The sequence below is a fragment of the Amycolatopsis sp. CA-126428 genome, assembly GCF_002904335.1.
In the GTDB taxonomy this organism is placed as follows: domain Bacteria; phylum Actinomycetota; class Actinomycetes; order Mycobacteriales; family Pseudonocardiaceae; genus Amycolatopsis.
The window spans coordinates 1-56,734 of record NZ_PPHF01000152.1 but is presented as its reverse complement, the minus strand read 5'-3'; the positions used below and the strand labels follow the sequence as shown (position 1 = coordinate 56,734).

The 56,734-nt window shown below is 69.8% G+C and carries 52 protein-coding genes, 3 tRNA genes and 1 pseudogene (1 of these 56 cut by a window edge); 15 read left to right on the top strand and 41 right to left on the bottom strand.

Annotation, left to right across the window (positions count from 1 at the left end):
- From fusA to C2L58_RS37620, 4 genes are all read right to left on the bottom strand, one after another.
- On the bottom strand, nt 1–772 hold the 5' end (the start) of the coding sequence (fusA, locus tag C2L58_RS37635) for an elongation factor G (protein ID WP_103342408.1). 1,328 nt of this gene lie to the left of the window's left edge; only the first 772 of its 2,100 coding nucleotides appear in the window; it begins with the start codon at nt 770–772; its stop codon lies off the left edge, out of view.
- 63 nt (nt 773–835) lie between these two features.
- The gene (gene rpsG, locus C2L58_RS37630; protein ID WP_003102106.1) at nt 836–1,306 is read right to left on the bottom strand and encodes a 30S ribosomal protein S7; all 471 of its coding nucleotides are present in this window, start codon (nt 1,304–1,306) and stop codon (nt 836–838) included.
- Nucleotides 1,306–1,680: a 30S ribosomal protein S12 gene (gene rpsL, locus C2L58_RS37625; protein WP_003102113.1), complete on the bottom strand. Its 375-nt coding sequence runs from the start codon at nt 1,678–1,680 to the stop codon at nt 1,306–1,308. The genes rpsG and rpsL overlap by 1 nt, the downstream gene beginning before the upstream one ends.
- Before the next feature lie 687 nt (nt 1,681–2,367).
- Nucleotides 2,368–2,523, bottom strand: a complete 156-nt coding sequence (locus C2L58_RS37620; protein ID WP_103342407.1) for a hypothetical protein — start codon at nt 2,521–2,523, stop codon at nt 2,368–2,370.
- A 157-nt stretch (nt 2,524–2,680) separates the two neighbouring features.
- Between C2L58_RS37620 and C2L58_RS37615 the strand changes: the two genes are divergently transcribed.
- Genes C2L58_RS37615 through C2L58_RS51020 form a run of 4 tightly spaced genes read left to right on the top strand, consistent with a single transcriptional unit; the run spans nt 2,681 to nt 5,403 of the window.
- Entirely contained in the window at nt 2,681–3,217 is a 537-nt protein-coding gene (locus C2L58_RS37615) for a YbaB/EbfC family nucleoid-associated protein (protein ID WP_103342406.1), read from the top strand.
- On the top strand, nt 3,217–3,558 hold the full coding sequence (locus C2L58_RS37610; protein ID WP_103342405.1) for a hypothetical protein: 342 nt from the start codon (nt 3,217–3,219) through the stop codon (nt 3,556–3,558). The genes C2L58_RS37615 and C2L58_RS37610 overlap by 1 nt, the downstream gene beginning before the upstream one ends.
- A gap of 10 nt (nt 3,559–3,568) precedes the next feature.
- The gene (locus C2L58_RS37605; RefSeq protein WP_103342404.1) at nt 3,569–4,795 is read left to right on the top strand and encodes a hypothetical protein; all 1,227 of its coding nucleotides are present in this window, start codon (nt 3,569–3,571) and stop codon (nt 4,793–4,795) included.
- Nucleotides 4,796–4,797: 2 nt separating this feature from the next.
- Nucleotides 4,798–5,403, top strand: coding sequence for a hypothetical protein (locus C2L58_RS51020; protein ID WP_233226164.1), 606 nt, complete (start codon nt 4,798–4,800; stop codon nt 5,401–5,403).
- On the opposite strand, the gene C2L58_RS37595 is transcribed toward C2L58_RS51020, so the two are convergent.
- From C2L58_RS37595 to C2L58_RS37550, 9 genes and pseudogenes are all read right to left on the bottom strand, one after another.
- Nucleotides 5,384–5,608 (bottom strand): hypothetical protein, encoded by a 225-nt coding sequence (locus C2L58_RS37595; protein ID WP_103342403.1) that lies wholly within the window; start codon nt 5,606–5,608, stop codon nt 5,384–5,386. The genes C2L58_RS51020 and C2L58_RS37595 overlap by 20 nt on opposite strands.
- 94 nt (nt 5,609–5,702) lie before the next feature.
- Entirely contained in the window at nt 5,703–7,043 is a 1,341-nt protein-coding gene (locus C2L58_RS37590; protein WP_233226163.1) for a DUF4407 domain-containing protein, read from the bottom strand.
- Nucleotides 7,033–8,424: a hypothetical protein gene (locus C2L58_RS37585; protein ID WP_103342401.1), complete on the bottom strand. Its 1,392-nt coding sequence runs from the start codon at nt 8,422–8,424 to the stop codon at nt 7,033–7,035. The genes C2L58_RS37590 and C2L58_RS37585 overlap by 11 nt, the downstream gene beginning before the upstream one ends.
- Nucleotides 8,421–10,442 (bottom strand): hypothetical protein, encoded by a 2,022-nt coding sequence (locus C2L58_RS37580; RefSeq protein ID WP_103342400.1) that lies wholly within the window; start codon nt 10,440–10,442, stop codon nt 8,421–8,423. Before C2L58_RS37580 ends, C2L58_RS37585 begins: the two co-directional genes overlap by 4 nt.
- Nucleotides 10,439–11,182 (bottom strand): hypothetical protein, encoded by a 744-nt coding sequence (locus C2L58_RS37575; RefSeq protein ID WP_233226162.1) that lies wholly within the window; start codon nt 11,180–11,182, stop codon nt 10,439–10,441. Before C2L58_RS37575 ends, C2L58_RS37580 begins: the two co-directional genes overlap by 4 nt.
- Nucleotides 11,183–11,280: 98 nt before the next feature.
- Nucleotides 11,281–12,003, bottom strand: coding sequence for a Crp/Fnr family transcriptional regulator (locus C2L58_RS37570; protein WP_103342399.1), 723 nt, complete (start codon nt 12,001–12,003; stop codon nt 11,281–11,283).
- A 208-nt stretch (nt 12,004–12,211) separates the two neighbouring features.
- Entirely contained in the window at nt 12,212–12,853 is a 642-nt protein-coding gene (locus tag C2L58_RS37565) for a zinc ribbon domain-containing protein (RefSeq protein WP_233226161.1), read from the bottom strand.
- Between the two features lie 61 nt (nt 12,854–12,914).
- On the bottom strand, nt 12,915–13,154 hold the full coding sequence (locus C2L58_RS37560) for a hypothetical protein (RefSeq protein ID WP_233226172.1): 240 nt from the start codon (nt 13,152–13,154) through the stop codon (nt 12,915–12,917).
- A gap of 247 nt (nt 13,155–13,401) precedes the next feature.
- Nucleotides 13,402–13,932: pseudogene (locus tag C2L58_RS37550) on the bottom strand (MFS transporter); the annotation flags it as partial.
- Nucleotides 13,933–14,173: 241 nt separating this feature from the next.
- Between C2L58_RS37550 and C2L58_RS51015 the strand changes: the two are divergent.
- Together C2L58_RS51015 and C2L58_RS37540 are read left to right on the top strand one after the other, a co-directional pair.
- Nucleotides 14,174–14,347 (top strand): Lrp/AsnC ligand binding domain-containing protein, encoded by a 174-nt coding sequence (locus C2L58_RS51015; RefSeq protein ID WP_233226160.1) that lies wholly within the window; start codon nt 14,174–14,176, stop codon nt 14,345–14,347.
- A 47-nt stretch (nt 14,348–14,394) separates the two neighbouring features.
- The gene (locus tag C2L58_RS37540) at nt 14,395–15,180 is read left to right on the top strand and encodes a M15 family metallopeptidase (RefSeq protein WP_103342397.1); all 786 of its coding nucleotides are present in this window, start codon (nt 14,395–14,397) and stop codon (nt 15,178–15,180) included.
- A gap of 67 nt (nt 15,181–15,247) precedes the next feature.
- On the opposite strand, the gene C2L58_RS37535 is transcribed toward C2L58_RS37540, so the two are convergent.
- From C2L58_RS37535 to rplJ, 16 genes are all read right to left on the bottom strand, one after another.
- Nucleotides 15,248–17,029, bottom strand: coding sequence for an SdrD B-like domain-containing protein (locus C2L58_RS37535; protein WP_233226159.1), 1,782 nt, complete (start codon nt 17,027–17,029; stop codon nt 15,248–15,250).
- A gap of 161 nt (nt 17,030–17,190) precedes the next feature.
- On the bottom strand, nt 17,191–21,102 hold the full coding sequence (locus C2L58_RS37530; protein ID WP_103342395.1) for a DNA-directed RNA polymerase subunit beta': 3,912 nt from the start codon (nt 21,100–21,102) through the stop codon (nt 17,191–17,193).
- Between the two features lie 88 nt (nt 21,103–21,190).
- Entirely contained in the window at nt 21,191–24,694 is a 3,504-nt protein-coding gene (rpoB, locus tag C2L58_RS37525; RefSeq protein ID WP_103342394.1) for a DNA-directed RNA polymerase subunit beta, read from the bottom strand.
- 759 nt (nt 24,695–25,453) lie between these two features.
- Complete coding sequence (locus C2L58_RS37520; RefSeq protein ID WP_103342393.1) at nt 25,454–26,431, bottom strand: hypothetical protein; 978 nt, start codon at nt 26,429–26,431, stop codon at nt 25,454–25,456.
- A gap of 82 nt (nt 26,432–26,513) precedes the next feature.
- The gene (locus C2L58_RS37515; protein ID WP_103342392.1) at nt 26,514–27,101 is read right to left on the bottom strand and encodes a hypothetical protein; all 588 of its coding nucleotides are present in this window, start codon (nt 27,099–27,101) and stop codon (nt 26,514–26,516) included.
- A gap of 37 nt (nt 27,102–27,138) precedes the next feature.
- Nucleotides 27,139–28,404 (bottom strand): MCE family protein, encoded by a 1,266-nt coding sequence (locus C2L58_RS37510; RefSeq protein ID WP_103342391.1) that lies wholly within the window; start codon nt 28,402–28,404, stop codon nt 27,139–27,141.
- A complete protein-coding gene (locus C2L58_RS37505; protein ID WP_103342390.1) occupies nt 28,404–29,576 on the bottom strand; it encodes an MCE family protein in 1,173 nt (390 codons plus the stop codon). Before C2L58_RS37505 ends, C2L58_RS37510 begins: the two co-directional genes overlap by 1 nt.
- Complete coding sequence (locus C2L58_RS37500; protein WP_103342389.1) at nt 29,573–30,757, bottom strand: MCE family protein; 1,185 nt, start codon at nt 30,755–30,757, stop codon at nt 29,573–29,575. Before C2L58_RS37500 ends, C2L58_RS37505 begins: the two co-directional genes overlap by 4 nt.
- Nucleotides 30,754–31,740 carry an MCE family protein gene (locus tag C2L58_RS37495; RefSeq protein WP_103342388.1) on the bottom strand — a complete coding sequence of 329 codons (987 nt, stop codon included), beginning with the start codon at nt 31,738–31,740 and terminating at the stop codon, nt 30,754–30,756. Before C2L58_RS37495 ends, C2L58_RS37500 begins: the two co-directional genes overlap by 4 nt.
- Nucleotides 31,737–32,765, bottom strand: a complete 1,029-nt coding sequence (locus tag C2L58_RS37490; RefSeq protein WP_103342387.1) for an MCE family protein — start codon at nt 32,763–32,765, stop codon at nt 31,737–31,739. Before C2L58_RS37490 ends, C2L58_RS37495 begins: the two co-directional genes overlap by 4 nt.
- Nucleotides 32,762–34,087: an MCE family protein gene (locus C2L58_RS37485; RefSeq protein WP_103342386.1), complete on the bottom strand. Its 1,326-nt coding sequence runs from the start codon at nt 34,085–34,087 to the stop codon at nt 32,762–32,764. Before C2L58_RS37485 ends, C2L58_RS37490 begins: the two co-directional genes overlap by 4 nt.
- Entirely contained in the window at nt 34,084–34,920 is an 837-nt protein-coding gene (locus C2L58_RS37480) for an MlaE family ABC transporter permease (RefSeq protein ID WP_003060266.1), read from the bottom strand. The genes C2L58_RS37485 and C2L58_RS37480 overlap by 4 nt, the downstream gene beginning before the upstream one ends.
- A 4-nt stretch (nt 34,921–34,924) precedes the next feature.
- Nucleotides 34,925–35,677, bottom strand: coding sequence for an MlaE family ABC transporter permease (locus C2L58_RS37475; protein WP_013222532.1), 753 nt, complete (start codon nt 35,675–35,677; stop codon nt 34,925–34,927).
- Nucleotides 35,678–35,715: 38 nt separating this feature from the next.
- Complete coding sequence (locus tag C2L58_RS37470) at nt 35,716–36,894, bottom strand: ABC transporter ATP-binding protein (protein WP_103342385.1); 1,179 nt, start codon at nt 36,892–36,894, stop codon at nt 35,716–35,718.
- 406 nt (nt 36,895–37,300) lie between these two features.
- A complete protein-coding gene (gene rplL, locus C2L58_RS37465; protein ID WP_103342384.1) occupies nt 37,301–37,684 on the bottom strand; it encodes a 50S ribosomal protein L7/L12 in 384 nt (127 codons plus the stop codon).
- A 49-nt stretch (nt 37,685–37,733) separates the two neighbouring features.
- Nucleotides 37,734–38,288 carry a 50S ribosomal protein L10 gene (rplJ, locus tag C2L58_RS37460; protein WP_103342383.1) on the bottom strand — a complete coding sequence of 185 codons (555 nt, stop codon included), beginning with the start codon at nt 38,286–38,288 and terminating at the stop codon, nt 37,734–37,736.
- Between the two features lie 309 nt (nt 38,289–38,597).
- Between rplJ and C2L58_RS37455 the strand changes: the two genes are divergently transcribed.
- The gene (locus C2L58_RS37455) at nt 38,598–39,458 is read left to right on the top strand and encodes a hypothetical protein (RefSeq protein ID WP_103342382.1); all 861 of its coding nucleotides are present in this window, start codon (nt 38,598–38,600) and stop codon (nt 39,456–39,458) included.
- On the opposite strand, the gene C2L58_RS37450 is transcribed toward C2L58_RS37455, so the two are convergent.
- From C2L58_RS37450 to C2L58_RS37425, 6 genes are all read right to left on the bottom strand, one after another.
- Complete coding sequence (locus C2L58_RS37450; protein ID WP_103342381.1) at nt 39,455–40,228, bottom strand: alpha/beta fold hydrolase; 774 nt, start codon at nt 40,226–40,228, stop codon at nt 39,455–39,457. The genes C2L58_RS37455 and C2L58_RS37450 overlap by 4 nt on opposite strands.
- A gap of 70 nt (nt 40,229–40,298) precedes the next feature.
- Nucleotides 40,299–41,018, bottom strand: a complete 720-nt coding sequence (gene rplA, locus C2L58_RS37445; protein ID WP_086842353.1) for a 50S ribosomal protein L1 — start codon at nt 41,016–41,018, stop codon at nt 40,299–40,301.
- A gap of 80 nt (nt 41,019–41,098) precedes the next feature.
- The gene (gene rplK / locus C2L58_RS37440) at nt 41,099–41,536 is read right to left on the bottom strand and encodes a 50S ribosomal protein L11 (RefSeq protein WP_003079266.1); all 438 of its coding nucleotides are present in this window, start codon (nt 41,534–41,536) and stop codon (nt 41,099–41,101) included.
- A 74-nt stretch (nt 41,537–41,610) separates the two neighbouring features.
- The gene (nusG, locus tag C2L58_RS37435) at nt 41,611–42,459 is read right to left on the bottom strand and encodes a transcription termination/antitermination protein NusG (protein WP_103342380.1); all 849 of its coding nucleotides are present in this window, start codon (nt 42,457–42,459) and stop codon (nt 41,611–41,613) included.
- 74 nt (nt 42,460–42,533) lie between these two features.
- The gene (gene secE, locus C2L58_RS37430) at nt 42,534–42,974 is read right to left on the bottom strand and encodes a preprotein translocase subunit SecE (protein WP_103342379.1); all 441 of its coding nucleotides are present in this window, start codon (nt 42,972–42,974) and stop codon (nt 42,534–42,536) included.
- A gap of 26 nt (nt 42,975–43,000) precedes the next feature.
- Nucleotides 43,001–43,073 (bottom strand) — tRNA-Trp (locus C2L58_RS37425).
- Nucleotides 43,074–43,279: 206 nt separating this feature from the next.
- Here C2L58_RS37425 and C2L58_RS37420 point away from each other — a divergent pair.
- Genes C2L58_RS37420 through C2L58_RS37405 form a run of 4 tightly spaced genes read left to right on the top strand, consistent with a single transcriptional unit; the run spans nt 43,280 to nt 46,513 of the window.
- Nucleotides 43,280–44,206 (top strand): TIGR03619 family F420-dependent LLM class oxidoreductase, encoded by a 927-nt coding sequence (locus tag C2L58_RS37420; RefSeq protein ID WP_103342378.1) that lies wholly within the window; start codon nt 43,280–43,282, stop codon nt 44,204–44,206.
- Nucleotides 44,207–44,265: 59 nt separating this feature from the next.
- Nucleotides 44,266–44,616, top strand: coding sequence for a GntR family transcriptional regulator (locus tag C2L58_RS37415; RefSeq protein WP_103342377.1), 351 nt, complete (start codon nt 44,266–44,268; stop codon nt 44,614–44,616).
- Nucleotides 44,613–45,572 (top strand): hypothetical protein, encoded by a 960-nt coding sequence (locus tag C2L58_RS37410; RefSeq protein WP_103342376.1) that lies wholly within the window; start codon nt 44,613–44,615, stop codon nt 45,570–45,572. Before C2L58_RS37415 ends, C2L58_RS37410 begins: the two co-directional genes overlap by 4 nt.
- Before the next feature lie 35 nt (nt 45,573–45,607).
- The gene (locus C2L58_RS37405; RefSeq protein ID WP_103342375.1) at nt 45,608–46,513 is read left to right on the top strand and encodes an SGNH/GDSL hydrolase family protein; all 906 of its coding nucleotides are present in this window, start codon (nt 45,608–45,610) and stop codon (nt 46,511–46,513) included.
- A gap of 78 nt (nt 46,514–46,591) precedes the next feature.
- Here C2L58_RS37405 and C2L58_RS37400 read toward each other — a convergent pair whose 3' ends face one another.
- The 6 genes from C2L58_RS37400 to C2L58_RS37375 all read right to left on the bottom strand — a co-directional run bounded on the left by C2L58_RS37400 (nt 46,592) and on the right by C2L58_RS37375 (nt 50,715).
- Nucleotides 46,592–47,050, bottom strand: coding sequence for a MaoC family dehydratase (locus C2L58_RS37400; protein ID WP_103342374.1), 459 nt, complete (start codon nt 47,048–47,050; stop codon nt 46,592–46,594).
- A complete protein-coding gene (locus C2L58_RS37395; RefSeq protein ID WP_103342373.1) occupies nt 47,047–47,496 on the bottom strand; it encodes a MaoC family dehydratase N-terminal domain-containing protein in 450 nt (149 codons plus the stop codon). Before C2L58_RS37395 ends, C2L58_RS37400 begins: the two co-directional genes overlap by 4 nt.
- Nucleotides 47,497–47,578: 82 nt before the next feature.
- A complete protein-coding gene (rpmG, locus tag C2L58_RS37390) occupies nt 47,579–47,743 on the bottom strand; it encodes a 50S ribosomal protein L33 (RefSeq protein WP_005152047.1) in 165 nt (54 codons plus the stop codon).
- Between the two features lie 50 nt (nt 47,744–47,793).
- Nucleotides 47,794–47,866: transfer RNA gene (locus C2L58_RS37385), tRNA-Met, on the bottom strand.
- Between the two features lie 50 nt (nt 47,867–47,916).
- Nucleotides 47,917–47,989 (bottom strand) — tRNA-Thr (locus C2L58_RS37380).
- 80 nt (nt 47,990–48,069) lie between these two features.
- Complete coding sequence (locus C2L58_RS37375; RefSeq protein WP_103342372.1) at nt 48,070–50,715, bottom strand: putative bifunctional diguanylate cyclase/phosphodiesterase; 2,646 nt, start codon at nt 50,713–50,715, stop codon at nt 48,070–48,072.
- Between the two features lie 236 nt (nt 50,716–50,951).
- On the opposite strand from C2L58_RS37375, the gene C2L58_RS37370 reads away from it, so the two are divergent.
- From C2L58_RS37370 to C2L58_RS37355, 4 genes are all read left to right on the top strand, one after another.
- Nucleotides 50,952–51,890: a GNAT family N-acetyltransferase gene (locus C2L58_RS37370; protein ID WP_103342371.1), complete on the top strand. Its 939-nt coding sequence runs from the start codon at nt 50,952–50,954 to the stop codon at nt 51,888–51,890.
- A 71-nt stretch (nt 51,891–51,961) separates the two neighbouring features.
- A complete protein-coding gene (locus C2L58_RS37365) occupies nt 51,962–52,813 on the top strand; it encodes an SAM-dependent methyltransferase (protein ID WP_103342370.1) in 852 nt (283 codons plus the stop codon).
- A gap of 100 nt (nt 52,814–52,913) precedes the next feature.
- Nucleotides 52,914–55,355, top strand: coding sequence for an endopeptidase La (lon, locus tag C2L58_RS37360; RefSeq protein WP_103342369.1), 2,442 nt, complete (start codon nt 52,914–52,916; stop codon nt 55,353–55,355).
- 319 nt (nt 55,356–55,674) lie between these two features.
- Nucleotides 55,675–56,643 carry an IS481 family transposase gene (locus C2L58_RS37355; RefSeq protein WP_103342368.1) on the top strand — a complete coding sequence of 323 codons (969 nt, stop codon included), beginning with the start codon at nt 55,675–55,677 and terminating at the stop codon, nt 56,641–56,643.
- The last annotated feature ends 91 nt before the right edge of the window (nt 56,644–56,734 follow it).

Below are 56,734 nucleotides of genomic sequence, written 5' to 3'. Positions count from 1 at the left end.
AGACCTGGCTGGTGATGGTGAGCTTCCGGATGCCGGCCTTGATCTCGGCCTCCGTCAGCTCCTCACCCTCGAGGAACTTCTCCATCAGCGCGTCGTCCGCCTCGGCGACGGTCTCGACGAGCTTCTCGCGGTACTCCGCGGCCTTCTCGGCCAGTTCGGCCGGGATGTCCTCGACCGAGTAGTCCTCGCCCTTCTGGACCTCGCCGCGCCAGGTCAGCGCCTTCATGCGGACCAGGTCGACGACGCCTTCGAAGTCGTTCTCGGCGCCGATCGGCAGCTGGATGACCAGCGGGCGCACGCCGAGGCGGTCCACGATGGTCTTCACGGTGTAGTAGAAGTCCGCGCCCAGCTTGTCCATCTTGTTGACGAAGCAGATGCGCGGGACGTCGTACTTGTCCGCCTGCCGCCAGACCTGCTCGGACTGCGGCTCGACGCCTTCCTTGCCGTCGAAGACGGCGACCGCACCGTCGAGCACCCGGAGGTTGCGCTCCACCTCGACGGTGAAGTCGACGTGGCCCGGGGTGTCGATGATGTTGATCTGGTGGTCGTCCCAGAAGGTGGTGGTGGCAGCCGAGGTGATGGTGATACCCCGCTTCTGCTCCTCCTCCATCCAGTCCATGGTGGCGGCGCCGTCGTGGACTTCACCGATCTTGTAGTTGACCCCGGTGTAGAACAGGATCCGCTCGGTGGTGGTCGTCTTGCCGGCGTCGATGTGGGCCATGATGCCGATGTTGCGGACCTTGTTCAGGTCGGTCAGCACTTCACGTGCCACGAGAGTGTTCCCCTGTTCTCAAGCTTGGGGCCCGGCATGGCTTGGTCGACAGCCGGGCGGTCATCACCAGCGGTAGTGCGCGAAGGCCCGGTTGGACTCGGCCATCTTGTGCGTGTCCTCGCGACGCTTCACCGAGGCACCGAGGCCGTTGGAAGCGTCCAGGAGCTCGTTCTGCAGGCGCTCGATCATCGTCTTCTCGCGGCGGGCCTGCGAGAAGGAGACCAGCCAGCGCAGCGCCAGCGTCGTGGAGCGGCCCGGCTTGACCTCGATCGGCACCTGGTAGGTGGCACCACCGACGCGGCGGCTCTTCACCTCGATGGTGGGCTTCACGTTGTCGAGGGCGCGCTTCAGCGTGACGACCGGGTCGGTGCCGGTCTTCTCGCGAGCGCCTTCGAGCGCGCCGTAGACGATGCGCTCGGCCAGGGACCGCTTCCCGTCCTTCAGCACCTTGTTCACCAGCTGGGTGACCAGCGGGGAGGCGTAGACGGGGTCGGAGATCAGCGGCCGCTTGGGGGCCGGACCCTTGCGGGGCATTAGCTCTTCTCCTTCTTCGCGCCGTACCGGCTGCGCGCCTGCTTGCGGTTCTTGACACCCTGCGTGTCGAGCGAACCGCGGATGATCTTGTAACGGACACCCGGAAGGTCCTTCACACGACCACCACGCACGAGCACCATCGAGTGCTCCTGCAGGTTGTGGCCCTCACCGGGGATGTAGGCGGTGACCTCGATGCCGCTGGTCAGCTTCACACGCGCGACCTTGCGAAGCGCCGAGTTCGGCTTCTTGGGGGTCGTGGTGTACACGCGAGTGCACACGCCACGCCGCTGCGGGCTCCCCTTGAGGGCCGCGGTCTTCTGCTTGGCAGCCTTGTCCTGGCGGCCCTTGCGGACCAGCTGCTGGATCGTGGGCAATGGACCAGCTTCCTGTCGTGATCTGCTTCTTCGTGTCTTCACCGGCCCCCGCGGTCGGGCGTGTCGGCCCGCGTCACGGTCTCGCGACCGGTAACTTCCCGGAGGGATTTCCGTCGGAACCCCGACCTGCCGAAGCCGGTGACCGGGTGCCTGAGCACCCCGTCCATGCGCACGGCACGCGGAGCGGCCCGACGCATGCCGGGCACGGTCTCCAAAGATACCCGCCCGGGTCCGGGAGGAACGCGGCGGGGGGTCTGTAGGTCGGCGAACCTCCAGCGTACCTCTCAACGCCCCTGGGCTGCGGGACATTCCACGCCTCGGGTCGCGGGGCCTGCACGCTCGTGGTGGGGCGGGCGGTTCGGCGGGTGCGCGGCTTACTTCGGTGCGCGGCTGCCGACGGGGCGCCGGTGCTGGGGCTCGAGCAGATCACTCGGCACGCGGCCGCCGGCTCGGTGGACGGCTGCCGGGACCGCGCTGGTCAGGAAGGCCGCGGCTCTCCAGCTGGCGAGCTGGTGCTCGAGGCAGCTTCACCCACTCCCCCGCGCCGAGACCCAGCGGTGAGTGGTGAACGGGTCGCCCAGCCCGCCGGTCGCCGAGCCGATGCACGGCCGCCGGAGCCGCGGCCGCCACGAGCGGCGGCGGGCGGCGGGCGGCGCGGCTTCGGCGCCGCCTGCTCCGCCCGCTCCCTCAGTCCTCGTCCGGCTTGGCGTGGTCCGGCTTGCCCGGGTTCGGGTCCCGGGACAGGTCGATCAGGGGGTGCACGCCGGCGCCCTCCGGAGCCGCGTGGCTACCCCTCGACTTGGGTTCTTCGGCCGGGCCTCCGGCCCCTTCGGTGCTGGTCATCACACACTCCTCGCGCGTTGTCCCCTGCTTCCCTCTCGGGCCGAAACCTACCCATTACCCGGTCGGGTGATGCAGTGGGATCGGATCGGCCGTTCCGTACGTCACAGTGCGGCCGGAGGGTCACGATGGGTGCACCACGAAACGGAAAGGCGGGCGCATGTCGGGCGAGTTCGAGCAGCTGGTGGCCGAGTTCGAACGGTTCCAGGCGGGCGTCCGCCACGCCGACGACCGGTTCGCCGGGCTGGGCGCGATGCGGCAGCAGCTGACCGAACTGCGGGCGAGCGCCGCGTCGGCGGACGGGGGTGTCACCGTCGTGACCGGGCCCGGGGGTGCCGTCCTGGACGTCAAGTTCACCGAAGCCGCGCTGGCCAAGGGGCCGCAAGCGCTGTCGGCCACGCTGCTCGCGACGCTTCGGGAAGCCGTCGGCGAGGCGGCGCGGCGGCAGGCCGTCATCGTCGAAGAGAACATGGGGGACGACCTCGGCCTGGTCGACCAGGTCCTCGAGACGCAGGCCGTGGCGTTCGGAACCACCGTCGAAGAACTGCGGTCGAAGCTCACCGAAGCACCGCCGCGGCCCGAGGACTTCTCCGAGCAACGCGTGCTCCGCCCGGCCGACCCGCCGCCGGCCCCACCCGCGGCCGGCCCCTCGGCGGGCGACCGCTTCCTGCGGAACCTGTTCGACGAGGAGGACTGATGCCCGACGGAGCCGGCGGTTACCGAGTGGACGTCGACGCGCTGCACAAGTACGTCGGCGAGCTCGGCCAGTACCGCGAACAAGGCACGAAGATCACCGAAAAGGTGGCCCAGGCCGACGTCGGCGACAAGTCGTGGGGCGTGGTCGGCCTCTTCACCAAGAGCGGCTACGACGACACCCTCCGCGAACTGCACTCGCTGCTGGCGTCCATCGCCGACGGCCTCGCCTCCGCGCAGGCCAAGCTGACCGACGCGGCGAACGTCTACCAAGGCGTCGAGGACGACCACAAGACCTTCTTCGGCCAGGTCGAGACCCTGCTCGACGGCCCCGGAAAGCACTGAGGGGAAAACTATGGCCGAGGTCGAAGACGTCGCGAGCGGCATCACCGTCAAGCCCGACGACCCGAAGACCGTGCTCGGGATCAACGTCGACAACGCCATCAAGGCGACGCCGTTCGCCGGGAGCGCGGTCACCGTCGGCAAGGACGCGGTCTCGGTGACGAAGGCCGTCTTCGCGCCGCAGCCCGACGGCGCGGACATCACCCTCGCGCTCGGCACGATCGCCACCGACACCGCGAGCTTCATCCAGTCGAGCTCGAGCGCCATCACCGACATCGCCACCGACCCGCTCGGCTGGCTGGTCGGGCAGGGGCTGAACTTCCTGGTCAACGCCGTCCAGCCGATCCAGGACGCGATCCACTTCGTCAGCGGCGACAGCCCGGCGCTGGGGGTCGCGGCGGAGAACTTCGGGGCGATCGCCACCGGCCTGGACAAGCTGGCCCGGAACTTCGCCGAGGTCGCCGACGAATCCCTCAAGGGCTGGGAGGGTGACGCGGGCAACGCGGCGAAGACGGCGCTGGGCGAGTTCGCGCACGGCATCGAGGGCGTCGCCGGGAAGTCCGGTGACCTGGCCCGGATGCTGCAGCTCAACAGCATGCTGATGAGCTTCGCCGAGGACCTGGTCAAGGCCATCCTCACCGAGTTCGTGACCTGGCTGATCCTGCTGTGGGTGCCCGCGCTGGCCGCCGCGGTGCCGACCTGCGGGGCCTCGCTGTCCGCCGCCGCTCCGGTGACCGAGGTCAAGGCGGCCCAGACGACCGCGAAGACCACCCGAAAGGTGAACAAACTGCGCGAGCTCCTGCAGAAGGTGCTCGACTGGCTCCGGGAGCTGCAGCAGAAGTTCGCCTCGACGACGCTGGGCAAGTCGCTCACGAAGATCGCCGAGCAGAACGAGGGCAAGGACCTCCTCCAGAAGGCGGTCGGCGACACGGGCCTGATCGGCCAGCGCTGGGCGAAGGCCTTCGAGAACCCGGTGCTCGACGCCGCCGGCCAGGTCGACTACCGGAAGACGATGCTGAAGGCGGGCGCCACCGAAGCGCTGAAGAAGGGTGGCGAAGCGGCGATCAAGGGCGTGCTCGGTTTCAACCCGGCCAACCCCGGTGACAACCCCGCCAAGACGGTGAACGACCACCTCGGCAAGCTCACCAGCCACGTCAAGAACGCGAAGAAGGCGAGCGGCTACGACGGGACGGGCCGGGACCAGCCTGCCGAGGAAACCCGCGAGGACCTGGACTTCTGACGATGCAGACGCTCTTCACGATCGGCGTCCTGGTGGTCGTGGCCGCGGTGGCCGCCGCGATCTGGTGGCGGTCGCAGCGGGCCGCCGCCGCGAGCCGAGAAGGTCACTGGTTCAAGGCCTTCGCGGCCGAGCGGGGTGGCACGTACGGCAGCGGTTCGCCGAGCTTCGGCGTGGTTCACCCGACCGGGCGACCGCTGGCGGGTGCGCCGGCCGACCCGTGGGTCGAGTTCCGCCTCGGCGACCGGCCGGTGCTCGGGATCGACACGCGGGAGTCCTACCGGCACTTCGACGACCACATCCACTTCCGCGCTCTCCACGTCACCCAGGTGCGCGTGCCGCCGGGCCCGGAGCTGCGGATCGTCCCCGGCCGGCCGGTGTCCATGCCGACGCTCCCGCCGGACTCGGCGCTCGACGCCGAACTGGCCCGCTGGCTGGCGGCGAACCCGCGGTTCGGGCAGCGGGAGGTCGTCGTCGAAAACGGCTCGGCGCGGACCTGGGGGCCGGGCTGCGCGACGCGGCAGAACCTCACCGCCGAGGCCTCCTACCTCGCCGAGCTGGCCGACCACCTGCCCGCGGCGCTGTGGACCCTCAGCGGCGGCGGCTCGTGAGGTGGGTCAAGCCCGCCGACAAGGCGAAGACGAGCCCGAGGCCGACGACGTAGGGCCCGGCCAGCAGGGCGAACCCCGCGCCGATGTTGGCGTCGGGCTGATCCGACGTCGCCCGGAAGCCGATGGCGCCCACCGACAGCAGGACCGCGCCCGCGATGATCAGGACGAGGGCGATCACCGTGAGGCGTTTGGTGACGGGCGTCATGCGTCCATGGTGCCCGGGATGACGCGGATCCGCCGGACAGGCGCAGCCCCGGCGCCGGAACGCCGGGGCTGCTCGGTGGAGCGCCGGAACTCCCCTACTGCTGGTTGCGCAGCTTCGCGGCCAGCAGGTCGATCTCGGCGTCCAGGTCCGACTCCCGCCGCGCCCGGGCGGAGCGATCGGCCTCCTCGATGCTGTCGATCCGGGTCCGGAGGTTGTACTCCGTCCGCTGCAGCCAGACGTCGTTGTCCGCGGTGTCCTGCCGCTCCCGCAGCGTGACGTGCTTCTCGTGCAGCCGGCGGGCGACCTCGATCTGCCGGGCGACGAGCACGTCGTAGGCCGTCGAGCCGCTCATCAGCTTCGTCAGCACCGGCATGCAGTCGATCGCGATCAGCAGCAGCCGCACGAGCCACTGGGCCGCGAACACGAGCACGCTCCGGTCGGAGAGCCGCCCGAGCGCTTCGTCCTCGTCGAGGATGCCGATCACGCCCTGGTGCTCGCGCATCGACGTCACCTTCGCGGTGATGGCGTCGCTGACCTGCTGGCCGGCGGTCTGCCGGGCGCTGCCCAGCTTCGCGGTCAACTCGTCGATGTTCGTGTTGGCCTCGGTCAGGTCGGCCTGCCGCTTCTCGAGCCGGTTGTCGGTGCGGAAGCGGTCGGCCACCTGCCGGTTCCGGTCGCATTCGGGACCGTCGCCCGCCACGCCGGTGAGCCCGTCGCCCCGCGCGCCGCTGCACTCCGCCCGGGCCAGCTTCTCCAGCTGGTCCCACTGCGCGTAGAGGACGTCGTACTCCGACTTCGCCGCGTCCCGGTTCTTGCTCGCCTTCTCCAGCTCCTGCTGCGCCGCGTCCGGCGAGTTCTTGATGGTCAGCTGGAAGTTCGCGCACTCGGGGGTCTTGAGCGCCGGCGCACCCTCGGGGTTGCAGGTGCGGTACTGGCTTTCGTAGGCGGACAGCTCGTTCTGCCTGCCGTCGAGGACTTCCTTGTGGATGGCGGGCTGGAAGATCCACAGCAGCAACGGTTCCGCGATCACGGCCCCCATCAGCAGCGAGATCACCAGCCGGGGTACGAACACCCGGGTCTTGCCCGCGCCGAGCATGCCGTGCGTGCTGGAGATCAGCCAGCCGTCGAAGCTGATGATGACGTAGGCCCACAGCGCACCGGCGGGCAGCAGGAAGATCCACGGCACGGTCGACAGATCGCTGAGCGCCACCAGCAGCGACACCCCGGCCAGCAGGCCGGTGTTGAAGATGATGGCGCCGAGCCGCGTGTAGCGCGGCCGCTCTTCGGGCACCCAGTCGAGGATCTCTTCGCGGGTCCCGGCCAGGGCTCGCAGCCGCCGGCCGAGCCCGCGGTGGGGGTCCACCGGCCGGTAGGTCCCCAGCGGGACGTCGGGGGGAAGGGCGCCCCGGGTGGGCGCCTCGGTCTCAACTGACATCCTCTTCCCTCACCCCGGTGTCGTCGTCTTCGGTGTCTTCCGCCTCGGCCCGTGGCGCGGGCGAACCCTTGTCCCCGGCGGCCAGCTCCGTCTTGCCGCCGCCCTCGAGCTGCTCCCGCGGCGCGGCTCCGGTCAGCTTGGTGATCAGCAGGTTCGGGTCCAGGTTCGTCATGTCGAGGTAGCCGTGCTTGCCGAGCTCCCGGATGACCTCGAGGGTGATCTCCTCCTTGCGCCGGGTCTCCGCGCGGGCCAGGCCGTGGTCTTCGCGCCGCCACTTGCGTTCCTCGCGGGACTGCTCGCGGCTCCACCGGCGCTGCTCGTTCCGGTGCTCGATTTCGTAGAGCCGCTCTTCGTGCCGGCGATCGAACGCGGCCTGCCGCTCGGTGCGCTCGACCTCGCCGCGGTAGCGGTTCTCGACGAGCAGCCGCTCGGCCATCTCGGACGCGTCCAGCGAGCCGGCCACGTACGCGTTCGCCAGCGCGCTGTCCGGGTTGTTCCGGATGATCTCGGCCAGCGCGGTCATCTCCTCGCGGTCCTGCCCGCGCTGGTGCCGGTCGAACGCCTTCCGGTCGGCCATGCGGTCGAGCTCGTACCGCTGCTGCTCGATCCCGACGACCCCGGAGTGGTGCACGCGTTCCCACTCCAGGCGCTGCTCGTGCGCCTGCCGTTCGGTGCTCAGCCGGTGGTCGTGCCCGCTCCGGTCGCGCTCGAGGTACTGGTCGTGGTGCTGGCGTTCCGCGGTCAGCGAATGGTCCAGGCGCTGCTGCGTCGTGTCCAGCTCGTGCTGGTATTCGATGCTGCGGCGGTTGCCCATCAGCTGCCGGTACTCGTCCGGGGTCAGCACCTCGACGCTGCGCAGCTCCACGGCGATGCCGGAAATAACCGGCGGCTTGAGCGTGGTGAAGGCCTTCACCTGGGCGTTGACGTCCCGGCGGACTTCGTTGATCTGCAGGAGCCGGTACTCCAGGCCCAGCTCGAAGATCCGGTGGTGGCTCTTGAGGTAGGCCCGCAGCAGCGTTTGCGCGTCGCCCCGCCCCTCCCGGACGACGCTGACGGCGTTCGTCACGGTGCAGACGAACGTGACGCGCATGGTGAAGTCGTCGGCTTCGGCGGACGGGATGGCCAGCTCGACGATCACCTCGGCGTCCCGGGTCAGGTCCACCAGGCTGACGTGGGTGGCCCGGACGACCTGTTCCTCGTCCAGGCGCCGCTGGGCGCTGTCGAGGACGTATTCGCCGTCTACGCGGTAGACGAAGACCTGGTGCGCGTTCGGCCTCGGCAGTTCGCCGTGTTCGCGGTATTCCTTGCGCCAGAAGAACTTCCCCTTGGTCTGCGCGGGATCCAGCGGGCGCTGTTCGACGATCGGGTAGGACTCGGTCATGGCAGTGCGGCAGCCTCTCGGTGCAGGTGGGAGATCGCGGCGAGCAGGTGCTCGACCAGAGGGGAACTGTCTTTGCTGGTACGCGCCTCCAACGCGGCGAAGTCCGCGCGGAGGAGGTCGGCTTCGCCGGCGGGCAGGGCCACCGAAATGGCCAGCCCGAGCGAAGTCGCGACCGCGACGGGGTCGTCGCAGAGGTGCTTGAGGTCGTCGAGGGCGGAGCGCAGGACGGTCAGCGCCCGCTTGCGTGTCGGCCGGTTGCGCAGGACCGTGGCCCACAGCCGCCCTTGGACGGGCGCGGTCCGGTCCCCCACGCGGCAGAGGTGGGTGATGGCGGCGTGCCGGCCGGAGATCCGGTCGCGCGCGGCGAGCACGCTGAGGGTCGCCCGCGTGGCCGCCCGGATGTACTCCGGCTTGGTGCCCGGGTTGTCCAGCCGCCGCACTTTCCCGTCGAGCAGCGTCAAGACGACCCCGGCGTCCTCGGTGCGCCGGGTCAACGTGACGAACAGGGCGGCGAGCGCGACGTGCGCGTCTCCGGTGACCGTGTGGCTCTGCAGGATGAGCTGCCAGAGGCGGTTGGCCGCTTCGTGCGGGTAACGGGCGCCGAGCTCGCCGCTCAGCGCGACCGCGCCCGTCCACCGTTCGGCCGGGGTACCGCGCCCGGCCCACTGCGCCGCCAGCTGCAGCGCTTCCGGGGCGAGGGCTTCGTCGTAGCTCAGCAGCCACAGCACGTGGGTCGCGGTGGTCTGGCCCGGCCAGCCGCGTTTCCCGTCGGCCCACGGCGCCAGGATGTCGTCGACCTCGTCGAAGGCGTACCGCGCGAGTTCGGCGAGCCCGGCCGCGACCCGCAGGCCCTCCTCCGGCATCACCTCGTCGAGCCACGCGGAGACGCCGTCCCAGAAGGGCGCTTCTTCGCGGGCCCACAGCTCGGCGAGCACGAACCGCCGGTACCGCGGCTCCCGGAACCGGGGGCAGTGCCGGGCGACCCCGTCCGAGCCGGCCCGCTCGACCTTGATCAGGCTGTCGGGCGCGTAGAGCTTGAGCCGGTGTTGCCGCAGCAACTCCGGCTGCGGGCGCTCGCCGGGGTCCGGCTCGTCGCCGACGATCGACTCGGCGAGCTTCGCCTCCAGCTTTCCCAGCGCCGACTCGAAGGTCCGTTGCCGCGCCCCGTCGAGGAAGGCCAGTGCGGTGGCGGCCAGGAAGTCCCGCTCGTCGCGCTCTTCGTCGAACCACGTCCGGACCCGGTCGTGCAGGGACGCGTCCAACTTGGGCAGCGCCTGCTCGACCGTCAGCCCCTCGCCGAGGTCGGCGGCGACGGCGACGAGGTCGGTCAGCTGCCCGCCGTCGGGCCAGGCACGCAGGACCCGTTCGACGACCTCGTCGACGTCGTCGAGGCCGGCGAGCCGAACGCGCAGCACCTGCCGCGGGTCGGGCTGTTCCCACCGCACCTGGGCGACGGCGTCGACTTCCCCGCACCCGGTCGGCGTGGTCGTGGTGACGACGAGGTGGGCCCCTTGGTCGCGGACGCGGTCGCGGACGGTCCGCCACGTGAAGTCGACGTCGGCGGCTCTCCGCTCCGCGATGCGGTCGGCGATGATGTAGCCGCTTCCCGCCGCGTAGTCGCGTTCGGCCAGGCTCTTGAGCCGGTTCATCGGGGACAGCAGGTACAGCGGCCCGTCGGTGACCTCGCGCAGCAGCGCGATCGCCCCCGCCCGCTTCCCGGTCCCCCGGTCGCCGTGCAGGCCGACGACGTGGTCCTTGCGCAACGCCCCGAGCGCGGTGTCGTAGCAGGCCGGCGTGACGTAGTGGCTCAGCTCGGCCAGGACATCGGTGTCGTCGAGCTTGCCGGCCGCGGCCTTGACGCGCGCCGGCCGCTGCGGGCCGATGCCGAACTGGGCGCCGTCGGCGTAGATCGGGCCGTTGAACTGGTTCACCGCACCCGCGAGCTGTTCGGTGTAGTCGTCGCCGGGCGCGGGCTCCGGCGTCTCGGCCGGCTTTTCCGCCGGTTCTTCCTCGCTCATGAGCCGTGCTTGATCCCGAAGACCGCGTTCGCCGCGTCGACGCTCCCGTTGACCACGGTGATCGCCTCGGCGCGGTAGTGCTGCCCGGCCCCGGCGGTCACCCGGGTGCCCGCCGGCTCGGCCGGCGGCGGATCGGCCGAGAGCCGGGCGCCGTGCACGTCGTGCCCCGGGACCCGGAGCCAGGCCACGTCGGTGAATTCCTTCTGCCGCACCACGACTTCCCGGAACTCCCCCGGTTTCAGCGAGGTGTGGCGCTGGGCCACGACGTCGGTGTAGATCTGCCGCGAAACGAGCACGGCCAGGTCGGCGTCCGGGAACGCGCGCAGGGCGCCGCGGACGGGTGCGCTGTCGACGAGGCGGCTCACGCCCACCACGCCCTGTCCCGTCCAGCCGTTCGCGCCGGGCATCGCGACCCCGTGGTGGATCGCGATCCGGATGCGCATCCGGGCTTCGGCCGCGAGGTCGTGGTTGTGGTCGGCGAGCGCCGCGGCCAGCTCGCGGACGTAGTCGTCCACGACCGCCGGTTCGGGGGTGCCGGGCGGGAGGATCGCCAGTTCGCCGTCGCCGGCACCCTGCCGGTGCCAGGTCGTCCGGTCCAGGCCGCACCGGAGGGCGGCGGTGTCCGCCACGGCGAGCAGGCCGGATTGGATCGAAGCGTGCTGCCGGTCGTCCCGGCCGCCGTAGCCTTGCACGTCGAGGGAAATGAGCAGATGGCGGGAAAAATCGGTGCCGCGAGCCAAGGTCTTTGTCCTTTTCGGAGCCGTTAGGAGATGAGCGCAGAGTCTGCCTGCACTGCGTGACCAAGACTCCGGAAAATTCCGTGATCTGCACCGGTTCGTTAGCCAGGATCAGCGAACGTCGCTAGTCCGTTCAGGTCAAGAATGGTTACTGTCCGGTATCGGTACGCGATGTAGTTCTTCTCCTTCAATTGACGGACAGCCAATTGGATCGCGTCCCGGCCCGCACCGATCAGCTTGCCGAATTCCGGTTGCGAAAGCTCGATGTCGAGCCTCATCCCGGCCTCACCCGGCGCACCGTGGTACTCGGCCAGTTCGAGCAGGACCCGGGCGAGCCGGACCGCCGTGTCGTACCCCGCGAAGTCGAGCCGGCGGCGGTTCGCCCAGTCGAGCCGGTCGGCGATCATGTGGCAGACCACCCGCCAGGCTTCTTCCCGGCGCCGCAGGAAGTGCCGGAACTGCTCCAGCGGAATCCGGTGCACCGTCATCGCCCGGCACGCCGTCACCGTGGCCGAGCGAGGACCTTCCCGCAGCACCCCCATCTCGCCGACGAGATCGCCGCTGATCCTGATGCCCAGCAGGCTTTCGGTGCCGTTCCGATCCGCCGCGGTGACCTTGACGCACGCCAGCCTGGGCTGTTTTCCGTGCCCGAGCAGGAAAACGTGCGTGCTGGGTTCGCCCTGGTGCAGCAGGACGGTCCCGGCGGGGCACGGTTTCGGGTTCCCCAGTCTCAGCAGCTCACCGCCCAGCGCACCCGGTAGCCGCGACATGACCGTGCCACCGGGCCATTCCGTGCCGTTTCCGCTCGCACCGTCGGCCGCCACGCCGCACCCTCCTCGACGAATCCCGGAACGACCACCGTTCCGGTTCGTGCCCGCGAGCCCCCCTCGCGCACCCTAGACAAATACCCGCGACGAAGGCGGTTGTCGATGGCCGGGAAAGGGAACGGCCCGCATCGCGGGCCGCACCGGGAGAGCGTGACGGAATTCGTGGGAACGAGGGGTGGAACGCCGGTTTCCGGAGGGGCCCGGTTCAGAGTTTGGCGCCGCAATCGGAGCAGAACAGCGCTCCCGGCTTGTTGCTCTCACTGCCGCAGCCGCCGCAGGCGACCTTCAAGGCCAGCGACGTCCCGCAGGACGAACAGAACTTGCCGCCGTCCGCTTTCAGGCCGCAGCCCGGGCAGCTGACCTTGGCCCGGGTGTCGAGGTCCAGGCCCGCCGTCCAGTCCTTGTCGCGGGCCTTGTCCCAGATCTGGTCGCGCTGGGCCGCGGCCTGGGCGCGCGAGATCTCCTCCGCGACGCTCGGCGAGCAGCGCAGGCACTGGCCGATCTCCTCGTTCCAGCACTGGTCCTGGCACATCCAGTCGCCGCAGCCGCGGCACTGGCGGAAGCTCGGCGTGATCTCCTCGACCGCCGCCGCCAGGGCCTTGTCCTTGGCCGGTGAGTTCGTCGCGCGGTCGTAGCGCCACTGGTCGGCCGAATTGCTCAGGTCGCGCAGCGTGCCGCCGAAGAACGAGCCCACCGCGCGAAGCACGCTTCGGCCGGTCTCGACGTTGTCGCGCTGGAAGGCGGAGCGGAAGCCGTTGCCGCAACGCTCGCAACGGAATTCGAACTGGTACCCCTGCGTGTTCGAGAGGTCCGAGAAGTTGTCCGTGAAGGGCACAGAGTCAGCCACGGCCCATCTTCGCCGCCCGGCGGCGGCCGCGGCGACGAGAGATTTGCCGACAACGGCCCGGCTACCGGCCGTCACGGGCGGCGGAGAACGCCAGCGGGAGCAGGGCCAGCACGCCGCCGACCACCGCGACCAGGCCGTACCCGCCGCCGGCGAACATGTGCGCGCTCAGCACCCACCCGACGACGCCGAGGCCGTGCCCGTGCGCCTGCAGCTGCAACGGCGTCATCGTCATGACCGCGCCCACCGTGAGCTGCGCGACCACCATCGCGACCAGCGGCCGCGCGAACCCGGCCGGCCGCACCGGGCCGGGCGATCACGGCCGGTTTCCACGGCGGGCTTTTCGGGGGTCCGGGTGGCGGAGCCCCCGGCCCGGGCCGGAGGCCCGGTTGTCGCTGCGGGCTTTTCGGGGGTCCGGGTGGCGGAGCCCCCGGCCCGGGCTGGAGGCCCGGTTGTCGCGGCGGGCTTTTCGGGGGTCCGGGTGGCGGAGCCTCCGGCCCGGGCCGGAGGCCCGGTTGTCGCTGCGGGGGCACGTGCCGCGGGAGGAACGCCGCCGCCAGCGCCGCGCCCGCCGTGGCCAAGACCGCGATCGCGGCCGGGCCGGACAGCGGCGGCCAGCCGAAGCCGGCCGCGGCGCCGGCCGCCGGACCCATCAGGGCCGGCCCGGCGAGCGCGCCGACGGTCCCGCCCCAGACGACGGTCGAGAGCGCGCGCCCCCGGCGGTCCTCCGGGTACAGGTCCGCGGCCAGGTACCGCGAGAGCTGCGCCCCGCCGTTGCCCAGCCCGACCAGCAGGATGCCCAGCAGCAGCGGCACGACCGACGTCGCCAGCGCGCCCGCGAACGCCACCAGCGCGCCGGCCGCGGCGAGGGCGTAGCCACCGGCCAGTACCCGGCGACTGCCGTGGACCGGCAGCAGCCTCCCGGTGCCGAGCGCACCCGCCGCGGTGCCGAGCACGTTCGCCACGCTCGGCAACCCGCTCCAGACCGCGCCGCTGCCGGCGGCGACGATCAGCGTGCCCGCCGTGCCGAGGCCGACCGTGGCCGTGTTGAGCAACGCGACACCGGTGAACAGTGCCCCCATCGACCGGGTCCGCCCGGTCACCGTCGAAGTCCCCATGAGCAGCAACGTCAGGGAAATCCGGCCGCGGTTCGAAGGGCCGGTGCACGGGATTTCGCTCGCCCCGGGCGCGCATCGGAAGGAAGATGAGGCCCATGACCTTCCGTTCGGAAAAGGCGCTGGACGACGTCGACTGGCGGCTGCTGGACCTGCTGCAGGCCGACGGGTCGTCGAGATCCACCGGCTCAGCGGCGACCACTGCACGATGCTGAAGATCCGGGCGGCGTCGCTCGAGCACTTCGAGGGGCTGCTGGAACGGCTGGGCAAGCACGGTGAACTGCGGTCGTCGGTGGTGCTGTCGACGCAGTTCGAGGGACGGCCGGTGCAGCCGCCGTCGGACGACTTCCTGCGCGCGACGACCTCGGAAGGCTGGTCCTGACCCCGACGGCGGCTGCGCGCCCGGGGCCGAGCTGATAGACGAGAGGGATGCCGATCTTCACTCGCCGGGTGCGCGCTCTCGCCGTCACCCTCGCCGCGACGGCCGGTCTCGCCGTCCCCTCCCCCGCGCAGGCCGGCACTTCCGGGGCCTTCGTCGCACTCTCCGACGTCGCACCGTCGATCCTGCAGGACATCCGCTACGACACGCGGCACAACTTCGTCGGCCGCCGCATCGACGGGTACCGCCAGCCCATGTGCATCCTCACCCGGCAGGCCGCCGAAGGCCTGCGGCAGGCGCAGGCCCGGCTGCTCAAGCGCGGTTACACGCTCAAGGTCTACGACTGCTACCGGCCGCAGCGCGCCGTCGACCACTTCGTGCGGTGGGCCAAGGACCTCGCCGACGAGAAGATGAAGGCCGAGTTCTACCCGAACGTCGCCAAGGACCGGCTCTTCGCCGACGGGTACATCGCCGAGAAGTCCGGGCACAGCCGCGGCAGCACGATGGACCTCACCCTCGTGCGGATCCCGCCGCGGTTCCAGCGCCCGTACGTCCCAGGCGAGCCGCTCGAGGCGTGCTTCGCGCCGCGGGACCAGCGGTTCCCCGACAACACCGTCGACATGGGCACCGGCTACGACTGCTTCGACCCGCTCGCCCACACCGACAACCCGGCGATCACCGGCGTCGCCCGGCAGCACCGCGACCTGCTGCGCTCGACGATGGCCGCGGCGGGCTTCCGCAACCTGCCCGAGGAGTGGTGGCACTTCACGCTGAACGGCGAGCCGTTCCCGGACACCTACTTCGATTTCCCGGTGTCCCGGGGAAGCCTGCACTGAAACGCTTTTCGCCCGGACGAAAGCGCCCCCGGTCCACAGTGGACCGGGGGCGCTTCGCTCTCCTACGTCAGATCGTGCGACGCCGACGGCGGGCGCCGACGACCAGACCGCCGCCGAGGGCGAGGGCCAGCAGCGCGAGCGCGCCGAGGCCGATCGCGTCGACGCCGGTGCTGGCCAGCCCGGAGCCGCCGCTCTGGCCGCCACCGGTGCCGCCGGTGCTGCTGGCCGCGCCGGTCGACGGCGTCGTGGAGGCGGCGGCCGTGCAGGTCTCCGGGTTGGTGGGCACCTTCGGGAGCGGCGCGTCACCCTCCTCGGCCTGGATGCCCAGCCGGGCCGGGTTGTCCTCCGGTGCGTAGACGTCGACCGAGGTCGGGTTGTCGTACTTGATCTTCCAGCCCTTCGGCGGCAGGAAGTACAGCTTGTAGGCGAGCCCCGGAACCAGCTTGCGGAACTCGAAGTGGCCCTTCTCGTCCGTCGTCTGCTCGCCGATGACCGGGCAGGCCTGCTCGGCGGTCAGCACGACCTTGACCCCGGCCACACCGTGCTTGACCTGGCCTTGGTCGGTGTAGACCTCCACCTCGCCGGCGAGGGCGCCGACACCGCCGGGCACCGCCGCCTGGTCGGAAGCCTCCGCGTGGTTCTCGATGTCGACTTCGGGATACCCGAAGTCACAGGCGGCAACGACGAAACCGCGGTTGAACGCGGCCGCCGGCACCGTGTCGGTGACGTCGAAGGTGCGCGTCTCCCCGGCGCCGATCGTCACCCCGCGCGACCAGAGCAGGTCGCCCCAGCCGGGACCCGTGCCCTGCAGGATTTCGGGGTCGCCGATCCGGTTGCACTCGGCCACGATCCCGACGAGCGGGGTCTTGCCGGAGTTGGCCAGCGTGACGGTGAGGTGCGCGGTGTCGCCGACCTTGTAGCTGTCCTGGGTGAACTTCATCGACGCCTTGAGCGCACCGTTCAGCGGCGGTGCGCCGCGGAGATCCAGCTTCGTGCCCTTGCCGATGTGGACGGTGCGCCACGGGAACAACCAGCCGTCGACCACGTCGCCGCCGAGGTAGTAGTCCGCGGCCGGGACGTTGAAGGTCAGGGTGCCGTTCTCGTCGCTCGTCGCGGTGTAGGTGACGTCGCCGTGGATGTACCGCAGGCTGAGCTTGATCCCGGTCAGCTTTTCGCCGGCGTCGTAGGAGCCGTTGCCGTTCTTGTCGCCGTACACGATGCCCGACGCGTCGCCGGGGGCCGCGGTGACCTTCGCCGACGCTCCGAACTCGGGGCTGACGCTGAAGCCGGTTTTGTCGAACAGGACGGCTCGGACGGTCACGGTGTCCAGCCGGATATCCCGGATGCTCCCGGTGCCCGACAGCTCGAACGACTGATCCGGCTCGAGCTTGATCCCCCGCCCGGAACTCAGGTCACCCCAGCCACCCCAAGGAACGTTCAGATCGGTCGGCTTGTCGGTGAGCTGGTAGACGTAGACGCCGTCCGCGGTGACCCCACCGGTGTTCGTCAGCTTGATCTTGAAGTGGACGTCCTCGTTGGACGGATAAGGGTCGTCACCGAGATCGATCGAGGCCGCGACCTGCGCGCGTTGCGCGGGCTCGGCCTGCGGCTGCGCGGCCGCGGGCTTGTTCTCCGGCTGGGTGGAACTCGGCGCCGTGCTCGGCTCCGGCGCTTCCGAACCCGCCGGCGCCTCCGATGTGGACGGCGCTTCGGACGTCGCCGGCGCGGTGGCGGTCGGTGTCGGCTCGTCCGCGGCCGCCGGGCCGGCGAACACGCTGGTCAGCACGGCCGCGGCCGTCAGCGCGGCGAAATCGCGCGCGAAGGATCTCGCGCTTCTGGATATGTTCACGAACAGTCACCCCTGATTACCCGTTGGAAACGCGCAAAGCCCCCGAACCGCGTGAACCGGCTCACTCTAGCGAAAGTCCGGACAGGTGAACACCTGATGGGGTGACAAACGGGAAAGGCCCCCGCCGGAAACCCGGCAGGGGCCTTTCTCGTGACTCAGCTTCAGCGGAAGTCGCGGCCGAAGTCGTAGTCGTCCAGCGGAACCGCGGCACCGGTACCCGTACCGAACACGTCCGGGGTGTAGTAACCGTCGTCGTAGGACGGGATCGCGTACGCCGCGACCCGGGCCTCCTCGGTCGGCTGCACCTGGATGTTGCGGTACTTGTTGATGCCCGTACCGGCCGGGATCAGCTTACCGATGATCACGTTCTCCTTGAGGCCCACGAGCTTGTCCGAGCGGCCGTTGATCGCCGCGTCGGTCAGGACTCGCGTGGTCTCCTGGAACGACGCCGCCGACAGCCACGAGTCCGTGGTGAGCGACGCCTTCGTGATCCCCATCAGCACCGGACGGCCCGAAGCCGGCTCGCCGCCTTCGGCGACCGCGGCCCGGTTCGTCGCCTCGAACTTGGTCCGCTCGGGCAGCTCGCCCGGCAGGAAGTCCGTGGCCCCGGAGTCGATGATCGTCACCCGGCGCAGCATCTGCCGGACGATGACCTCGATGTGCTTGTCGTGGATCGACACACCCTGCGCCCGGTACACCTTCTGGACCTCGTCCACCAGGTGGATCTGCGCCTCGCGCGGCCCCATGACCCGCAGCACCTCGTGCGGGTCCGGGGTGCCCTCGAGCAGCTGCTGACCGACGTGCACGTGGTCACCGTCGCCCAGCGGGCCGTTCGGGGTGTTCGCGAGCCGCTGCCGCTTGGACAGCTTGTCGAAGACGATCTCCTCGCCCCCGTCGTCCGGGATGAGGGTGATCTTCCAGAACCGCTCGCTCTCCTCGATCCGCACGCGGCCGTCGACGTCGGCGATGGGCGCCTTGCCCTTCGGGACGCGGGCCTCGAACAGCTCCTGGACACGCGGCAGACCGGTCGTGATGTCGTCACCGGCCACACCACCCTGGTGGAACGTACGCATCGTCAGCTGCGTACCCGGCTCACCGATCGACTGGGCCGCGACGATACCCACGGCCTCGCCGACGTCGACCAGCAGACCGGTCGCCATCGAGCGGCCGTAGCAGGTCGCGCAGATGCCGACGACCGACTCGCAGGTCAGCACCGAGCGGACCTTGACCTTCGAGATGCCGCTGGAGAGCAGCTTGTCGATGGCCGGGTCGCCGATGTCGTCGCCGGCGTTCAGCACGACGTTGCCCTTGGCGTCCACCGCGTCCGTCGCGAGGTTCCGCGCGTACACGGAGGTCTCGACGTGCTGGTCGCGCAGGACCTTGCCGTCGCCGATGTCCTCACCGATCGGCATCATGATGCCGCGGGTGGTGCCGCAGTCGGTCTCGCGGACGATGACGTCCTGCGAGACGTCCACCAGACGCCGGGTCAGGTAACCCGAGTCGGCGGTCCGCAGCGCCGTGTCCGCCAGGCCCTTCCGGGCACCGTGCGTCGCGATGAAGTACTCCGCCACCGACAGGCCTTCACGGAAGTTGGCCTTGATCGGACGCGGGATGTACTCACCCTTCGGGTTCGACACCAGGCCACGCATACCGGCCAGGGACCGGACCTGCGTCATGTTACCGGCGGCGCCCGACTTCACGATCATGGCGATCGGGTTGTCGTCCGGCAGCGCCGTCTCCATGATCTTGTGGACCTCTTCGGTGGCCTGCGTCCACACCTTGACGAGCTCGTTGTTGCGCTCGGCGTGCGACAGCTGACCGCGCTGGTAGCGCTTCTCCACCTGGGACGCCTTGCCCTCGTACTCGTCGAGGATGGCGGCCTTGCCCACCGGGGTGAGCACGTCCGAGATGGCGACGGTGACGCCCGAGCGGGTCGCCCAGTAGAACCCGGCGTCCTTCAGGCGGTCCAGAGTCTGCGCAACCTGGGTCATCGAGTACCGCTCGGCGAGGTCGTTCACGATCGCGGCCTGCCGCTTCTTCGGCATCGGCTCGTTGATGAACGGGTAGTCCGCCGGCAGCAGCTCGTTGAACAGCACGCGGCCCAGGGTGGTCTCGGCCAGCCAGGCCTTGCCCGGCTCCCAGCCCTTCTCCGCGAGCCGCGCCTCGTCGGCCTTCGCCGGCTGACGGTCGGTGATGCGGATCTTGACCGGAGCGTGCAGGCTCAGCGCCTTGCGGTCGTAGGCCATGATCGCCTCGGCCGGCGACGAGTACGCGTTGCCCGCGCCCTCGGCCGTCTCGGTGAGGCGGGTCAGGTGGAACAGGCCCGTGACCATGTCCAGCCGCGGCATGGCGAGCGGACGGCCCGACGCCGGCGACAGGATGTTGTTCGCCGACAGCATCAGGATCCGGGCCTCGGCCTGCGCCTCGGCCGACAGCGGCAGGTGCACCGCCATCTGGTCACCGTCGAAGTCCGCGTTGAACGCCTCGCAGACCAGCGGGTGCAGCTGGATGGCCTTGCCTTCGACCAGCTGCGGCTCGAAGGCCTGGATGCCGAGGCGGTGCAGCGTCGGCGCGCGGTTCAGCATCACCGGGTGGCCGGTGATGACCTCTTCCAGCACGTCCCACACCTGCGGCCGCGAGCGCTCCACCATCCGCTTGGCGGACTTGATGTTCTGCGCGTGGTTCAGGTCGACCAGCCGCTTCATGACGAACGGCTTGAACAGCTCGAGCGCCATGTCCTTCGGCAGGCCGCACTGGTGCAGCTTCAGCTGCGGGCCGACGATGATGACCGAACGGCCCGAGTAGTCGACGCGCTTGCCGAGCAGGTTCTGGCGGAACCGGCCCTGCTTGCCCTTGAGGAGGTCGGACAGCGACTTCAGCGGCCGGTTGCCCGGGCCGGTGACCGGACGCCCGCGGCGGCCGTTGTCGAACAGCGCGTCGACGGCCTCCTGCAGCATCCGCTTCTCGTTGTTGACGATGATCTCGGGCGCGCCGAGGTCGATCAGCCGCTTGAGGCGGTTGTTCCGGTTGATCACCCGGCGGTACAGGTCGTTCAGGTCGGAGGTCGCGAAGCGGCCACCGTCCAGCTGCACCATCGGGCGCAGGTCCGGCGGGATCACCGGGACGGCGTCGAGCACCATGCCGCGCGGGTCGTTGCCGGTGGCCTGGAAGGCCGCGACGACCTTGAGCCGCTTCAGCGCGCGGAGCTTCTTCTGCCCCTTGCCGTTGCGGATGGTGTCGCGCAGGTTGTCGGCCTCCGCGGAGACGTCGAACTCGGTGGCCAGCTTCTGGATGGCCTCCGCGCCCATGCCGCCGGTGAAGTACTCGCCGTAGCGGTCGACGAGCTCGCGGTAGAGCAGCTCGTCGGCGATCAGCTGGCGGGTGTCGAGCTTCGTGAAGGTCGTCCAGACCTCCTCGAGGCGGTCCAGCTCGCGGCCGGCGCGGTCGCGCAGCTGGCGCATCTCGCGCTCGCCGCCCTCCTTGACCTTGCGGCGGACGTCGGACTTGGCGCCCTCCGCCTCCAGCGCGGCCAGGTCGGCTTCGAGCTTCTGCGCGCGGGCCTCGATGTCGGCGTCACGCTTGGTCTCGAGGTTCTTGCGCTCGACGCCGATCTCGTTCTCGAGGGTCGGCAGGTCGTTGTGGCGCAGCTCCGTGTTCACGCCCGTGATGACGTAAGCAGCGAAGTAGATGATCTTCTCGAGGTCCTTCGGCGCCAGGTCCAGCAGGTAGCCCAGGCGGGACGGAACACCCTTGAAGTACCAGATGTGGGTGACAGGGGCGGCCAGCTCGATGTGGCCCATCCGCTCGCGGCGCACCTTCGCGCGGGTCACCTCGACGCCGCAGCGCTCACAGATGATGCCCTTGAAGCGAACGCGCTTGTACTTGCCGCAGTAGCACTCCCAGTCCCGGGTCGGGCCGAAGATCTTCTCGCAGAAGAGGCCGTCCTTCTCGGGCTTGAGCGTCCGGTAGTTGATGGTCTCCGGCTTCTTGACCTCGCCGTAGGACCACTGACGGATGTCGTCGGCGGTGGCGAGGCCAATCCGGAGCTCATCGAAAAAGTTGACGTCCAGCACGTCTAGATCCCCTTGGGGTTGTTTCGGCTAGAGGGGGTTGGCGGGCGAGCCGGGGCCCACGGGAGGTAGGCCCCGGCTCAGCTCGCGATCAGTGCACGACGTCGTCCACCGAGGGCGACTCGTTGCGGGACAGGTTGATGCCGAGGTTGGCCGCGGCGCGCTCGAGGTCCTCGTCGTCGGAGTCGCGCATCTCGATCGAGGAGCCGTCGCTGGAGAGCACCTCGACGTTGAGGCACAGCGACTGGAGCTCCTTGAGGAGCACCTTGAACGACTCCGGGATGCCCGGCTCGGGGATGTTCTCCCCCTTGACGATGGCCTCGTACACCTTGACGCGGCCGACCACGTCGTCCGACTTGATCGTCAGCAGCTCCTGCAGCGTGTAGGCGGCGCCGTACGCCTGCATCGCCCAGCACTCCATCTCACCGAAGCGCTGGCCACCGAACTGCGCCTTACCACCCAGCGGCTGCTGCGTGATCATCGAGTACGGACCGGTGGAGCGGGCGTGGATCTTGTCGTCGACCAGGTGGTGCAGCTTCAGGATGTACATGTAGCCGACCGCGACCGGGTACGGGTACGGCTCGCCGGAACGGCCGTCGAACAGGTTGGCCTTCCCGTTCTCCTTGACCATCCGCTCGCCGTCGCGGTTCGGCTTCGTGCTGCTGAGCAGACCGGTGAGCTCGTCTTCCTTGGCGCCGTCGAACACCGGGGTGGCGGTGTTCGTGCCGGGCTCGACGTCACGGAGCTCGGGCGACAGGTTCTTCGCCCAGTCCGGGTTGCCCTCGATCGTCCAGCCCTGCGAAGCCAGCCAGCCCAGGTGCAGCTCGAGGATCTGGCCGATGTTCATCCGTCGCGGGACACCGTGGGTGTTCAGGATGATGTCGACCGGGGTGCCGTCCTCCATGAACGGCATGTCCTCGACCGGCAGGATCTTGCCGATGACACCCTTGTTCCCGTGCCGGCCGGCGAGCTTGTCGCCCGGCTGGATCTTGCGCTTCTGGGCCACGTAGACGCGGACCAGCTCGTTGACGCCCGGGGGCAGCTCGTCGTCGTCCTCGCGCGAGAACACGCGGATGCCGATGACCTTGCCGGTCTCGCCGTGCGGCACCTTCAGGGAGGTGTCGCGGACCTCGCGGGCCTTCTCGCCGAAGATCGCGCGGAGCAGGCGCTCCTCCGGGGTCAGCTCGGTCTCGCCCTTCGGCGTGACCTTGCCGACCAGGATGTCGCCGTCGCGGACCTCGGCACCGATCCGGATGATGCCGCGCTCGTCGAGGTCGGCCAGGACCTCCTCGGAGACGTTCGGGATGTCCCGGGTGATCTCCTCGGCGCCCAGCTTGGTGTCGCGGGCGTCGATCTCGTGCTCCTCGATGTGGATCGACGTCAGCACGTCGTCCTGCACCAGGCGCTCCGAGAGGATGATCGCGTCCTCGTAGTTGTGGCCCTCCCACGGCATGACCGCGACCAGCAGGTTCTTGCCGAGCGCCACCTCACCGTTTTCGGTGGACGGGCCGTCGGCGATGACCTGGCCGGCTTCGATCCGGTCGCCCTCGTTGACGATCGGGCGGTGGTTGAAGCAGGTGCCGTGGTTCGAGCGGCGGAACTTGTAGAGGCTGTAGCTCTTCCGCGTGCCGTCGTCGTGCATGACCGTGATCAGGTCCGCCGACAGCTCCTCCACCACGCCCGACTGCTCGGCGACCAGCATGTCGCCGGAGTCGATCGCGGCCCGCAGCTCCACACCGGTGCCGACGTACGGCGCCTGGCTGCGCAGCAGCGGCACGGCCTGACGCTGCATGTTCGCGCCCATCAGCGCGCGGTTCGCGTCGTCGTGCTCGAGGAACGGGATCATCGCCGTCGCGATCGAGACCATCTGCCGCGGCGACACGTCCATGTAGTCGATGTCGAGCGGGTCGATCAGCTCGACCTCGCCGCCCTTGCGGCGGGCCATGACCCGGTCTTCGATGAAGGTGCCGTCGTCGGAGATCGGCGCGTTGGCCTGGGCCTTGACGAACCGGTCTTCTTCGTCCGCGGTCAGGTAGTCGATCTGGTCGGTGACCCGGCCCTCGACGACCTTGCGGTACGGCGTCTCGATGAAGCCGAACGGGTTGACCCGCGCGTACGAGCAGAGCGAGCCGATCAGGCCGATGTTCGGGCCTTCCGGCGTCTCGATCGGGCACATCCGGCCGTAGTGCGACGGGTGGACGTCGCGGACCTCCATGCCGGCGCGCTCACGCGACAGACCACCCGGGCCCAGCGCGTTGAGGCGGCGCTTGTGGGTCAGGCCGTCGATCGGGTTCGTCTGCTGCATGAACTGCGACAGCTGCGAGGTGCCGAAGAACTCCTTGATCGCCGCGCCGATCGGGCGGATGTTGATCAGGGTCTGCGGGGTGATCGCCTCGACGTCCTGCGTGGTCATGCGCTCGCGGACGACGCGCTCGGTGCGCGACAGGCCGACCCGGATCTGGTTCTGGATCAGCTCGCCGACGGTCCGGATCCGGCGGTTGCCGAAGTGGTCGATGTCGTCGGTCTCGACCGGGATCTCGGTGTTGTTCGCCGCGGTCATCTTGTCCTCGCCGGCGTGCAGCCGGACCAGGTACTCGATGATCGTGACGATGTCTTCTTCGGTCAGCGTGCCGTTCTCGATCGGGGTCGAGAGGCCCAGCTTCTTGTTGACCTTGTACCGGCCGACCTTGGCCAGGTCGTAGCGCTTCGCCTTGAAGAACAGGTTCTCCAGCAGGGTCTGCGCGCTCTCCTTCGTGGGCGGTTCGCCCGGGCGGAGCTTGCGGTAGATGTCGAGCAGCGCCTCGTCGGTGCCGGCGGTGTGGTCCTTCTCGAGGGTGGCGAGCAGCGTCTCCGAGAAGGAGAAGCGCTCGCGGATCGCCTCGGTGGTCCAGCCGAGCGCCTTCAGCAGCACGGTGACCGGCTGGCGGCGCTTGCGGTCGATGCGGACGCCGACGGTGTCGCGCTTGTCGACGTCGAACTCCAGCCAGGCACCGCGGCTCGGGATGACCCGGACGCTGAAGACGTCCTTGTCGCTCGTCTTGTCGATGTCCTTGGAGTAGTAGACGCCCGGCGAGCGGACCAGCTGGGACACCACGACACGCTCGGTGCCGTTGATGACGAAGGTGCCCTTGTCGGTCATCACCGGGAAGTCGCCCAGGAAGACCGTCTGGCTCTTGATCTCGCCCGTGTTGTTGTTGACGAACTCCGCCGTGACGAACAGCGGGGCCGCGTACGTCATGTCCTTGTCCTTGCACTCCTCGATCGAGGCCTTGACCTCGTCGAAGCGCGGAGCGGAGAAGGACAGGGACATCGAACCGGAGAAGTCTTCGATCGGGGAGATCTCGTTGAGGACCTCTTCGAGGCCGCCGACCGGGTTCTCTTCACCTTCCTCGACACGGCGCTGGAACCACGCTTCGTCCCCGGTGAACCACTGGAACGACTGGATCTGGACGTCGAGCAGGTTGGGGGTGTTCAGGGGTTCGCGAATCTTTGCGAAGGAAACCCGCTTGGGCGCGCCGGGGATTCCCGTGGCCTCCGAGCGAGATTCAGCCGAGGTGGTCGCAGCAGTGGCCTGGTTCGCGGGAGAGACTGCCAAGATGCGTCCTTCCGGGGACAATGAGCGGTGACGGCCGCCATAGCAACAGCTATGAGCGACTGTCAAGGGTGCCGTGTGCCCACTATCCTAACTACCGGCTCCGGGCAGCCTGAAAGAGGGCAGCGCAAAGAGACAGTCTAGCCCGAACGTCGCGGTCTGTCCAGGGGGCGCTCCCGATGGGGCCCAGCCTGCTTCGCAACGTCTTCAGGTATGCCTCCTGGCGACCCGGAGGTCCCTCCCGCAAGGGCCCTGGTTTCGCCGTTGGGAGTAAGCGTGACCCCACCGGAGCTTCCAGTCAAGATGCCACACGGGGGTCCCGCCGGTTGGCGCAGCGTGGAAGAGGGTCAGCGGAGCGTGAGCGGCCGAATATCATTCCAGCTACCCGCTGGTAACGCCACCTTGAGGGGCTCTACCTGGGGTTTCGCCGGGATCGAGGGGTATGGCGCAGGCCACTCCGGCGGAGTGGATCCGGGCGTGTCGGGAGCGGAGATTTCGCGGATCGGGGACCGCGGAGGGCCGGTTCGGAGGCTCCAGAGAGCGCTTACGGCCGTCCGCCGCGGTGTGAGTGCGTGAGGCCCGCGCGGCGGCACGCACCCGCCCACGGCGGCGCGAGCACGGGACAGCGCGCGGTGAGCCTCGGGTGCCCGCACCGCGCGCCACAGCGGTGTGACCACCCTTCGTGCGCGCGCGGCTACGCGAACCCGGGCGGTGCCGCGGCGCCGACGACCCGCGATCCCCGCCGAGCGAGACCCGGTGGACCTACTTGGACGGCGAGGGGGACGCGGGCGCCGACGAGGGTGCCTGCGACGGCGCCGGGACCTTCGGGGCGTTGTAGGTGTCCATGTCAGTGATCTTCCACTTGTCGCCCTGGAGCTGGGCGTTCAGGTGGAGCTGGGCCGTGCCCGCCGTCGTCTTCTTCGTGTCCGTGCGGGTCGAGGTCTGGTCGACGAAGACCATCACCTTCGCCAGGTCGCCGTTGAGCATGATCACCGCCGCGCGCGTCACCTTGCACGTCACGATCATCTTCTGGGCCGGCGCCAGCCGCTTCACCTCGCCCATCAGCGAGTTGTACTTGTTCTTGACGTCGTCGTTGGCGAGCAGGTCGTTCGCCGCGTCCTCGGTCTTCTTGATGTTGTTGAAGTCGTAGGAGAACAGCGCCTCGGCCGCCTTCGACACCGCGTCCTTGACCTGCGCGGTCTTCGCGACGTCCAGGAGGGCCGTGTTGCTCGTCGCCGAGGAGACCTGCACCTCTTCGGACTTGAACCAGAAGGCCAGGCCGCCCAGGACCAGCGCGACCAGCACCAGCGCACCCGCCACGAGGTACGGCCTCGGCACCTTCGAGCCCGCGGGCTTCTCCGGCTCCGCATCCGAGACCGGAACCTCGGCTTCTTCGGTCGGCTTCGCGATCCCGGTGTCCCGCTTCTTCCGCCGGGGCGCCGGCCGCGCCGGGGCTTCCTCCTCGTCGGCCGCGGGCTCACCCGTGAGCGCGTCGACCTGCGGCTCCTCTTCGACACCGGTGCCGGTCTCGACCGGCGCGAACACCTGCGTGTCCTCGGCGGGCGCCAGGTCGTCGAGCCGCCCGCTGGTGGACTCCACCGACTCCACCGGCTCGGCGGCCGGCCGGGGTGCCGGACGCGGCGCCGGCCGCGGACGCGGCTTCGCGGGCGGCACGGCGGGCAGCTGGCCGGTCCGCTCGGCGGCGGTCTCGTCCGTCGGGGGCTTGCGCAGCCCGGCCACGCGGGGACGCCGCGACGGCGGCGGGGTGCTGCGCGGCGGCTGGCGGCGGGAGGGGGGCACTACGGGCTCCTTCTGGGTAACGCTACTGGCCGGCCGCGACGAGCGGGACGCTGTCGATGCCGGACAGCTTCCAATCATCGCCCACCCGGGTCATCGAGACTTCGAGGCGCAACGGCTTCGCGCTGCTCTTGTCCCCCTGGGTCACGGTGGTGGCGATCGCGGCGAGGAAGCTGGCCTTGCCTTCGTGGTCGTCCAGCTCCTCGACGGCGACGTCCTGCACGTCCGTGGTGACCTTCGTCTTGGCGTCGGAGAGCGCCTTGCGGAACGTCGGCGCCGACTGGTCGATCTGCTGCGCCATCTTGTCGTCCGACACGGCCTTCTGCCGGGCGAAGAAGCCGTCGAGGTCGTTGTAGTCGACCTCGGTGTAGGCCTTCAGCGCGTTGGTGCCCGCCTTGACCACGGCATCGCGCGACGCCGCCAAGCCGGCGTTGTCGTCGTTCGCGGCCACCCACCACTGGACGCCGAAGATGGCCGCCGCGATGAGGCCGGCCAGTGCCAGTGCCGCGGCGCCGAGCACCAGGGTCCGCGAGGGATCCTTCGACGGCGCCCCGGAAGACTCTGCGGAGGACTCGTCTTCCACCGCCGTGGCGGCCGGCTCGTCCGTGCTCATGACACTCCAGGGTAGGTAACGGTCGTCAAAATCGGCGTCAGGTCAGGCCGAGCAGCGAGCCCAGGCTGGTGAGGCTGACGCCGGGGCTGCCGACGATGCCCGGCACACCCCGGGTGTTCCGCTCCTCGGCCAGCTCTTCGGCCGGCCGGTTCGCGTTGGCCGAGACGTCGCTGTCCGACGGCGCGACCGGCACCCCGCCGTAGGGCGCGTTCTGCGCCCCGCGGACGTTGATCGGGCTGCCCTTCGGTTCGGCACAGTACGCGTCTTCCTTCGCCGGCTTCGCGGAAAGGTCGTTCCCGGTGCGGAACTGCGAATACGGGAGGTACCCCTTGGTGCAGGCCGGCGGGTTGAACAGGTTGAGCACCAGGCCGAGGTGCGCGGTGCCGTCGCCGGGCGCCACGCTGCTCGCCGCCCCGGCCAGCGCCGGATACGTGACCAGGCCCTGCTCGATCCCGTCGAGCCGGGTCACGGTCAGGTTCGCCGTGGTCAGCAGGTTCGCCGTCAGCGCGCCGAGGCCCGGACCGGACTCCTGCAGCACCTGGCTGATCTGCGTCGCCACCTGCGGCGTGATCCCGATGAGCTTGCGCAGGTCGCCGTCGGAGTTCTTCAGCGTGCCGGTGAGCTCGTTGAGGCTCTTGCTGAACGAGGCGAAGTTCGCCGCCTCGGCGTTCTGCGTGTCCAGCACCTGGCCGCCGGCGTCCAGCAGCTGGATCGTCTGCGGCAGGTACTGCTGCGCCGTCGTGGTGAAGCTGCGCGCGGTGTCCAGCAGCTTCTGCAGGTCGCCGCCGGTGCCGCGGAAGGCGTCGTAGGACTCGTCGACGACCGTGCGCAGCGAGTCGACCGGGACCGACGCGGCGAGCGAGTCGAGGTCGCCGATCAGCCGGTCGGTGCTGACCGGGGTGGTCGTCTTCGACGCCGGGATGACCGAGCCCGCCGCCAGGTACGGGCCCTTGTCGGCCTTCGGCTTGAGGTCGACGTACTGCTCACCGACCGCCGACCGGTTGGCGACGACGGCGTCGAGGTCCGCGGGCACCTTCGGCGCCGACGGGTCGATGTTCAGGTCGGCCTCGAGCCCGGTCTGGGTGAGCCGCATGTCGCCGACCCGGCCGATGTTGTAGCCGCGGTAGGTCACCTCGGCGTTGGTGAAGATGCCGCCCGACTCGTTGAGCTGCAGCTTCACCGTGTAGCCGTCGTTGCCGAACACGCTGCCGAGCCCGGCGAACCGGATCAGCGCGTAGACGATCGCGACGACCGAGATCACCACGAAGGCGATCAGCTGGATCTTCGTCCGGCGGATCAGCATCAGCCCGCACCTCCCGGCAGGAGCCCGAAGAGGTTGCCCAGGCCCGGCTTCGACTGCTGTTGCCCGGTGCCGGGGATCGGCAGCGGCGGCGGCTGGTTGGCCGGCGTGCCCTGGACCCCGCCGGTCAGGCCGGCCAGCGGCAGCTGCCCCGACAGGGCGTTCTGCCGGCTGTTGCCCAGGTTCTCGACGATCGTCTTCAGGTTCAGGTCCACCTTCGCGTACAGGTTGAAGTAGTCGCCCTTGACGCCGTTGACGGCCTGGTCGCTGAACGGGAACGTCAGCAGGATCTCCAGCGCCTTCGGCAGGTCGTTGCCCGCCTCGCCGAGCTTCTGCAGCGTCGGCGTCAGCGCCTTGAGGTCGGCGACGAGGTCCTTCTGCGACTTGTTGACCGTGTCGGTGGCGACGCCGGAGAGGTTGTCCAGCGCCTGCAGCATGGTGACCAGCTGGCCGCGCTGCTGCTCCAGCACGCCGAGCCCGGGCCCGAGGTTGTCGACCGCGCCGACCAGCTTGTCCTTCTGGTCGTTGAGGGTCGAGGAGAGCCGGTTCAGCCCGTCGATGGCCCGGGTGATGTTCTTCGACTGCCGGTCGAGGTTCGTCACCAGCTGGTTCGCGTTGTCCAGCAACGCCTTGATGTCCGGCTCGCGGCCGGACGTGGCGTTGTTGAGCTCCTTGGTGATGGTGTTCAGCTGGTCGACGCCACCGCCGTTGAGCAGCAGGGACAGCGCCCCGAGCAGTTCTTCGACCTCGACGCTGCGGTTCGTGCGGGCCAGCGGGATGGTCGCGTTGTCGGCGAGCTTGCCGTGGGCCTGGTCGGCGCCGGGCGAGGCCAGTTCGACGTACTTCTCACCGAGCAGGCTGGACTGCTTGACGTTGGCGATCGCGTTGGCCGGCAGCTTGATGCCGCCGTTGACCCGCAGCGTGACCAGCGCGTGCCAGCCGTCCTTGGTGAGCCCGACGTTCTCGACCCGGCCGACCGGCACCTCGTCGACCTTCACCCCGGCCTGCGGGGTCAGGTCGAGCACGTCCCGGAACTCGACGTTCACCGTGTACGGGTGGTCGCCGAGGTCGGCGCCACCGGGCAGCGGCAGGTCGTAGATGCCCTTGAAGGCACAGCCGGACAGCGTCAGCGCGGACGCCGTGACCAGCACTCCGACGGTCAGGAGCTTCTTCACTGGCCACCTCCGTAGAGCTGCCCGGCGATGGGCAGCGGCAGCGGCGGCAGCTGACCGGACTGCAGGGCCTGCACGGTCTGCGCCACGGACGGCAGCGGGATCACCTTGTCGACCACGCCGGCGATGCTCTCGCAGGCGTTGCCGAGCACGTCCGGGATGCCCTTGCTGCCGACCTGCTTGAGCAGCCGGCAGATCATCACCAGCGGCGGCTGGGTCAGCTCGTTGAGGTTCGGCCGGGCGTCGAGCGTGCCCGCCGCGCCGTTGTAGGTGTTGACCAGGTTGCTCAGGCCGACCGGGGCGACGTCGAGGATCTCGGCGAGCGAGCTGCGCTGGTCGACGAGCACCTTGGTGATGCCGGCCAGCTTGTCCACATTGGACTTGAGCCGGTCGTGGTTCTGGTCGATGAACGCCTGCACCGTGGTGAGGGTCGTGCCCAGCTGCTGCACGGTCGCGGCCAGGTTGTCCTTTTCGGACGCCAGGTAGCCGCTGACGTCGGCGAGCCGGCCCTCGAAGGTGCGGACCTGCTTGTCGGAGTCGGCCAGCGTCTGCGAGAACTTGCCGAGGTTCTCCACGGTGGAGAACAGGTCGTCCTTGTTGCCCGACAGCGTGCCGGCCGCCTGGCCGAGCTTGGTGATCGTGTCGTGCAGGGCCTGGCCGTTGCCGTCGACGTTGGCCGCCGCGGTGTTCAGCAGGTTCGACAGCGACCCATTCTGGTTGGCACCGTTCGGGCCGAGGGTCTCGCTGACCCGGGCCAGGCTGGACGCGAGCTGGTCGACCTCCAGGGGCACCTCGGTGCGGTCGAGACCGATGACCGCGCCGTCGGAGATGCGCGGGCCGCCGGTGTAGGCCGGGGCCAGCTGGACGTAGCGGTCCGACACCAGCGACGGCGCCACGATGAGCGCCTTCGCGTCGGCCGGGACGGCGACCGAGCGGTCGTACTCGAAGTCGACCTTCACCTGGTTGCCCATGGGCTGGATCTTGGTGACCGTGCCCATGTCGACGCCGAGCATCCGCACGCTGTTGCCCTCGTACAGGCCGACGGCGCCGGCGAAGTACGCGGTCAGGTGGTTGCGGCCGGCGTCCTTGAGGGTCCACCAGATCCCGCCGGCGACGACGAGCGCGAGCACGATCGCGATGGTGAAGCCCCGGGTCAGGGCCATTCCGAAGCGGGTGTCACTCATTTCGTGTAGCACCCCTCTTCGTTGATCGGGCCGAACGACGGCAGCAGCAGGCCGCAGATGTAGTTGTCGAACCAGCGGCCGTTGCCGATGGTGTTGGTGAAGACGCGGATGAAGGGCGCGAACTTCTTGAGCCCCTCGGCCAGCGAGTCCTGGTTGCGCTGCAGCATCGACGTCAGCTGGTCGAGCTGGGTCAGCACCGGGTCGAGCTGCTTGTCGTTGTCGTCGATCAGGCCCTGCAGCTGCGTGGCCAGCTGGCGGGAGCCGTCCAGCAGCGCGGTGATCGCGTCCTCCCGCTTGGCCAGCTCGGCGAGCAGGTCGTTGCCGTCGGTCAGCAGCTTCTGCACCTCGGCGTCGCGGTCGACCAGCGTCTGCGACACCTCGCGGGTGTTGGCCAGCAGGTTCGACAGCTGCTGGTCACGCGAGGCGATCGTGTCCGACAGCTTCGACAGCCCCGACAGCGCGCCCTTCACGTCCTCGGGCGTGTTGGCGAAGGTCTGCGAGATCGTGTCGAAGCTCTGCGCCAGCTGCTTGGTGTCGATGTTGTCGACGGTCTGGGACAGCCCGCGGAACGCGTCGAGCACGTCGTAGGGCGCCATCGTGCGGTCCCGCGGGATGCCGGTGCCCGGGTTCAGCGCGCTCTCGCCCTGCGGGTCCAGCGACAGGTACTTCTGCCCGAGCAACGTCTTGATCTTGATCGCGGCGCTGGTCCGGTCGCCCAGCCAGGCGTCCTTGACCTTGAACGACACCTTCACCGACGCGCCGTCGAGCGCGATGTCGCTGACCTTGCCGACCTTGACGCCGGCGATCCGGACGTCGTTGTCCTTCTGCAGCCCGGACGCCTCGCTGAACTCGGCGCTGTAGGTGGTGCCGCCGCCGATCACCGGCAGGTCGTCGGAGTTGAGCGCGGCGGTGAACGCGAGCGCCAGCACGACGATCCCGACCAGCGCGATCGGCACGGGGTTGCGCTTCTGGAAGGACTTCATCCCTGGCACCTCGCCCGGTTCGCCGGGATCAGGGGCAGAGCGACGTCGTTGATCAGTGGCGGCAAGCTCACGCTCCCGGAGAACTCACAGGCGTAGAAGTTGAACCAGGAGCCGTAGTCCGCGGTGCGGGTCAGCGTGCTCACCTTGGTCGGCAGGAACTGGATGAAGTGCTCCAGCTCCGGCTCGTTCTTGTTCAGCGCGCTCGTCAGGTTCCCGAGCGCGCTGATGTCGTTCTTCAGCGGCTCGCGCACCTCGCCGAGCAGGCCGGACGTCGTCTGGGCCAGGTTGCCGAGGCTCTCGATCGCGTCGCCGATCGGCTTGCGGTCGGCGGCCAGCCCGGACACCAGCTGCTGCAGCTTCACGATCAGGTCGTTGAGCTGCGGGGTGTGCGCGTTGACCGTGTCGAGCACCGAGTTGAGGTTGTCGATCACCTCGCCGATCACCTGGTCCTTGTCGGCGATCGTGGTGGCCAGCGACGCCGTGTGCGACAGCAGGCTCTCCACGGTGCCGCCCTCGCCCTGCAGGACCTGGATGACCTCGTAGGACAGCTTGTTGACGTCCTCGGGGTTGAGCGCGGTGAACAGCGGCTTGAAGCCGTTGAACAGCTCGGTCAGGTCCAGCGCCGGCGTGGTCCGCTCCAGCGGGATGGTGCCGCCCGGCTGCAGCGTCTTGCCGGCGCTGTCGTCGCCCTCGCCGAGCGAGACGTACCGCTGGCCGACCAGGTTGCGGAACTTGATCTGCGCGGTCACCCCGGCCGGCAGCGTCCGGCCGGCGTCGACCTCGAACTCGACCTCGGCCTGGCGCTTGTCGACGATGTGCACGTCCTTGACCTGCCCGACCCGGACGCCGGCGATGCGGACGTCGTCGTTGGGCAGCAGCAGCGTCGCGTCGGTGAAGCGGGCCTTGTAGGCGTTGGTGCTGGTGGTGTTGATGTTGGCGATGCTGATCCCGAGGATCGTCGTGAACAGCACGGTGACCACCACGAAGATGCCGAGCTTGATCAGCGGCGCGAGCAGGCCCCTCACTTGACCGTCACCTCCGCACCCCGGTACAGCGGGCCGACGAGCAGCGAGCTCCAGCCCGGGACGTCGGCCGCGCTCATGCCCAGCTGCGGGCCGAGCAGGTCGGCCAGGAAGCCCTGCTCCGCCGTCGAATACGCCAGATCACCACCGCTGCCGCCGTTGCCGGCCGCGTCGGCCTTGAACTTGGCCGGGTTGAGGCCCTCGCCGGCGCTCTTCGGCGCGGCCTGGTGCAGCGTGCCGTCCTTGAACGCGCCGTCCGGCGGCTCGGACGGGAACGGCTTCGGGATGTCCTTGATGTCGTAGCAGCGCGGGCCGCGCTTGTCGTCGAACCGCGGCTCTTCCTTGCCCGCCTGGTAGGGCGCGCGCGGCACGATGATCTCGATGGTCGCGTGCAGGCCGGGCTGGTTGGTGCCCTTGCCCAGCGCCTGGTCGATCAGCGGCACGTTCTTGGCCATCTGGGAGATCACGCAGGGGTACTCCGGCGCGTACTTCGCCAGCAGTTCGGCCGTCGGCCGGGCCGTGTCGACGAGGGAGATGATGTTGTCCTTGTTGTTCTGCAGGAACGTCTGCAGGTCCACCGAGGCCTGGGTCAGGGTGCCGTAGAGGTTCGAGAGGTTCTGCCGCTCGTCGACCACGGTCCGGGTCGTCGTGCTCAGGTTGTCCAGGCTCTGCACCAGGTCCGGGGCCGCGTCCTTCAGGTGGTCGGAGAACTCCGCGAGCGCCTTGAGGTTGTGCTGCAGCTCGGGCTCGTGCGGGTTCAGCTCGCCGATGTAGGTGCCCAGCTGCGAGAGCGTGTCGCCGAGCTGGTCGCCGCGGCCGGACAGCGCCGTCGAAATCGCGGTGAGCGTCGCCGACAGCTTCTGCGGCTGCACCGCCTGCAGCACCGGCATCAGGTGGGAGAACGCCTGCTCCAGCTCGACCGCGCTCGACGTGCGGTCCTGCGGGATGACGTCCCCGCTGGCCAGGGTCTTCGCCGACGGGTCCTTCGGGATCTCCAGCGAGACGAACCGCTCGCCGAAGAGCGTCTTGGGCAGGAACCGCGCCGAGACGTTCTCCGGGATGAGCTTCGCGGACTCCGGCTGGAGCGCCAGGGTCAGCTCGGCGCCGTGGTCGGTGGCGACGATGTCCTGCACCGAGCCGACGATCAGCCCGCGCACCTTGACGTCGGACTGCTTGATCAGCTGGTTGCCGATCTTGTCGGCCTGCAGCTTGACCGTGACGACCGGGGTGAACGCCTTGTCGTAGAGCGCGATGGACAGCGCCACCCCGCCGACCATCACGGCGATGAGCAGCAGGCCGAGCAGCCTGCGTCGGAGCGTCCTCATCCCGCGATCCTTACCGTGACGTCGGTTCCCCAGATGGCGAACCCGATGAAGAAGTTCATGATCGACACCGTGACGATGGACAGCCGCACGGCCTTGCCGACCGCGACGCCGACGCCGGCCGGGCCGCCGGTCGCCCGGTACCCGAAGTAGCAGTGCGACAGGATGATCAGGACGCTGAACAGCAGCACCTTGATGAAGGAATAGAGCACGTCCTGCGGTGGCAGGAACAGGTCGAAGTAGTGGTCGTAGGTACCCGCGGACTGGTTGTAGATGTAGATGACGACCAGTCTCGACGCGAGGTACGAGCTCAGCAGGCCGATGATGTAGAGCGGGATGACCGCGACGAACCCGGCGATGATCCGGGTGGTGACCAGGTACGGCAGGCTCGGCACGCCCATGACTTCCAGCGCGTCGATCTCCTCGGAGATCCGCATGGCGCCCAGCTGCGCGGTGAAGCCGGCGCCGACCGTGGCGCTCAAGGCGAGGCCCGCGACCAGCGGCGCGATCTCGCGGGTGTTGAAGAACGCGGTCAGGAAGCCGGTGAAGGCCGACGTCCCGATCGAGTTCAGCGCCGAGTAGCCCTGGAGGCCGACGAGGACACCGGTGAACAGCGTCAGGCCGACCATCACGCCGACCGTGCCGCCGATGACCGCCAGCGAGCCGGAGCCGAAGCTGACCTCGGCCAGCAGCCGGAGCACCTCTTTGGTGTAGCGGCGCAGCGTCCGCGGCGTCCACAGCAGCGCACGGCCGTAGAACGACATCTGGTCGCCGAGGGTGTCCAGTGTCTGGAGGGGTCGGTTGGCGACGCGCTTGGCGCCCTGGAGGAACGTCATGGCGCTAGTCCAGCTTTCCGGGCACGATCTGCAGGTAGATCAGGGTGATCACGAAGTTCACGACGAACAGCAGCAGGAACGTGATGACCACGGACTGGTTCACCGCGTCCCCGACGCCCTTCGGGCCGCCGGAGGGGTTCAAGCCCCGGTAGGACGCGACGACGGCGGCGATGAACCCGAAGATCAGCGCCTTGAGCTCACCGACCCAGAGGTCGGGCAGCTGCGCGAGGGCGGAAAAGCTCGCCAGGTACGCGCCCGGCGTCCCGCCCTGCAGCACGACGTTGAAGAAGTAGCCGCCGAGCACGCCGATGACGCTGACCATGCCGTTGAGCAGGAGCGCGACCAGCATCATGGCCAGGGTGCGCGGCACGATCAGCCGCTGGACCGCGGAGACGCCGAGCACCTCCATCGCGGCGATCTCTTCGCGGATGGTCCGCGCGCCGATGTCGGCGCAGACGGCGGAGCCGCCCGCACCCGCCACCAGCAGCGCGGTGACCAGCGGACTGGCCTGCTGCACGGTGGCGAGCACGGAACCCGCGCCGGTGTAGGACTGCGCGCCCAGCTGGCGGGCGAGCGACCCGAACTGCAGCGAGATGACGGCGCCGAACGGGATGGCCACCAGGGCCGTAGGCAGGATCGTCACGCTCGCGATGAACCACGACTGCTGGATGAACTCCCGCAGCTGGAACGGCCGCTGGAACAGGCCGCGGACGATGTCCAGGCCGAGAGCGAACAGGTTCCCGGTCTCGCGGAGCATGCCGATCCCGGGAATCTTCGCCTGTGTTGCGGGAGAGCTCACCGGCCACCTGGCCCGTTGTTCGGTGGCATTCGGTGCGTGCCGGTTCTCGGCGGCTGGCCGCCTCCCGGGATGCGCGCCACCTGTTCGGCGGGCAGCTGCCCGTGGTGCTGGTTCGGGACACCGCCGTCACCCTGCGGGCGCGCGCCGACCTGCTGCGGCTGCCCCCGGTGCGGGCGCACGCCGTAGTGGCGCTGTTCCTCCGGGCTCAGCGACTCGATGATGCTTTCCTGCGCGGCCGGCGGCAGCCGGTGCATGATCTCCATGACCCGGTCCTTGCGGCGGACGGCACCCATCCGGGTGGGCACGCCCGGCGTCGGCTGCATCTGCGGCGGCACGCCGGAGACGTCCTCGACCCCGCCCGCGTGGTGGCCGGCTTCGAACATCGCCTGCTCGGCGGCCATCTGGGCGCTGTCCTTTTCCTCGGACATGCCGATCGGGCCCTGCATCTTGCCGTTGAGGAACTGCTTGACGACCGGCTCTTCGCTGGTCAGCAGCACCTCGCGCGGGCCGAACATGACCAGTTCCTTGCGGAAGAGCATGCCCAGGTTGTCCGGCACCGTGCGGGCCAGGTTGATGTTGTGGGTGACGATCAGGAACGTCGCGTCGATCTGCGCGTTGACGTCGAGGAACAGCTGCGAGATGTAGGTGGTGCGGACCGGGTCGAGGCCCGAGTCCGGCTCGTCGACCAGGATGATCTCCGGGTCGAGCACCAGGGCGCGGGCCAGGCCGGCGCGCTTGCGCATCCCGCCGGAAATCTCGCCCGGCAGCTTCTTGTCGGCGCCGTTCAGGCCGGTCATGTCGAGCTTTTCGAGCACGATCCGGCGGATTTCCGTCTCGGACTTCTTCGTGTGCTCGCGCAGCGGGAAGGCGACGTTGTCGTAGAGGTTCATCGAGCCGAACAGCGCGCCGTCCTGGAAGAGGACACCGAAGAGCTTCCGGATCTCGTACAGCTTGTGCTCGGAGCAGGTGACGATGTCCACGCCGTTGATCATGCAGCGGCCGCGGTCGGGCTTGAGCAGCCCGATCATCGACTTCAGGAAGACCGACTTGCCGGTCCCCGACGGGCCGAGCATGGCCGACACTTCGCCTGGGGGGAGCGTCAACGTGACGTCCCGCCAGATGGCCTGCTTACCGAAGGACTTCGTCAGACCTTCGATGACCACCTCGGCACCCATCGCACCTCCAGGAGCTGTTCCGCGTCATTGCGCCCGCTGCCACACCCTGCCACCCACGCCGGCGGCGAGTGTGGGCCGGTGGCGCCCCACGAACCCGCGTCAACCAGGTGCAACGAGCTGAGTGCGAACAGGTTACTCACCAGTTTTCTTTTCTGGCCAGCCCCGGGTTCATCGTCACCCCGCCGTGATCGCCAACTCGCAGCACGGTAGCCCAAACGGGGCAACGGCGCAGGTCCGAGCGCCCCCCGATCCACGATTTAGGGACCCCGGGGCGATCCGGACACCGCTCCTAGGGGTTGCGGCGGGCTCGCAGCTCAGGAAGTCGTAGACGCGGAAAGGGGCGGGCATCCGCAGTGGATGCCCGCCCCTTTCTCGAGGTGGTGCAGAGGCGCTTGCGCGCCCCGAATCACTTGATGGAGATCTTGGCGCCCGCAGCCTCGAGCTTCTCCTTGGCGGCCTCGGCGGCCTCCTTGTCGACCTTCTCGAGGAGGGCCTTGGGAGCGGCCTCGACCAGCTCCTTGGCCTCCTTCAGGCCCAGGCCCGAGACGACCTCGCGGACGACCTTGATGACCTGGATCTTCTTGTCGCCGGCGCCCTCGAGGACGACGTCGAACTCGTCCTGCTCCTCGACCGGGGCGGCAGCGGCGGCGGCCGGGCCGGCGGCGACGGCGACCGGCGCGGCAGCGGTGACGTCGAAGACCTCTTCGAATTCCTTCACGAACTCGGACAGCTCGAGGAGGGTCAGCTCCTTGAAGGCGTCGATCAGCTCGGTGGTGCTCAGCTTCGCCATGATGGCTTCCTCTCAGAAAAACGAACTAGACGTTCGGGGTGGGGGTAGATCAGCTCTCGGCGGGTGCTTCGGCTGCTTCGGTACCGGCGGCGTTGCGCTGCTTCTCCTCCAGCGCGGCAGCCAGGCGGGCGACCTGGGACGCCGGCGCCTGGAACAGCGCGGCGGCCTGGGACAGCTTCGCCTTGAACGCGCCCGCCGCCTTGGCGAGCAGGACCTCACGGCTGTCGAGATCGGCGATCCGGTTGATCTCGTCCACGGACAGCGCACGGCCGTCCATGTAGCCGCCCTTGATCACAAGCGCGTTGTTGTCCTTCGCGAAGTCGCGAAGCGCCTTGGCGGCGTCGACCGCTTCACCCTCGACGAAGGCGATGGCGGTCGCGCCGACGAACAGGTCCTCGAGCCCCTGGACGCCAGCGTCCTCGGCGGCACGCTTGACGAGGGTGTTCTTCGCGACCCGGTACTTGGCACTGGTGCCGAGAGCGCGGCGCAGCTGGGACAGCTGGGACACGGAGAGGCCGGTGTACTGGGTAACGACGGTGGCCGAGCTGGTGCGGAAGCTCTCCGCGATCTCGGCGACGGCCGCCACCTTGTCGGGCTTCGCCATGGTCGCCTCCTCTCTTGGCTAGTGTTTCCACTGGCGTTCGAGGAGCCCCGAAACGACGAAACGCCCTCGCGCAGACAGGCGCGGGGCGTCATTCCGGCACAATGCCGGAGCCTCGTTCCTCCTGCGCGGGCCGCCCGGCGAGTGCGGGACCTTCGTTCCCCGTGTTGGGCGGGGAAAACCAGCGGTCTTCGGTAGAACCGAGGTCAAGTGTACGTGATGGGTTCGGAGGGGTGTGCGCACCCCCCGCGCTGACCTGCGTTTAGGACGCCTGGGGGTTCCCTGCGGTCCCCCGGAGGGCATCATGGTGACGTGGCGGAGCAGCGCGATGACGGAAAGCCGGGCTCGGAGATCGAACCGGCGGGCTCCAACGCGCCCACGGCGGGGTCTCCTCCCCAGCCGCCGGCGGACCCGGCGCAGCTCGAACAGTTCCGCCAGTTCCAGCAGTTCCAGGACTACCTGCGGTTCACGCAGGCCCAGCAGGGCAACCAGCCGGCACCCACCCCGGATGCCGGGATGGTCCAGGCGCCCCCTTCCCAGCCCGCCACCCAGCCGGGCGGGCAGCCTCCGGTCATTCCCCCCGGCTACCAGCTCGTCCCGACCGAGCGCCGTCGAGCGCCGCGATGGCTGAGCTGGCTGGGCAAGAAGGTGATCGCGTGGGTCCTGGCGATCGTGATTCTCGGCGTCGCCGGCACGTGGCTGTACAACCACTTCTTCCCCAACGACTCGGGCAAGACCTCCGCCCAGCTCGCCCAGGAGGGCGGCGGGAAGTACCAGACCAACCACATCCTCTCGACGAGCCCGTACGAAGCCGTCCGCGAGGTCTACGACGCCATCGCGCAGAACCTCGTCCCGCAGGCGTGCGGGCGGATGGACGAGCCGATCCAGCAGAAGTTCGCCCAGGACCTCGGCTACGCGGACTGCCAGGTCGCGGTGCACGAGCTGAACCGCAAGGTCACCAACAAGAACAAGTACGCCGAATCGATGCCGTCGTACGTGTCGGAGCCGATCCCCGGCGACCGGTTCACGATCAGCTCGTGCCAGTTCGGCATCGAAGGCGGCCCTGCGCTCGGCGCCTTCACCGTGGCGAAGGTGCCGAAGGGCCAATGGCTGATCGTCGAGCACACCAACGAGCCCACGCCCTGCCCGCTGCCGACGCCGACCAGCCGCTAGCGCGGGTGCGGAGCCGAAAGGAAAGACACCAGGGCTTCCGCGAACGCCGGTGACATCACCGCCGTCATGTGGTCGCCCGGGATGCGGACCAGCCTTGCTCCCGCGATCGCCGCCGCCAGGCGCTCCGGTTCCGCTGCCAGCTGGTCCTGTTCTCCCGCCAGGACCAACGTCGGCACCCCGATCGCCGAGAGGTCCAGGCGCCCCTCCCGCGACGCCAGCGCCACCGCCGCCAGCGCTCGGCGATCTCCGCCCACCGCGTCGGCCAAGAGCCGGAACGGGACTCCCGATGGTGGGACCAAAGCAGGGTCCTCCGCCAGCAGCGCCGAAGCGATGTCCGCCGGCTTGACCACGCGCAGGTCCACGCCGCCGAAGTCGACGATGCCCGAGCCCACGCCGCCCGTGGCCAGGCAGCGGATGCGCTTGTCCGCCGCCGTCACCGTCAGCGCGATGATCGCGCCCATCGAGTAGCCGACCATCGAGACCTCGTCGAGGAGCAGCTCGTCGAGCAGCGCCGAGACGTCCCGCGCCATCGCGTCCTCGGTGTAGCGGGACTCGTCGTGCGGCTTCTCGGAGCGGCCGTGGCCGCGGGCGTCCAGGGAAATCACCGTGAAGCCGGCCGAGCGCAGGGCCGCGACGACCCCGGTGGAGATCCAGTTCGCGTTCGTGTCCGCGGCGAAACCGTGCTGCAGCAGCACCGGGCGGTGGGCGCCGTCGCCCTCCCACACCGTGTAGTGCAACCGGAGCCCGTCGAACGACGCGAAAGTCGGCATGCTGTCAATAAGACACGAAGAAAGGGCGCCCCCGCAGCAAGCGGGGACGCCCTTTCTGGTGATCTCAGACTCAGACCGCAGCTTCCTCGGAGAGGAGGTTGCGGGTCCGCAGCGGGTCGACCGGGATGCCCGGGCCCATCGTGGTGGTGAAGGTGACCTTCTTCAGGTAGCGGCCCTTCGCCGACGACGGCTTGGCGCGGAGGATCTCGTCCAGCGCGGCCGCGTAGTTCTCGACCAGCTTCTCGGTGTCGAAGGAAGCCTTGCCGATCACCAGGTGCAGGTTGGCCTGCTTGTCGACGCGGAAGTTGATCTTACCGCCCTTGATGTCCTTCACGGCCTTCTCGACCGCGGGGGTCACCGTGCCGGTCTTCGGGTTCGGCATCAGGCCACGCGGGCCGAGGATGCGGGCGATGCGGCCCACCTTGGCCATCTGGTCCGGCGTCGCGATCGCGGCGTCGAAGTCGAGCCAGCCACCCTGGATGCGCTCGATCAGTTCGTCGGTGCCGACCGCGTCCGCACCGGCGGCTTCGGCCTCGGCGGCCTTGTCGCCGACGGCGAAGACGATGACGCGGGCGGTCTTACCGGTGCCGTGCGGCAGGTTCACGGTGCCGCGGACCATCTGGTCGGCCTTGCGGGGGTCCACACCGAGACGCATCGCGACCTCGACGGTCGCGTCCATCTTGGTCTTGGAGGTCTCCTTCGCCAGCTTCGCAGCCTCGAGCGGCGCGTACAGCCGCGCCTTGTCGATGAGCTCCGCAGCCTGGCGGTAAGCCTTGCTGTGCTTGGTCATGCTTCTGTCCTTAACTTCGAATATGGATCAGTGTGGTGACGAGCCAGCACTCGGCTCTCCCACGGGTAGTGCTGCGAACGTCAGGCGTCGACGACCGTGATGCCCATCGACCGAGCAGTGCCGGCGATGATCTTCGCGGCCTGGTCGATGTCGTGCGCGTTGAGGTCGGTCTCCTTGGTCTTGGCGATCTCGCGGACCTGGTCCCAGGTGACCTTGGCGACCTTGGTCTTGTGCGGCTCGCCGGAGCCCTTCTCGACACCAGCGGCCTTGAGCAGCAGGCGCGCGGCCGGCGGCGTCTTCAGCTTGAAGTCGAACGACCGGTCCTCGTACACGGAGATCTCGACCGGGACGACGTCCCCGCGCTGCGACTCGGTCGCGGCGTTGTAGGCCTTGCAGAACTCCATGATGTTGACGCCGTGCTGACCCAGCGCGGGGCCGACCGGCGGCGCGGGGTTGGCCGCACCCGCCTTGATCTGCAGCTTGATGATCGCCGCAAGCTTCTTCTTCTTGGGTGGCATTTCTTTTCCTGTCCTGTACTACGTTCCCCGCGTACCTGCCGTGGACACGGGGACTGCGGCCGAACGGGCGGCCGTCAGATCTTGGAGACCTGGTTGAACGACAGCTCGACCGGGGTCTCCCGGCCGAAGATCGACACCAGGACCTTCAGCTTCTGCCCGTCGATGTTGACCTCGGAGATCGTCGCCGGCAGCGTCGCGAACGGGCCGTCCATGACCGTGACCGATTCGCCGATCTCGAAGTCGACCTCGACGGCCGGGCCACCGAGCGGGGCCGCGGTCGCGGTGGACTCGCCCTTGCCCGCCTTCGCGGGGGCTTCGCTCTCGACCTTCGGGGCGAGGAACTTCAGCACCTCGTCCACGGTCAGCGGCGACGGCCGCGAGGTGGCGCCGACGAACCCGGTGACACCCGGCGTGTTGCGCACCGCGCTCCACGAGGCGTCGTTCAGGTCCATCCGGACCAGGATGTAGCCGGGCAGCACCTTGCGCTGCACCTGCTTGCGCTGGCCGTTCTTGATCTCGGTGACCTCTTCGGTCGGGACCTCGATCTGGAAGATGTAGTCCTCGACGTCCAGGGTCTGGGTCCGGGTCTCGAGGTTGGTCTTCACCTTGTTCTCGTACCCGGCGTAGGAGTGCACGACGTACCACTCGCCGGGCGCGGCGAGCAGCTCGGAGCGCAGCTTGGCGACCGGGTCCTCGTCATCCGCGGCGGGCTCGGCTTCGGCCTCGTCGGCCGAGGCTTCGTCAGCGCCTTCGTCGGCGGAAGCGGCGTCGTCGGCACCGGATTCGGCGTCGTCGACCTCGGAGTCCGACACGTCGACGGGCTCGAGGTGTGCGGACTCCTCGTCACCGAGTGCCGCGTGCACCTGCTCGTCGGAAAGCTCGGTCAGGTCGTGACCGGCTGCTGTGCCGTTGTCGGAGGTCACGTTCCGTCCTCTCAGTTGATCATTGCGGGCCAAGGCCGGGACCTGGGCCCCACATCGGCGCGCGCCGGAGCGCGTCAGCCGAAGATCTTGCCGATGCCCCACTTGAATGCCAGGTCGAGCACGCTCACCAGGCCCACCATGAACACCACGAAGGCGAGCACGACCACGGTGTAGGTGACCATCTGCTTGCGGTTGGGCCAGATGACCTTGCGCAGCTCCGCCCAGACCTCGCGGATGAAGCGCACCAGCCGCGCGAACACGGAGGCCTTCTTCGGCTTCTGGTCCCGCTTCGGAGTCGGAGCGCCCTTCGCGTCCGGGGCGGTCTTCTCCCCCGACTTCCCGGCCGGACGGGTCTTGTCGTCCGCACGTGCCGCGGACTTCCCCGCCGGGCGAGCGGTCGCACGGCGCTCACGCCGGGCAGCGGCTGTGACGGGACGGGACGGGCTCTCGGGCTTCTGCCCGGTGCCGTCCTGATCCTGCTCGCCGCCGCTGGCGTCGCTGTCGCTCACGACCACTCCTCCGCTCCACCAGTTCCGTTACGCAGGGGTGACAGGACTTGAACCTGCAACCTGCGGTTTTGGAGACCGCTGCTCTGCCAATTGAGCTACACCCCTGTGGAGCCCCGATCGCTCGGAGCCCCGGAGGACGCATTCCATCGTCCCCACCATCCAGGCGGGGATGACCGTAGTGCGTTCCAAGTCCCGAAGTCTACGGCAAGCCTCGCGAGAGGCCGCAACCGCGCCCCCCGATCGACCACCGCACCCCGGCCGGCCTGCGGGAAACTCCCCGCCGGCCACCTGATCATGCCAGGATGTCCGCCATGACGACCACCCCCCGTCCGGCGGGGGCTCCGATGCGGCTCGGCCTCGCACTCCCCCAGTACGGCGCCCTGGCCGACCCCGCCGCCGTGGCGCGCTTCGCGACAGCCGCGGAGGACCTGGGGTTCACCTCGCTCTGGGTGGGCGACCGGATCCTGACCCCGCTCGAGCCGTCGGACCTCTACCCGGGCGGCGGGACGCCGGAGCACCCGTACCCCCGGGAGTTCGAGACCTTCGCCGACCCGTTCACGACGCTGGCGGCCGCGGCCGCCGTGACGCGCACGGCCCGCCTGGGGATGAGCGCGCTGACCGGCCCGGTCTATTCCCCGGTGCTCCTCGCCCGGGCGCTGACCTCGCTCGACCTGACCAGCTCGGGACGGCTCGACGTCGGCTTCGGGCTCGGCTGGCTGCGCGAGGAGTACTTCGCCACCGGGGTGCCGTGGGCGGGCCGGGGCCGGCGGCTCGAAGAGCTGCTCGACGCGCTCGAGGCGCTCTGGACCGGCGACCCCGCGGAGCACGAAGGCCCGCAGTGGCGGATCGCGCCGTCGACGGTCGGCCTGCGCCCGGCACAGGACCCGCGCCCGCCGGTGCTGCTCGGCGGGTTCTCGCCGCCGGCGCTGGCCCGGGTGGGGCGCCGCGCGGACGGCTGGCTCGCCGGCTGGATGCCGAAGGAGTACCTGACCGGCCTCTGGTCGGTCGCGCTCGACGCGGCCCGGAAGGCCGGACGCGACCCGGACGCCCTGCGCCGCGTGCTGCGGATCAACCCGCGGGTGGGCACCGCCGTCGAGACGGCTGCGGACGTCCTCCCCTGCCTCGACGTGGCCCGCGAGCTCGGCATCACCGAAGTGCTCGTCGACCTGCACTACGTCGCGAAGGACGTCGACCACGCCCTGGACCTCGCCGGCGACCTGATCACGAACGCGGACTGACCCCACCCGTGTGACGCAGGTCTCGCGCAGCGCCTCATTGTTCTATTATAGTTAGAACTATGCTCGTTCAAATCGATCCGAGCTCCACCGTCCCGCTCTTCGAACAGGTGGCCGCCTCGCTGCGCCGGTCCCTGGCCGACGGCCGCCCGGCACCCGGGCAGCAGCTGCCACCGGCCCGGGAACTGGCCGCGGCCCTCGAGATCAACGTCCACACCGTGCTGCGGGCGTACGCGCTGCTTCGCGACGAAGGCCTCATCGACCTGCGGCGACGCCGGGGCGCCGTCGTCATCGGCGGCGCGTCCTCCCGGGCGCGGCTGGCCGAGCTGGCCGAGGACCTGGTCCGCGAGGCGAAACGCGCGGGCGTCGGCCTGGACGAACTCACCGGGGTGTTGAAGGAGAAGTACTCATGACCAAGCTGATCCGGGTCCTGTTCGCCACGGCCGTGCTGCCCGGCGCGGCGCTCGCCGTCGCGGGCGCGCTCGAGAACGGGTGGGCGCACCGGCTGCCCGACCCCGTCGCGACGCACTGGCGCAGCGCGCCGGACGGCCACAACGCACTCGGGGCGTTCACCGGCCTGACCCTGGGGGTCGGCGCCGTCGCCGTCCTGCTCCTGGCCACGACGGCGGTCACCGCGCTGCGCCGCGGACGGCCGCTGCCGCGCCCGACCGTCGGGGTGGGCGCCGGGTTCGCCGCCCTGCCGGCCGCGGTCCTGCTCTCGGTGCTCGTGGCGAACCTCGACGCCCCGGACTGGCACGCGGCCCGCAGCGGCGTCGTCGTCGTGCCCTTCATGCTGGGCGCGGCCGTCATCGGGGTGGTGGCGGCCCTCGTCGGCGGCCTGCCGGCGCCGCCGGCCAAGGAGACCTCGGGTCAGCGGCCGACCATCGGTCTGCGGCCCGGGGAGCGCGCGTTCTGGTCGGGGCGCGCGGTGAACCCGGCGATGCTCTGGGCGCTGGCGCTGATCCCGGTGGCGATCGCCCTCCTGCCCACCGGGCTCCCGTGGCAGACCGGCGTGTGGATCGCCCTGGTCGGCTTGGTCGTGACGGCGCTGACCTACCGGCTGTCGGCGACCGTGGACGCCAAGGGCGTCACGATCCGCTTCGGCCTCCTGGGCGTCCCGTGGCGGCACCTGGCCCTGGCCGCCATCCGCGAAGCGACCACGCGCGAGCTCACGACGTTCGGCGACGGCGGGCTCGGTCTCCGGTTCAACCCGGTCACCGGCACGACGGCGTACAAGGTCCGCGGCGGCCCGGCGCTGGCCCTCGCGCTCGAGAACGGCCGGACCGTGCTGGTCAGCGTGGACGACCCGGAGACGGGCGCCGGTCTGGTCAACGACCTGCTCGCCCAGCGGATCACCCGGATTGACTAGGTCGGTGGCGCGGCGGGTTCGGTAGAAACGAAGAAGTGGCGAAAAAGAGCGGTGGCGGCGGCTGCCTGGTGGTCGTGCTCGTGGTCGGGCTCCTGGCCTTCGGGTACTACAAGTGGCACCACGGCTCGTCGTCGGCGCCCCCGGAGGGCGTCGACACCGGGGGTGGCTCCGGCCGCTACGTCGCCCTCGGGGATTCGTACACGTCCTCGCCGCGGACCGGGCGCCAGGCGGGGACCCCGGCCGGCTGCGACCGCTCGGACGACAACTACCCGCACCTCGTCTCGGCGAAGCTGAAGCCGGCCCAGTTCGCCGACGTCAGCTGCAGCGGTGCGACGACGGACCACCTGAGCCAGGCGCAGAAGACGGGGAACGGGACGAACCCGCCGCAGCTGGACGCGGTGACGGCGGAGACGACGCTGGTGACGCTGGGCATCGGCGGCAACGACATCGGCTTCATCGGGTACGCGTCGGGCTGCGCGACGACGCACCAGGACGCCGCACCGTGCCGGGATCGCCTGACCGCCGGCGGCCACGACCAGCTGGCCGAGCGCATCGACGCCACGGCCCCGAAGGTCGGCGCGCTCCTCGACCGGATCCACCAGAAGGCCCCGAAGGCGAGGGTGGTGGTGGTCGGCTACCCGACGGTGCTCCCGGACGGCACCGGCTGCTGGCCGTCCCTGCCGTTCGGCGCGGGCGACATCGAGTACTTCCGCGGCGCGCTGGGCAAGCTGAACAAGATGCTGGAGGACCAGGCGGACGCGCACCGGGCGGGCTACGCGGACACGGCCACCCCCGGCAAGGGCCACGACGTGTGTTCGGCGTCGGACAAGCGCTGGGTGGAGGGCGTGCTGCCCGCCTCGCCGGCCATCCCCCTCCACCCGAACGCGCGGGGGGAGCAGGGTATGGCCGACGCGGTGCTGGCGGTGCTCAAGCTCCCGTAGCCGGTCTGCCGCGGCTGGTCGTGAGTGGTAAGGCGGCCTCTAACCCGACTTACCACTCACGACCGGCCGAGCGGGATCTCAGGCGCGGACCAGGGCCTGCGGCTTCCCCAGCACCGTCTTGCCGTCGAACTTGACCACGAGGTCGATCCGCGCGATGCCGTCGTCCTTGACGTCCGCGACCTTGCCGGTGATCTCCACCAGCGCGCCCTCGGGCGTGTTCGGCACGACCACCGGGCGGGTGAACCGGGCGCTGAAGTCGATCAGCCGGGCGGGGTCGCCGAGCCAGTCCGTGACCACCCGGCCCGCCACCGCCATGGTCAGCATCCCGTGCGCGATCACGTCCGGCAGGCCGACGTCCTTCGCGAACTTCTCGTTCCAGTGGATCGGGTTGAAGTCCAGCGCCGCCCCGGCGTAGCGGACCAGCTGCTCGCGGGTGATGCGGACCTCGAGGGCGGGCAGTTCGTCGCCGGTGACATACGGGGCTTCGCCCCGGCCGGGGGCTCCGCCACCCGGACCCCCGTAAGAAGGTGTGTTCACGCGGTCTCCCCTCGGACCACCAGCTGAGCGCGGGTGGAGCAGACCTTCTGGCCGGCGGCGTCGGTGATGTCGGCGCGCAGGTTGATGAAGTCGTTGCCCGCGCGGGTCATGATGGCGTCGATGTGGGTCGTCACCTCGAGCACGTCGCCGGCGTACACCGGGCGCGTGTGGGTGAAGCCCTGGTCGCCGTGCACCATCCGCGAGTAGTCGAGGCCGAGTTCGGGGTCGGCGACGATCGCGTTGATCGAGGCGAGGTTGATGATCGTGAGGAAGGTCGGCGGGGCGATCACGTCCGGGTGACCGGCTTCGCGGGCCGCCTCCGGATCGCGGTAGACCGGGTTCGCGTCGCCGATCGCGTCGGCGAACTCCCGGATCTTCTCCCGGCTCACTTCGTAACTGCTCTGCGGCGGATAACTCCGCCCGGTGAACGACTGGTCCAAGGGCACGGCGACGAGGCTACCAACAGCGAGAAGCCGCCCGGAGCAACTCCGGGCGGCTTCTTCGAGCTGGTGTGAACGCGCTACGTCGTCAGCGAGTTTCCTTGTGCGTCCGGTGCGTACCGCAGTTCGGGCAGAACTTCTTCATCTCCAGGCGATCCGGGTTGTTGCGCCGGTTCTTCTTGGTGATGTAGTTGCGGTGCTTGCACTCTTCGCACGCCAGCGTGATCTTGGGTCGCACGTCGGTGGCAGCCACAGCGTTTCCTTCTCTCTCAGGTCCCGGGGGCCAGCCCCGTCGTTACCGCGTAGCGGTGGCCGGACTTGAACCGGCGACACAGCGATTATGAGCCGCTTGCTCTGCCAACTGAGCTACACCGCCCTTACATGACCCAAGCCGCGACACGCAGGCGTGACGCGGCTGAGGTCGTGAGCCCCTTTACGGAATCGAACCGTAGACCTTCTCCTTACCATGGAGACGCTCTGCCGACTGAGCTAAAGGGGCCTGGCCTCTCGCGAGGACTTGGAAAGATTAGCAAGGGCTGTCACCCCGTCGTGCAACCGGGGTCCCCTTAGCACAAAACCTCAGGTCAGGAGGGTCAACACGGTCTCGGAGTGGCGTCCGGGAGAGCGCGCGGTCCGGGCCTGCAGCCACGCCTCCAGCCGGTCCTCCGGCAGCGGCCGCGAGATCAGGTAACCCTGGGCGACGTCACACCCCATCGCCTCGAGCTGGTCGCGGGCCACGTCCTCCTCGACACCCTCGGCCACCACCGTCAGCCCGAGGGAGTGCCCCAGTTCGACGATCGACCGGACCACCGCGAGGTCGCCGAGGTCGGTGCCCATCCCGAGGACGAAGCTCTTGTCGATCTTGACCTGGTCGACCGGCAGCTGCCGCAGGTACGCCAGCGACGAGTAGCCCGTCCCGAAGTCGTCCACCGCGAGGGTGATGCCCAGGGAGTGCAGCTCGCGCAGGATCGGCAGCGCCTTCTGCGGGTCGGACATCACGCCGGACTCGGTCAGCTCGAACGTCAGCAGCTCCGGCGGGATGCCGTGGTGCTCCAGCTCGCGGGCGACCTTGTTCGGGAAGTCCTCGTCGGCGAGGTTGCGGACCGACAGGTTGACCGCGACGGAGATCCGCAGGCCTTCGTCGAGCCACTTGCGGCAGCGCTTGAGCGCCTCGCCCAGCACGAAACCCGTCAGGACGCCGATCAGGCCCGCCGCCTCGATGGCCGGGACGAACTCGTCCGGACCGAGCCGGCCGAACTCCGGGTGCACCCAGCGGACCAGTGCCTCGACGCCCTGCACCTGCCGGTTCGGCAGGGTGATCTTCGGCTGGTAGTGGACGCTGACCTGGCCGTCCTCGAGGGACTGCCGGAACTGCGTCACCATCTGGAAGCGGCGCAGGAAGATCTGGCCCATGCTCGGCACGTAGCCGCGGACTTCTTCGCCGCCCTTGGTCGCGCGGACGGCGACGTCGGCGCGCTGCAGCAGGCCTTCGATGTCGACGACGTCGCCGGGCTCTTCGGCGGAGGTCGTCGCGTAACCGATCATCGCGTTCGCCTCGACCGACAGCCGGTCGACCGGGTACGGCGCCGACAGCTCTTCGCGCAGCCGTTCCGCCGCCCGGTGGGCGTCCTCCGGCGGGAGGCCGACTAGCAGCGCCGCGAAGGACGCGCCTTCGAGCCGGGCGAGCGGGACGTCGGGGCCGAGCGCGTCGCGGATGCGGCGGCCGGCCGCGACGACCATCCGGTCGGCCCAGGCGTAGCCGAGCGCGTCGCTGACCGTCGAGAAGACGTCGAGGTCGATCCGCAGCACCACGGCGTTGGCGAAGTCCCGCAGCGGCTCCTTCGCCACCTGCCGGAAGCCCGGCCGGTTGAGGTGCCCGGTGAGCGGGTCGTGGTAGGCGTCGTGGCGCAGCGTCGCGAGCAGGCGCCGGTTGTCCAGCGACGTCGCGAGGTGGCTGGCCATCGTGCCGAGCAGCTGGACGTCGTACTTGCCGAACCCGCGCCAGCGGGACAGCCGGTCGTGCGCCTCGACGACGCCGAGCAGCCGGTTCGCGCTGCGCAGCGGGACGACGAGCGCCTCCTGCGCGCCGCGGTCGAGCAGCGCCGCGCGGACGTCGGGGTTGGCCTCGGTGATCCGGAAGTGCCGGACGTGCGCGCCGGGCAGCCGCAGCAGCGGGTCGTCGGCGGCGGGGTCGGCGGCCGGCAGGTCTTCGCCCGCGACCACGACCCGCATGGTGTCCTTCGGCTCGAGCCGGAGCCGCAGCACGACGCGGCCGGCGGCGAGCTGGTCCTTGATGCGCTCGCCGATCGTCGCCCATTCGCGGACGTCGACGCCGCCGACGAGCTCGTCGGCGCGGCTGGCCGGGCGGGCCGCGGCCTGCTGGCCCGAGCGGGCCACCATCAGGCTGACGTCCGAGAGCGCCTCCATGTCCCGCTGCTCGCGCAGCAGGTCGGAGTACGCCCAGTACAGCGCGGTGAGGCCGAGGAAGACGGCGAGCACCAGCGGCCACGCCTGGGGCGTGCTGGAGATGACGAGGTAGCCGGAGAGGCCGACGGACGCGTTGACGAAGCCGACGACCAGGATCCGGCCGGTGAGCCGGACGGCGGTGCTGACCCGCATGCGGCGCCGCAGCACGCGGACCGCGGCCAGCGCGAGCAGCGTGCTCACCAGCGGCGCGGTCAGGGTGCCGGCCAGCGCCGCGAGCCACGGGATCTTGTCGCCGGTCCCGGCGCCGACGAGGTACTTCACCAGCCCGGCGACGGCGAAGGCGCCGGTGATCTCGAGCAGGAACGCGCCCGCGTTGTAGAGGACGCGCCCGGCGACCTTGCGGGCGAGCAGCGTGCCGATGCCGGCGATCAGGTGCGCGGCCAGCACGACCTCGAACGGCGCGATGAAGAACCCGATGACGAGCGGGATCTCGGTGAAGGAGATCGTCCACGAGATGCCGCTGCGGACGTCGACGTTGATGCCGAGCTGCTCGGCGAGCAGGAAGGCGACCGCGAGCACGGGCCCGATCCACAGCAGCCGGTCGTTCCACTCGAACGGCAGCCACGAGCCGACCGCGAACGCGGCGACGAGCCCGAGGCTCAGCACGGCGAAGGTGTAGACGCGGAAGCGGCGCTCGTCCGTACGGGCTTCGGCGGAGACGGGTGGTGTCCCGGAAGCGGCTCCCGGCCCGGGCTGCGCCTGCGCGACGGCGTCGCCGTGGGCGTTGGTGTCCGGCATCCGACCTTCCCTCCCGGCTTGTCCACCGGTGCTGATCCGTGACTTCGGGTGTGGACAGGGGCCATACCGTACCCCGTAGGGCGTACCCGCGTCCCTTTCGAGACAGTAGGAGATCACCCCAGGGTTAACAATGCCTCGAACGCGCTGACCTGCGTGGACCAAGGGGTGACGGGCCGGATGACTGAACTCGGCCGGTTCCGTGCCCACCGGGGCCCGGGTCGCGCTTCAATGGGCCCATGCACAGCGATGTGATTGCCACCGAGCACGCGGCACGGCTCGCGGCGGTGGACTCCCTGCTCCCCGGATCGACTCCCTTCGAGGCAACGGAAAACGCGGTGGTCCTGGAGGTGGCGACGGGCGACTCCGCGGCGTCCGCGCTGGCCTCCCGCGTCCAGGTCGACCGCGACGCCCCGAACGCGCCGTGGCGCGCGCTGACCGAACACCGGCTCGACCTCCAGCTGGCCGGCCCGCAGCCGGCGGCCGCGCTGGACGCCCTCCTCACCCGATGGGATGAACATCTGCGCGCCGTCGCCGAGCCGGGTGACACCGAGACGGCGGCGATCGTCCCGCGCGCGAGCCGGGACGCCGCCGGCGCGCGCGAAATGCTGCACCACGGCTTCGCGCCGCTGCGGGTGATCGCGGTCCGCCCGGCGCAGCGGCTGGTCCCGGCGACCCCGCTGGGGACGCCCGGGGTCAAGATCCGCCGCGCCGAGCCCGGCGACCTCGAGACGGCGGTGGAGCTCGGCATGGAGCTGCACTCCTACGACGCCCAGTACGGCACGGTGAACTGGCGCACCGGCGTCGAGGAGATCCTGGCCAAGGACCTCGCCGAGCAGCTGAAGCGGCCGGAGCCGCCGTTGTGGATCGCCGAGCTGTACGGCCGTCCGCTCGGCATGGTCAGCGTCCAGCACCCGGGCGACACCGGCTGGATCAGCGGCCGCGTCGCCGCTTCCCGCGTGGGTTACCTGTCCTCGCTGGCGGTGGCGGAGGCCGCGCGGTCGTCCGGCGTCGGCACCGCGCTGGCGACGCACGCCCACCACGTCCTCGACGAGGAAGGCGCCGACGTCGTCCTGCTGCACCACGCCGCGGCGAACCCGCTGTCGACGCCGTTCTGGTACGCGCAGGGGTACCGCCCGCTGTGGACGTACTGGCAGCGTCGACCGGCTGTTCGGTGAACTACTGGAGGATTACCGTGGCTGCGCAGGCCTTATAGGCTGACCCTCGCCGCCAGCGAGGGGAGCCTGAAGTGACCGACCAGCGGGATTCCGCGCCGAGAGCGCCCGAAGGTGTCGACACCGAGAAGCCGTCCGCGGCCCGGATCTACGACTGGTACCTGGGCGGGACCCAGAACTGGGCCGTGGACCGCGAGTTCGGCCGGCGCATGGAGCAGCAGTGGCCGCTGGTGCGCCCGGGGTCGAAGCAGAACCGCGAGTTCATGAACCGCGCGGTGCGGGCGGCGCTGCGGGCCGGGATCCGGCAGTTCATCGACCTCGGCTCGGGCGTGCCGACGGCCGGGAACGTGCACGAGGTCGTCGAGGCCGAGCTGCCCGAGGACCACGACGCGAAGGTCGTCTACGTCGATTACGAGCCGGTCGCCGTCGCCCACGCGACGCTGATCCTCGAGGAGGAGTTCGCGACCGACTGGGCCGGCATCGTCCAGGCCGACATGCGGGACGCGAAGTCGGTGCTGCGCGCCTCGGAGACGCGGCGCCTCATCGACTTTTCCCAGCCCGTCTGCCTGATCATGGCGGCGGTGCTGCACTTCGTCGGACCCGACGACGATCCGGACGGGCTGCTGGCGGCGTACCGGGACGCCCTCGCGCCGGGCAGCTGGCTGGCGATTTCGCAGATGAGCGAAGGCGACGGCGAAGGCCCGTACCTGGACGGGCTGCGCTGGTTCGTCGAGCAGTACCGGAAGACGAGCAACCCGGTCTGGCTCCGCAACCGCGAAGAGATCGAGCCGCTCTTCGGGGACTGGCCGATCCTGGAACCGGGCATCGTGCACCTGCCGGACTGGCGACCGGACCGGAAAATCAACGCGCTCGAGGCGGAGGCTCGCCCCTTCGCGTGGTGCGCGGTGGCGGAGAAGCCCGCCTGACCTGCGGTTTCCTCGATCGCTGTGGGCGAACGCACCATCGGAAACAAACACACCCATCGGAGAGTTGAGCTAAGCAGACTCAACTACCCGAGGAGTGCACATGTCCGACACCCGCCTCCTGCCCGTGCTCCCGCTCGATGACGACGTCGTGCTGCCGGGCATGGTCGTCCCGCTCGACCTCAGCGACACCGAGACGCGGGCCGCGGTGGAGTCCGCCCAGGCCAAGACGCCGAGCCAGGCGTCCTTCCCCGGCATCCGCTCGTCCGCCGCCACCAAGGCGGAGGTCCTGATCGTCCCGCGCATCCACGGCGAATACGCCGAGTTCGGCACCGTTGCGACGGTCGAGCGCATCGGCCGCGTGCCCGGCGGCAAGGCCGCCGTCCTGCTGCGCGGCACGGCCCGCGCGGTCGTCGGCCGGATCGCCGACGGCCCCGGCGCCGCCCGCTGGGTGCACGCCGAGGACGCCCCCGAGACCACCGACGAAAAGGCCGCGCAGCTCGCGGCCGAGTACAAGGCCGTCGTCATCTCGATCCTCCAGCAGCGCGGCGGCTGGCAGCTGATCGACGCCGTCCAGCAGGTCGAGGACGCCTCCGCGATCGCCGACCTGTCCGGCAACGCGCCCTACCTGTCCACCGAGCAGAAGCTCGAGCTGCTGTCTGCTTTGGACGTCGCTGCCCGCCTGGAGAAGGCCCTCGAGTGGAGCAAGGAGTACCTGGCCGAGCTCGAGGTGACCGACACGATCCGCAAGGACGTCACCGAAGGCATGGAGAAGCAGCAGAAGGAATTTCTGCTGCGCCGCCAGCTCGAGGCGATCCGCAAGGAGCTCGGCGAGCTCGACGGCACCGCGCAGGACGACGACTACCGCGCCCGCGTCGAAGCCGCCGAACTGCCGGACGCCGTCAAGAAGGCCGCACTGGCCGAAGTGGACAAGCTGGACCGCGCGTCCGAGCAGTCCCCCGAAGGCGGCTGGATCCGCACCTGGCTGGACACCGTCCTGGAGCTGCCCTGGAACGAGCGCACCGAGGACGTCTACGACATCGCGGCCGCGCGGGCGGTGCTCGACGCCGACCACGCCGGTCTCGACGACGTCAAGGAACGCATCATCGAGTACCTGGCCGTGCGCAAGCGCCGCGCCGAGGCACGCTTTACCGCCGAGGCGCCATCCAACACAGCGGAGTCGGGTCTCCGCCCGGTCGGAGGGCGGCACTCCGGCGCCGTGCTCGCCCTCGCGGGCCCTCCCGGGGTCGGCAAGACGTCGCTGGGTGAGTCCGTCGCGAAGGCCATGGGCCGCAAGTTCGTCCGCGTCGCCCTCGGCGGCATCCGCGACGAGGCGGAGATCCGCGGGCACCGCCGCACCTACGTCGGCGCGCTGCCCGGCCGGATCGTCCGCGCCATCAAGGAAGCCGGCTCGATGAACCCGGTCGTGCTGCTCGACGAGATCGACAAGGTGGGCGCCGACTACCGCGGCGACCCGACCGCGGCGCTGCTCGAAGTGCTGGACCCGGAGCAGAACCACACGTTCCGCGACCACTACCTCGAGGTCGAGCTGGACCTGTCCGACGTCGTGTTCCTGGCGACGGCCAACGCGCTCGAGACCATCCCCGGCCCGCTGCTGGACCGCATGGAGCTCGTCACGCTGGACGGCTACACCGAGCACGAGAAGGTCACCATCGCCCGCGACCACCTGCTCCCGCGGGAGCTGGAGCGCGCCGGCTTGAGCGTTGCGGACGTCGTCCTGACGGACGCCGCGTTCAGCCGGATCGCCGCCGAGTACACCCGCGAGGCGGGCGTGCGCGACGCGAACCGGACGATCGCGAAGGTGCTGCGGAAGATCGCGACCAAGGTCGCGCTGGACGAGGTTTCGCTGCCGCTCACGGTGGACGCGCCTTCCCTGGAGACCTACCTGGGCCGTCCGCGGCACATCCCGGAGTCGTCGCTCCCGGCGTCGACGCAGCGCACGGCGATCCCGGGCGTGGCGACGGGCCTGGCGGTGACCGGCGCGGGCGGTGACGTCCTGTACATCGAGGCGTCGCTGGCGGACCAGGAGTCCGGCGCGTCCGGGCTGCAGCTGACCGGCCAGCTCGGCGACGTGATGAAGGAGTCGGTGCAGATCGCGCTGTCCTACCTCAGGTCGCACGGCGCGGAGCTGGAGCTGCCGGTGGGTGACCTCCGCGAGCGTGGCATCCACGTCCACGTCCCGGCGGGCGCGGTCCCGAAGGACGGCCCGTCCGCGGGCGTCACGATGACGACGGCGCTGGCGTCGCTGCTCTCGGGCCGGGTGGTCCGCGCGGACGTGGCGATGACGGGCGAGGTGTCCCTGACCGGCCGCGTCCTCCCGATCGGCGGCGTCAAGCAGAAGCTGCTGGCGGCCCACCGGGCGGGGATGAAGACGGTGATCATCCCCCAGCGCAACGAGCCGGACCTGGACGACGTCCCGGCCGAGGTGCTGGCCCAGCTGGACGTCCACGCGGTGGCGAACGTCCGCGAGGTCCTCGACCTCGCCCTGACCCCGGCTTCGACGCCGGTTTCCCAGGCGGCGTAACCCCGAGCGCCGCCACGACGGCCGGTTTCCCTCTCCCCCAAGGGAAACCGGCCGTTGCCTTATGCTGGTGCCTGGTGCCGATCCGGCGAATCGAGGTTCTGATGGATCCCGAGTACCGCTACTGGGACGTGCGAGGCCAGCTCTAGCGGAGCTACCTGCTGTGGATCACCGCCGAGGACGCCGAACGGCTGACGCGCGGCTAGCTGTAGTGACCATGGACATTGTTGACGGTTGAGCGGCGCGTCGGATTGAACAGAGCGAAGACCTCCGTGTGTGGTGCTGGTGTCTGACGCCATCACCGAACACAACGGAGGTCTTCGTGTCCCACCGTAACGCCCGGTTGACCCTGCACGGCCGCAGGCTTCTGATCGACCGGGTCACCGCTGGACGCCCAGTCGCCCACGTCGCTGCCGAGCTGGGGATCTCCCGCGCGACCGGCCACAAATGGGTCCGCCGCTACCGCCAGCACGGCGAGGCCGGCCTGCTCGACCGCTCCAGTAGGCCCCACCACTCACCCACTCGCATGCCCGAGGCAACCGAGCAGCAGATCATCGACCTGCGCCGGACCCGTCGGCTGGGCCCGGCCCGCATCGCCGGGATCCTCGACCTGCACGCCTCCACGGTGCACCGGGTCCTGACCCGCCACCGCATGCCGAAACTGGCCTGGCTGGACCGCCCGACCGGGCAACCGATCCGCCGCTACGAACGCGCCCGGCCCGGTGAACTGCTGCACGTCGACGTGAAAAAACTCGGCCGGCTGCGCGACGGCGGGGGCTGGCGAGCCCACGGCCGCGACAGCACCCAACACTCAGCCGCACGCCACGCACCACGAGTCGGCTACGAGTACGTCCACTGCGCCATCGACGACCACACCCGCATCGCCTACGCCGAAATCCACCCCGACGAAACCGCCGCCACCTGCGCTGGATTCCTCCGCCGCGCCGCCACCGCCCTGGCCGAGCTGGGCATCCGCCGGATCGAACGGGTGATGACCGACAACGCCCTGGTCTACCGCCGCTCCCACGCCTGGCGCGACGCCCTCGCCGAGATCGGCGCCGACGCCCGCTTCACTCGCCGCTACCGGCCGCAAACCAACGGAAAAGCCGAACGCTTCAACCGCACCCTCGCCGAAGAATGGGCCTACGCCCAACCCTTCACCAGCTCACACCACCGCGCCCAAGCCCTGCCAGAGTTCCTGCACCGCTACAACCACCACCGAGCCCACACCTCACTCGGCGGCAAACCACCCATCACCCGCGTCAACAACCTCACAGGGCACTACAGCTAGATGCCCGAATGAGCTCGGCCGGGTCTGCCCAGACTTCGGTTGACACCGGAGCTGACTGTTTCTCAGGCCACTGACGCGGCCGTGTAGATGG

What these genes read in the sequence shown, in the direction of transcription:
- rpsG (WP_003102106.1), bottom strand. Translation starts at nt 1,306, where the DNA reads ATGCCCCGCAAGGGTCCGGCCCCCAAGCGGCCGCTGATCTCCGACCCC.
- C2L58_RS37620 (WP_103342407.1), bottom strand. Translation starts at nt 2,523, where the DNA reads ATGACCAGCACCGAAGGGGCCGGAGGCCCGGCCGAAGAACCCAAGTCG.
- C2L58_RS37615 (WP_103342406.1), top strand. Translation starts at nt 2,681, where the DNA reads ATGTCGGGCGAGTTCGAGCAGCTGGTGGCCGAGTTCGAACGGTTCCAG.
- C2L58_RS37610 (WP_103342405.1), top strand. Translation starts at nt 3,217, where the DNA reads ATGCCCGACGGAGCCGGCGGTTACCGAGTGGACGTCGACGCGCTGCAC.
- C2L58_RS37605 (WP_103342404.1), top strand. Translation starts at nt 3,569, where the DNA reads ATGGCCGAGGTCGAAGACGTCGCGAGCGGCATCACCGTCAAGCCCGAC.
- C2L58_RS51020 (WP_233226164.1), top strand. Translation starts at nt 4,798, where the DNA reads ATGCAGACGCTCTTCACGATCGGCGTCCTGGTGGTCGTGGCCGCGGTG.
- C2L58_RS37595 (WP_103342403.1), bottom strand. Translation starts at nt 5,608, where the DNA reads ATGACGCCCGTCACCAAACGCCTCACGGTGATCGCCCTCGTCCTGATC.
- C2L58_RS37590 (WP_233226163.1), bottom strand. Translation starts at nt 7,043, where the DNA reads ATGTCAGTTGAGACCGAGGCGCCCACCCGGGGCGCCCTTCCCCCCGAC.
- C2L58_RS37585 (WP_103342401.1), bottom strand. Translation starts at nt 8,424, where the DNA reads ATGACCGAGTCCTACCCGATCGTCGAACAGCGCCCGCTGGATCCCGCG.
- C2L58_RS37580 (WP_103342400.1), bottom strand. Translation starts at nt 10,442, where the DNA reads ATGAGCGAGGAAGAACCGGCGGAAAAGCCGGCCGAGACGCCGGAGCCC.
- C2L58_RS51015 (WP_233226160.1), top strand. Translation starts at nt 14,174, where the DNA reads ATGCTGAAGATCCGGGCGGCGTCGCTCGAGCACTTCGAGGGGCTGCTG.
- C2L58_RS37540 (WP_103342397.1), top strand. Translation starts at nt 14,395, where the DNA reads ATGCCGATCTTCACTCGCCGGGTGCGCGCTCTCGCCGTCACCCTCGCC.
- C2L58_RS37515 (WP_103342392.1), bottom strand. Translation starts at nt 27,101, where the DNA reads ATGAGCACGGACGAGCCGGCCGCCACGGCGGTGGAAGACGAGTCCTCC.
- C2L58_RS37510 (WP_103342391.1), bottom strand. Translation starts at nt 28,404, where the DNA reads ATGCTGATCCGCCGGACGAAGATCCAGCTGATCGCCTTCGTGGTGATC.
- C2L58_RS37500 (WP_103342389.1), bottom strand. Translation starts at nt 30,757, where the DNA reads ATGAGTGACACCCGCTTCGGAATGGCCCTGACCCGGGGCTTCACCATC.
- C2L58_RS37495 (WP_103342388.1), bottom strand. Translation starts at nt 31,740, where the DNA reads ATGAAGTCCTTCCAGAAGCGCAACCCCGTGCCGATCGCGCTGGTCGGG.
- C2L58_RS37485 (WP_103342386.1), bottom strand. Translation starts at nt 34,087, where the DNA reads ATGAGGACGCTCCGACGCAGGCTGCTCGGCCTGCTGCTCATCGCCGTG.
- C2L58_RS37480 (WP_003060266.1), bottom strand. Translation starts at nt 34,920, where the DNA reads ATGACGTTCCTCCAGGGCGCCAAGCGCGTCGCCAACCGACCCCTCCAG.
- C2L58_RS37475 (WP_013222532.1), bottom strand. Translation starts at nt 35,677, where the DNA reads ATGCTCCGCGAGACCGGGAACCTGTTCGCTCTCGGCCTGGACATCGTC.
- C2L58_RS37470 (WP_103342385.1), bottom strand. Translation starts at nt 36,894, where the DNA reads ATGGGTGCCGAGGTGGTCATCGAAGGTCTGACGAAGTCCTTCGGTAAG.
- rplL (WP_103342384.1), bottom strand. Translation starts at nt 37,684, where the DNA reads ATGGCGAAGCTGAGCACCACCGAGCTGATCGACGCCTTCAAGGAGCTG.
- rplJ (WP_103342383.1), bottom strand. Translation starts at nt 38,288, where the DNA reads ATGGCGAAGCCCGACAAGGTGGCGGCCGTCGCCGAGATCGCGGAGAGC.
- C2L58_RS37450 (WP_103342381.1), bottom strand. Translation starts at nt 40,228, where the DNA reads ATGCCGACTTTCGCGTCGTTCGACGGGCTCCGGTTGCACTACACGGTG.
- rplA (WP_086842353.1), bottom strand. Translation starts at nt 41,018, where the DNA reads ATGACCAAGCACAGCAAGGCTTACCGCCAGGCTGCGGAGCTCATCGAC.
- rplK (WP_003079266.1), bottom strand. Translation starts at nt 41,536, where the DNA reads ATGCCACCCAAGAAGAAGAAGCTTGCGGCGATCATCAAGCTGCAGATC.
- C2L58_RS37420 (WP_103342378.1), top strand. Translation starts at nt 43,280, where the DNA reads ATGACGACCACCCCCCGTCCGGCGGGGGCTCCGATGCGGCTCGGCCTC.
- C2L58_RS37415 (WP_103342377.1), top strand. Translation starts at nt 44,266, where the DNA reads ATGCTCGTTCAAATCGATCCGAGCTCCACCGTCCCGCTCTTCGAACAG.
- C2L58_RS37410 (WP_103342376.1), top strand. Translation starts at nt 44,613, where the DNA reads ATGACCAAGCTGATCCGGGTCCTGTTCGCCACGGCCGTGCTGCCCGGC.
- C2L58_RS37375 (WP_103342372.1), bottom strand. Translation starts at nt 50,715, where the DNA reads ATGCCGGACACCAACGCCCACGGCGACGCCGTCGCGCAGGCGCAGCCC.
- C2L58_RS37370 (WP_103342371.1), top strand. Translation starts at nt 50,952, where the DNA reads ATGCACAGCGATGTGATTGCCACCGAGCACGCGGCACGGCTCGCGGCG.
- lon (WP_103342369.1), top strand. Translation starts at nt 52,914, where the DNA reads ATGTCCGACACCCGCCTCCTGCCCGTGCTCCCGCTCGATGACGACGTC.